Here is a 57671-nt window from a genome sequence, read left to right on the forward strand (position 1 = left end):
TATTGAAATCATTCTTGTAGAAGTCGGCCGGGCGCTTTCCCGGGTCGGCAGACCATTGGAATCGCCACTTGCCGTTCAGGGATATGATTTCTTTGCAATCGACTTTTTGCGAAGGCAATGTCAGTGTGGCATGATACGGCTCTTTGTTGATGCCGACTACAATAGGATTCTCCCAGTCCGGAGCTTCTTGGGCGCCGGCATATAGGGCACTTAGCAATAGAAAGGCAAATATCTTTTTTCTCATTTTTTCTCATGTTTTCTGATGGTCAATAAACTTCCATGATGAGAACTCCCCAGGGGGGCAATGTTACATGGTCTCCTTCTTTTACAGTCTTGCCGGAAATCAGCTCTTTGGATGTCGGATAGTTATGAGTGATTTCTTTACTCTCGCTGCTGTAATTGAAGAAGTAACGGATGGCTTTTCCGGCTTTGTTTATTCCCGAACGCTGTATGATGGGGAACACGTCGCTCTCTGAAGAGATGATACCGGCATGGATGGCTGCCTTTCGCACGATGGCATTCAGCAATTCCTGCGAAGGGTAGGCTCCTATGTAGGTCAGTTTGCCTTTGCCATACTTGTTTTCGGTGACAACGGGCCATTTGCCGAAGAACGGATGCTCTGCATAAGCCAACGGGGTGGCTGTCTCGGGAATCAGGAATTCATACCAGTCGCTTATCTGGTTCTTTCCCTCTAATTGAAAGGGGTTATCCTTTAATGATAAGTCACCGATAGTGGAGAATTCCTGGTAATGGAAGCCGCAGGCTTTGCGTAGCGGCCCGGGAGCCAAGGTGGCCCGAACTGCGGAGTGCTCATTGCAGTAACCGCTTTTGTGCATCATTACCACGTGTCCGCCGGACTGTACGAATTCATCAATGGCTAATAGCAATTGGTCGGTAGCCACATACAAAGGGGGAATGACAAGCATGTCATATCCGCTGAAATCGGTTGTCTTGTCACAAGGGATGATGTCCGTTTCTATGTTTTGGAAATAGAGGGCTTTATGCACCATATCAATGGGATAATTGCTCTTGTAAGTGTAGGGCATGAAGCCGAGAGCATGATAAGAATCATGACTGTAGAGGATAGCTACCCGGTTTTTCTTTTTCAAGTTCACGATGTGGCTGCCTATTCTTTCCAACTCTTTGGCGGTGGTGGTGAATTCCTTGTATATGCGGTTGGGCTGGAGGTCATGGCCCAGCACGCCTCGCCAGTATGTCTCCTGCCCGTAGTGCAGGGTAGACCAGTGCCAGTATTCCACCATATTGGCTCCGGAAGCATAATGTGCGTACACATTCTGCCGCAACTGGTTGTCGTAGGGAGGAAACTGGGTGCGGGCATCCCAGCCGATGCCTTGTGCGTTGGTTTCCATGACGATGTAATTGTTGTCGGCCACGGTGCGCACGAAGTCACCGGCATAAGCGATGCGCTGGCCGTCTTGTTTATCCTGTACATCGTGATAGACATTGATGGCAGGATATTGCATCTGCCTGAAACTTTCCACTTGGTCTATATTATGGAAGTCGGGCATAAAGCAGTGGGTGACAAATTGGTCTTTACGCTTGTATTCATTTACAAGGTCGCACTGCCAATTCAGAAAATCGGCCACTTCCTTCCGGTTATAGCGTTCCCATTCATTCTTGTACGAGGGGCTTGTCACTCCATCGCGCGGATAGAACTCTTCCCAGGTGTTGATGTTCATTCCCCAGTAGTTCATTCCCCATTCCTTGGCAAGCAGATTCAGGTCATTGTTGAATTTCTGTTTGATGTAGTTCCTGAATCCGAAGAAATAGTCTCTGTTGTTTACTCCGCGCGCTTCTGTTTCGTTGTCCACTTGATACCCGATGACTGCCGGATGCTGTGCATATCTTTCCAGCATCTTGCGGATAATCCGTTCGCAATAGAATTGGTAGGTCGGGTTTGTAAAATCCATGTTCTGTCTGATTCCATAATAGGCTTTGTTTCCTTTGGCGTGTTCTGCCAGCACTTCCGGGTGTTTGTATGCCAGCCATGCAGGAATGGAATAGGTGGGAGTTCCCAAGATGACTTTGATTCCTGCTGCATGCATCTTGTCCAGAATGCGGTCCATCCATTCAAATTCAAAATTTCCTTCTTGCGGCTCAAATACTCCCCAGGCAGATTCTCCAACGCGCACTACTGTCAGGCCGGCTCTTTTCATCAGCCGGATATCTTCATCCAGTCGCTCATAGGGCATATATTCATGATAGTAGGCTGCACCATAAAGCACGTTGTCGAATGAATACTGCGCTTTTATTTGTAAAGCGCTTAAAAACAACACTAATAGAATAAAGTAATTTTTGTTTTTCATAATCTTACCAGTCCGATACAATATTTTTATTTCATCATAGGTCTTATGCTGATGGTTCTCCGATATTCCTGCGGCATCGCCTTGTAAGCACCGAATACACCGCGGGCCGTACAGCCGACCCCGGTAGTGGCATAATCGAGATTCAGGGTCATGCCTTTCTGCTTCTGCAATTGGTAGGTATACATCGCTTTCGTCAGATTGTCTGTGCTGTACGGATAAATGTTGAAGTTGAACCATTCGTTCATCTTGAATTGAAGGCCGATGCCTTTGTCCGTGGTCAGTTGCAGCCAGCGTACATCTGTCCGCAATCCGTAATCTTGTGGCATTAGATAGGGCTCGTACATAGCTTGTACGGTAGAGGCATATATCCCCATCGGATAGCCGGTTTTCCGGTCCGGATAGTTCTCTTGCGGTCCTCGGCCGTACCATTTCACTTGGTCGAGCGCATCGCTTACGGTCAGCGTAAGTCCTATGCGAGGAAACCAAAGCGGCATTTTCCCTTCAGGCTTCAATACATGGCGTATCTCTATCGTCCCTTCACTATTGATAATATACTCATAGTGGTTGATGATGCCGTTGTTCTGTACTCCTTCGATGTAGAGGTCTTTTTTCTCTTTTTCTCCTTTGCCCATCAATTCCGCATCAATGATGTGTATATGTACGCCTTCGGTGGTTTCGGACACCGAAAAAGAGAGGGGCTGATGTGTCAGGCGGTCAATCCCTGCAGAATACATTTCTGTGGCTACCGTGTATCCGTAACCTTCTTTCCAGTTGGAGGAGCGGGCGCTGGAGGCATTCCAGTTGTCCAGCTCATTGGCCAGCGGGGCACGCCAAAGATTCAGCCGGAGCGGTGATTCCAGCAGTTCCATATCTTGAACAACCATCGACGTCAGTTGTCCGTCGGTACGGTTGAATACATATTTGAAGCCATCTCCGGAGACAACCAATTCTTTCTCCGAAAGTGAATAGGAAGGTACGCCTTGAGCCTTTTCTTCCGAAGAGCATGGCAGGCTCCAAGGCAGTTCAAGTTCTTCCCATGCCACCTCATGTCCGGCTTTTGCCCACAATTCATCTTTTTTCAGGACGGCATGAAGCATCAGGCGGTATTCTTTGCCGGGAATCAGGGCTGGCTTCTTATAAGGTATGTGCACCAGCTCTTGGCTAAGCGGCGCTGTTGAGAGTGCCAAGTCGCCCGATTGAATAACCTTGTCATCTTCTTTCAATTCCCATCGTATGGCATATCGGGAAGCATTTGTATAATGATTGCGATTCCATAACTCAACGACTCCCTCTGTCACATCCGACATGGAAAAAGAAAGAGGTTGTCCGGTTTTCTTCATTTGCCACATTTCGGGCTGTACGCTACGGTCGGGCCAGATGCTGCCGTACGTACGTGCACCGATGCCGTAACTGTAGAATGTACCATTTTCCGTCTCTTGCTCAAAATCTAGCCACAGAGCGGCTTCTTCCGGGTGAAAAGAGGAAGTCAGTGCCTTGGCGAAAATGCCGACTTCGTCCATTTGAGCATCGCAGATGTAGACCGAAGTCTCTTGGCCGTGTGTTTCTGCATTCCGACCGATGTTGACGGGGTAGGGGAAGTTCCGGATATTGCCCGATGCTTGTGTGGAGGCCTTTTCTGCTCCGTCTATATAGATGGACATTTTCTGTCCGTCGTAGACGCACGTCACTTGATGCCAGTTGTATTCCCAGTCAGTAGGCAAGGAGGCGCATACGGAATGCTTTTTATCAGTATAGATATAAAATTCCAGTTTGTCTTTACCGCGTTGTTGCAGCCCGAACTGATAATTGCCTTTTGTGATGAATGAGCCGCAACTGCTTACCAGTTTCCGGGGGTAGATTCTGCAAGTGAGTGTCAGTTCATTACTGTTCAACTCCACATTGTCTGCACGATAGACCTCTACCCATTGGTCGTGACCGTTCAAGTCCAGCACCGTGTTCTTTCCTTCCTTCACCAAGCGGGCATTTCCCATCAGATGGGCGGGAGTATGGAAGGGCGAAAGGTCGTCCACTTGCCTTATCCGTTCGGTCAGTCCCGGACTTACAAAATCCCAGATGGCCCCTCCTATCAGGCGGGGATGTCGGTAGATGGCTTCCCAATAATCGTCCAGGGCACCGCCGGCATTGCCTGCAACCGATAAGTATTCATCCATAAACGATGGTCGGGAATCCTCTCCTATGCCTACCTGCATTTCCAGTTCCATAGGAGTAGGGTAACGGGGTCCGATAATATCTTCTGCCGGATGGGAGAATGCATTTCCGCCATACATCCAGAAGCGGGTGGGGTCCAGCGATTTCCCTTCTTCAATGGTGTGGGTAATGTTGATACCTTCACCGCTTTCGTTTCCTGCGCTCCAGAACAAGACGCAGGGATGGTTTCTGTCCCGTAACACCATTCTGCGGCATCGCTCGCGATACATCTCTTCGTATTCCGGGAGACTTGAAATCCATTCCGAGGCATGGGCTTCATCGCCCACCTCGTCTATGATATAAAGCCCGTATTCATTGGCCAGTTCCAAATACTTATTCACCGGAGGATAGTGAGAGGTACGTACGGCATTGAAATTAAACTGTTTCAACAATTCAAAATCCTTGCGTATGGTGGCTTCGTCCATGACATGTCCCTCTTCGGGATGCTGCATGTGCGAATTTTGTGCATTGACTTTCAGTGGGATACCGTTAAGATAAAAAACACCGTCTTTGATTTCCGTCTTTTTGAATCCGATGACCGTTTCTATCTTGTCTTTCTGCAGACCGGCCGGATTGGATAATTCCAGACCGAGCGTATAAAGCTCGGGTGTCTCGGCTGTCCATTTCCGGGGTTCTTGTACCAAGGTATGCAACTGTATTGTCTTTTCCGCAGCGTCCATTTCAAATGGAGCTGCGGAAAAGTTACAGATAATCTTGCCGTTTTTATCCTTTAAGTAAGCTTTCAATCCATAATTCTCATTTGGCTTCTTTTGGTAGTCCTTGATTTTTACCTGAATACTTAACTGCGAATCGGTATACGTATTATCAAACTCTGTGATTACTTGCCAGTCGAATATCCTGACAGCAGGTGTGGCGTACAACCATACGTCGTCAAAGATTCCGGCCAGTCGCCAATAATCTTGTCCTTCCAGGTAATAGCCGTCCGAATACTTTAGTACACAGACAGCCAGCGTGTTTTCGCCCGGCTTCAAATAAGGAGTGATGTTGTATTCGGCAGGTTCTTGTGCTCCTTCATTGTAGCCCACTTCATGACCGTTGACCCATACAAAAGAAGCGGATGCCACTTTCTCGAACCTTAAAAATATCTGGTCTTTTGCTGCCCAACTTGCAGGTACCTTGAATGTTCGCCGGTATAGTCCGGTAGGGTTATACTCTTTGGGAGCATGTGGTGGATTCACCCCGAAGGGAGCAGATACATTTCTGAACAGCTTGTCACCATAACCTTGCATTTCCCAGTTTGAGGGAACTTTGATGTCGCCCCATTGCTTATCCGGGAATTCGGGGTTAAAAAAGTGTGCAGGTATCCCTTCCGGTGTATCGCACCAGAAAAACTTCCATGTCCCATTCAGTAGCATGCTCTTTTCGGGCATATGCCAAGCGTGTCCTTCCTCTTGTCCTTTTTCAAATACAGAAGGGTTGTCTATATACCAGAGCATATCCTTAAGGAAGGATTTGTCTTGTGCATAGGATTGCAGGCACAAGGCTACTGAACACAATGGCAGAAACAGTTTTCTCAGATTCATTTTTTTGTAATTCGTGCTGTCCATCCACCGCCGGGTGCCAGTTGTACATTGAGTTTGTCTTTGGCAGTGACGATGCGTACTTCTTTTTTATAGTCGGTAGCTTCACGGTCGGCATTGATGCCGTCGGCAAAGATTTCGGCTTCGTAGTTGCCTTCGCTGAGGAAGGAGAGGTCGATGGTGCAGCTACGCGGAGTCCAGTTGGTCATGCTGCCTACAAACCAAGTGTTTCCTTTGCGGCGTGCTATCGTGATGTATTCGGCTATTTTACCATCAAGAGCAATGGTTTCGTCAAAGGTAGTGGGAACCTTGGCGATGAAGTCGGTGCATTCCTGTTCCTTCATGTATTTGCTGGGACTGTCGGCAAGCATCTGCAAGGGTGCTTCGAAGACGGTGTACATAGCCATCTGGTGTACACGTGTACCTTGACTCATGGGGTGGTCGTTGACGGAGCGGAACAGGGAACGGGTGGCATTTACCATAGCTCCCGGCGTATAGTCCATCGGACCGGCGAGTTGGCGCAGATAGGGGGCGGTAACGTCGTAGCGCGGGAAGTCATGCAAGGGTGCACCGTTCACGATGGGCTCCCACTTGCTGTTTTCCAGTCCTTTCACACCTTCAAAGTTGAGGATGTTGGGATAGGCGCGCTGGATGCCGAAGGGTTTCAGTCCGTGTAGGTCAAGCAACATGTGATGCTTGGCGGCACATGCTGCGAGTTGTTCGGTAGAAGAGATGGCGAGTTGGTCGTCGCGGTCGAAGAAGTCAATTTTGAAACCTTTGATTCCCATTTGTGCGTAGTGGCTGATAACTTGTTCCACGGCAGGGGAGATGTCGCCTCCTCCCGTAAGATTGCGCCAGCTTGCCCAGAGGATGATGCCTATGCCCTTTTGGTTGCCGTATGCCACCAGTTCTTCGAGATTGATTTCGGGACTGATGTCTTCCATTAATGATTCCTTTCCGCTCCAACCTTCGTCGATGATGATATACTCCAGCTGGTTTTCGGCGGCAAAGTCGATGTATTTTTTATAGGTGGGCGTATTCATGCCTGCCTTGAAGTCCACGCCGGTCAGGTTACAAGTATTCCACCAGTCCCATGCCACTTTTCCGGGTTTAATCCAGGATGTGTCAGCGATGCGGCATTCGGGTGCGAGGCGTTGCATCATGTCGTTGTTGGCGAGTTGTGTGTCGTGGGTAACAACAAGCACGGCACGCCAAGGATAGGTCTGTTTCCCTGTGGGACGCCCGTTGGGGCAGAAGTAGGGGGCATTGTTGGGCTTGCTGATAACGTCGGCACGTTTGGTAGGGACGAGGTTCAAGCGGTCATAGCCTCCGATGACTGTTTCCAGTGGATAGGGGGCGAATTCTGCCTTCACTCCGTGGGGCATCTGTGGGTTGGCAGTGAGGAACATGCCGGGATAGTTGGACAATCCGGCTTCCATAATGACGGCTTTCTTTCCGTTCTCCAGTTCTACCATCAGCGGAGTAATGGCAAGCGAGTCTTTGTACATGCGAGAGAGGGGGGCCTCATCGTAGTAGGACTCGAAGGAGTAGCAGTAACGCTCGCCGGCGCGATTGTCGTTAATATAGGGCACGAAAGCGTGGTAATCGCGGTCGAAGTTGAACTCGGCAATCTCGTCCTTCACGCAGAAAGGTTTGCGCAGTTCGGAAACAAAACGATAGGCGGCTCCGTCGTCGTAGGCGCGGAACTGTATGCTATAGCCGTTACGGCATTTCAGCGTGAGTTGGTTATAAGTGTCCTTCACACTCGCCTTTTTGTAGAAAGGAGTGGGGAAGGAAGTGTCGACGGAAGTGCGGGTAGCTTTGGTCACCTTCACATCTTTGCCGAAGGTGAAAGCAATGGGCTTTCCCTCAGATTCAGTGCATTGCATGGCAATGTCTGAAGGCAAAAGAACGGTGGTACCGTCGTGGGCAATCGCCCAGTTGAGGGCTTGTCCGGCTTCGATGTTGACAATTAGTTTTCCGTCCGGTGAATTCAGTTGATATTGCTGTGCTTGTGCCGTCAATGCACAAGAAAGCAATAGGCTGGCGAAACAAGTGCTGATTCTGTTCATTTTTATTTGATTATTGATTATGAATATTTGTTTAATTCCGTGGATATTTAACCGGAATAGCCATCATTTCTTCTAAGAAGAGAGGGTCGTCGAACTGGCAAGTCTGTCGGTTGTATTGTCCCCCCGGAGTGTCCCATAGCATTGGGCACATGCCGCGCGAGTAGATGGCTTCGGTTACGGAAACACAGAAGAGTCTTATCACTTCCTTTGTTCTGTTTCTGGAGTCGGCGCAATATTCGCCTATGATGACGGGGATTCCTTTGTCTACGCAATTCTTCTTCAGTAGGTCCATATTGTCGTTCAGTTCCTTGAAGTCAGCTTCCGTTCCCCAGCTTTCCCGGCCTACACCCCAATCGACAACCTCGCCTCCACCCAGTATGGCAAAGTTTGCGGGAGTATAGTAATGCACTGTAAGAGCAAGTCGGTTTGCGGGATCATTCGGCATCTTGAACAAGGGGTCGTAAGCATACTCCAAGTTGGTGTTGTAGATTTCCACCAACAGATGACGTTTGGCGTTGTTGCCGCCACTGTTTCTTACTATGTCGACAAAGAGCTGGTTGAGGTCGTTCACGTATCCCAGTGCCTTTGCCTTGTCGGCTTCACTACCGCCCCACGGAGTCCAAATCTCATCGTATCCGATTTCATTCATTGGCTCGAACAGTAAGTGGTCACCGTACTTTTCGAAGCGTTCACATATCTGTTTCCAGATGGAAGTGAATTTTTCTTTTGCTTTGCTGTCGGTGGGTACTTGTTTAATCCATTCGTTTTCGTGGTGGATATTGATGATAGCCACCATGCCACAGTCGAGGGTCCAGTTTAGGATTTTCTCTACGCGGTCCATCAGGTCAGGATGCACTTTGAAGTCGTCGGACAGCAGATTGCCCCAGCTGACCGGTATGCGCAGAGATGAGTAGCCCGCTTTGGCATATCCTTCAATGATTTCTTGTGTGATAATAGGGCTTCCCCATGCTTGTTCGTAATTGAGAATGTTGCTTGGGTCTATCCAGTCGCCCACGGCATCCAGCGTGTTGCCTAGGTTGATGCCCAGTCCCATTTCGTTAATCAGTTGGTGGGTTGTGAGATTCTCGCGTACAGTGTATTTTTCCGGTTCATCGCTTTGGATATAGGCCGCCTGCTCCACGTTGATTTCTTGTATATGCTCCTTTACGCTGACGGTGATGATGGCGTTGCGCACGTCGGGCGTAGTGTTGGGTTCTACGGTTATGTTATAGATTGCCTGTACGGGAGTGCTGCTTTCCGAGGTTACTTTGCACCATGCTTCCGAACTTTGGAAAGTGGCTGGTTCATTGGGGGTGATACCGAATTTCTTGCTACCACCCGTTTGTTCAAAATGGAAAGAAGTAGGCTCTACGATGATTTTCAGCTCCTTTTTATCGTCAGAGCAAGCTGTCATCAGAAATAGAACCAGGCTGGTTAATAAGGTTTTCTTGAAGATTTGTGTCATGGTATCGGTAAAATTTCGTTTTAATAATTTCGGTGTATTTATTTTTAGACGCTGATTCAATTGAATCAGCGTCTAAGAGTTTAAAAGAAGGTGTCACTTTGTGTAATCCTGTGCCAGAATTTAATTCAAATTATTGTATCTTGACAACTCGGAAATTATCAAAATACATTTCGATGTTGTATGGACCGTTTTCGCTGGGGTTTGTCATCTGGAGTGCCAACTCGTCACCGTCACGTTTTTGGAACTCGCCCCAAGTGGTTTCGTCTACCAGTTCGGAGAGCGGAATGCTGCACTGCATCCATTGGCCTACTTCGGTTTTTCCGGTGAAGTCGCTCACCGGACGATAGTTCGTGTAGTTGTGAGCCTCATTCCCTTTGAGGTAGATGCGGAATACAGGACCTTCGCCATATTCCACTGCCACGAAGCATTCGAACTGCAAAGCCAGTTCGGAAGTCGGTGTATCGGTAGGCAGGAAGGCTGTGTCAATGCCCCATACGGCACCGTTCTGCAATTGGCCCCACCAGTAATTCCATGCTGAAAGTTCCCCTGATATGCTGTAGCATTTACCATCCGAGAAGAAAGGAGCTGCTGTACCGTCGGCAGTGACGGGTACAGCTTGCCCGCCCCAGGAGAACCAACCGATGTTGTCATAGTTCAATACTATATTCTCCAAAGGATAGAAGCCCGGAACTTCGGCAGTACCGCCCATTGTGGTAATGGCGAGTGAGCAAGTGCCTTGCGGTGCACGCGGCATGGTAAAGGTAAGCATATCGTTAGCTTCGCTTACGGTAACAGTAGAGAGATCTACCGAGCGATTGCCCATTGTGATGGAGGCGATATCCATAAAATTCTGTCCCAGTACGGTAACTGTGGTACCCGTGATAGGCATCATGGAGCTTACCTTGCTGATACTTGGTGGGAGGGCTGTGCGACGGAAGGGAGTAAATGCGGATGCGGTATAGCACTCCACTACCAGACTGCCTTCATCAATCAGGCCTGCGGGAGCATTGAATGATATTTCGTCAAAGTTCTTGTTTACCGTGTAGTCCGTTACTTCTACCGAAACAGGTGCATTGGTGATGTCGTCCACGGCAGTGGTGAAATAAACGCGCTGAATTTCGTAGAAGTTACCGCCCACGATGCGCAGAGGCGTGCCCGTCTCCACGGGGAAGGTTGTGGCTACACGGGTGATGTAGGGTGCGGGCGAGAGTACATGCATGGAGTACGTGGCAATGCCGTGCGAGGTCTCGATACGCAGTTCGCCTTTCAGTTCGGGGTTGGCACCCGTCAGTTGCAATTCGCCGGGGATAGTGAGGATGAGACTGGTGGAAGTGCCGTAGTTGCTATTGAACGAAACTTCTTGTTCGTTGATGAACACTTTCCGCACATCATTCAGATTTTCGCCGATGACTACAATCATGGTGCCCGGATTTACATCGGTGAACGTACTGTCGGCCTTCTCTGGGTCGACAAGACGGATGTGGTGGATTACGGGAACACCGCCGCCCTCGTCATCGTTGCAGGCGGTGAAAAGGTTGCATGCCAACAGGATGGTGAGCAACACAAAAGGAAAATGTATATATTTCATATTAAAGTCGTTATTTGAGATAATGAATGTATAACTTGGTTTATTCACTGAATTCGTATGCTACCGGTTCTTCGTTCAGTAGCGGATTCTGGATGACATCGCTTTCCGGATAAGGCATCAGGATGTTGCCGTGGTGGATTTCGATGTTCTCGCCCGGTTCCTGCCAATTTTCTATGCCTTCGAGGAAAGTGTCGCCTTCTTTCTTGCCGAAGTGGAGGTAACCGTCTTCGTCTTTCACGATGAGGTCTACTGTGTAGCCGCGGTGTTGGTTCTGGAAGTAATTCAGCATGTAGTCGGGTTTCCAGTGATACCACGATACCATGTCATACCAGTTACAATACTCCATCGAGAACTCTACGCGGCGTTCGCGAATGATGTCTTCGAAGGTTACGCGTTCCTTGCGGGGGATACGTGCACGGTCGCGCACCTGGTTCAATGCTTCCAGGCCGGGACCACCGGTCAGTTCTTCGCTGTTGCCCAGACAAGCTTCGGCATAGGTCAGGTAAACATCGGCAAGGCGTAGGATGTAGGTGTTGAGCGGAGAGTTCATGGACTGGATATAACCGTCGTTGTCGTCGTCCGGACCGCCCGGTACACCTTTTTTAATGCAAGAGGTGGCGCCGTCGTAAGTATAACCACCGTCGGCAATGCAGATGTATGAATAGTATGTACCCGGTGTGCAGAAGGTGGCGTTGCGGCGGATAGTGTCGCCCAACTCATATTGCTGGAGCATATCTATACTTGCCTGATAGCTGCTCCATACGTTTACACCGCCGGTCATCTTGCTGTTGCCGGCGAGGTCGGCAAGCAGAGTGTTGCATACGCCCCAATCACCCAGTGGCACCCACTGCATGGCAATGAGCGATTCGGGATTGTTGTTGTGCTTATACTTGAAGAGGTCTTCATAGTTTTCGTAAAGGCTGATGCCGCTGTTGTTTATCACGTCGGCGGCCAGTTCCTTGGCTTTCTCCAGGTCGGCGTTGTCGCGTGTGCCTCCTTTCCAGCCTGAGCGGGCGAGGTAGACTTTGGCAAGCATGCCTTTTGCACCCCATGCGTTGACACGTCCTTTGGCGGTTGCCACTTCAGGAAGATTCTCGACTGCATAAGTGAGGTCACGAATAACGAGTTCCAGCACATCTTCTTCGCGGTGGAGCGGTTGCATGGGATTGGCAACCACTTTGTCGTTGTCTTCGATGATGATAACCGGTCCCCAGAGGCGAACCATGTAGAAGTAGGCACAAGCACGCATCAGGCGGGCTTCGGCAATGGCTGTGCGCTTGGCACGTTCGCTTACGCTGTTGCTACATTTGGTCTGCACATCACTGATAACTGCATTGGCCATTGTAATGACCGAGTAGAAACCTGTCCATGCATTGGCAAGGTTTTCGCTCAGGGCTGTCACCTTGAAGTTGGTGAACTCGGGAGCTCCCCAGCGACTGAAGTTATCGTTGGCACGGTTACTGCCCAGCGGCACGATGGCGCGGGAGTTGAGGTCGAACCATGCACGGTTGTAAAGCGGTGCAGTGGCTTGTTCGAGTGCATCGTCGGAAGTGTAGTATGTCACATCTACGTAGTTTCCTTCGGGAGCACGTTCCAAAAATGAGTCGCTGCATGCCGTAAGCAGAAGGAGCGATGATATAAGGGTTAGAAATCTGTGTTTCATAACTATATTGAGATTTTAAATGATAAATGATTTGTCTGGCTCATTAGAAATTGAAGTTAAGGCCAAATGTATAGATACGTTGCGAAGGATAGCGCGCATCGTCCACACCACGTAGCAATACATTGTAGTTCAAAGCGCCTATTTCGGGATCGTAGCCTTTGTAGCCTGTGATGGTACAGAGGTTCTGGATGTTGACGTAGAGGCGCAGATGGTCTATCTGCAAACGGCGCAACCATTTCTGTGGGAAGGTGTACCCCAGCGAGATGTTTTTTATGCGGAGGTAGGAAGCGTCTTCAACAAAGCGGTCGGAGATACGGTTGTTGTCGTTGGCGCTACTGGTAGTGATGCGTTGTACTTTGGCTGCATCGGCGTTGGCCACGTAAACATTGGAAAGTACCTCGTCGCCCACTTCGGGGTCGTGCATGGCGATTTGGGCAATGCCGGTAGCTTCTTTCAGCAGGTTGCTGTTACGCATGGGATCGGTGAAGGTGCGGCGAATCAGGTTGATAGCCTTATTGCCCACCGAGCCGTTCAGGAAGATGTTGAGGTCAAATCCTTTATAAGAAAGGTAGTTGTTGAAGCCGAACGTGAATTTGGGTGCCGGATTGCCGAGGAACGTGCGGTCTTTCTCATCAATTACACCGTTGTTGTCGCGGTCTTCATAGATGTAGTCACCTACCCAGATGCCCGATTTGCCGATGGTCTGGTCTTTCGGGATGGCTACTTGGATGCGGTTGCCCGTTTCGTCGAGCAGGAAGTTGCCGTCGGCACCTTTCTTGTAGAAATCTCCTTCTTCCTTGAACATACCGATTACTTTATAGCCGTAGAACTGCCCGACCGGTTCGCCCACCATGGTGTAGGTCAGTGTTTCCGAACCGTTGATTCCCGAAATAGCGGATGATTCGGAGTAGAGCTTCGTCACTTCGTTGTGGTTGATGGAGAAGGTGAGTCCTGAGGTCCAGGTGAAATCACGTGTCTGGATGTTGTGCGTGTTCAGGGTAAATTCTACACCTTTGTTGGTCATGGCACCGGCATTGACCCACGGTGCACGAATCAGACCGCTTACGTAGGTAGGAAGAGAAGCTTGCATCAGCAGATTGTCCGTTTTCTTGTAATAAGCATCGGCGATGAACTCTATGCGGTTGTTGAAGAGGGCGAGGTCGAGTCCTACATTGAAGGAGTTTGTTTCTTCCCACTTCAGTTCACGATTAGGATAGTTGCCTGCATAGAAACCAGTACCCCAGATGGAGGCTGCCGAAGCCATGGTGACGCCGTAGGCATAGGAACCCGCCCATTGGTTACCTACTACACCCCAACCCAGGCGGAGTTTCAGTGAGTTGATGGCTTCCACATCTTTGAGGAAAGCTTCGTTGTTGACTTTCCAAGCCAATGCTACCGAAGGGAACCAACCCCAACGACTTTCTTTGGCAAACGAAGACGAACCGTCGGCACGGAGCGTAGCGGTCAGCAAGTAGCGGTCGTCGTAGTTGTAGTTCAGACGGCCGAAGTATGATTCGATGGCGGATGAACCACGGGAACTGTTGGCTTTTGCTGTTGTGGCATCACCCGCATCCAGTTCGTGTACGGAGTTGAAGAGGAAGTTGGTACGGCTGCCGCTCAGCGACTCGTACTTGTTTTCTTGCGCTTCGTGTCCCAGCATGGCAGAGAGGCCGTGTTTGCCGAAGGTATTATTATAAGTAAAGTAAGTTTTCAATGTCCAGTTGCTTCCGTTGCCGGCTCCACGGCTTGCTGACGACTGCTGCTTGAAGTGCTCGTAGTCGTAGGAGGGGGTAAACTTATAGTCGTTGCTGTAATTGAAGTTGGCGGCATATTCCGTGCGGAATACGAGTCCTTTCCACAGCTTGATGTCGGCAAAGGCGTTGACATAGACTTGTGTGTTGCGACTATAGTTTTCATTTTGGATAAGGTCGGAGAGGGGGTTGGAGAAGTAAGTTCCATACATGTTCTCCGTCTGCATGCCGAAACTGCCGTCCGGGTTGCGGGCAGGCACTTCGGGGAGCTGGTTCAGGGCATTGTAGATGGCACCCGAACCGTCTACGTTGTTGGTCTGCTGTGTACGGGCTACGGAGGCGCGCAAGCCGGTGGTGAGCCACTTGTTGATGTCGTTGTCCATGTTGACGCGGAAAGAGAAACGCTCAAAGTCCGAACCGAATACAATACCGTCTTGCTGCATGTAGCCGCCGGAGAGCGAGTATTTCATGCTCTTCGAACCTCCGGAGATGTTTATCTGATGGTTGTGCATCGGGGCAGTGCGGAAGATTTCATTCTGCCAGTCGGTACCGCGGCTGAGGAGTGAGGGGTCTTTGAACTCTTCGCGTGCACCGAAGCCGATGGTGGCGGCGCGGAGGTTCTGGTAAACTGCATATTCGGGGAGTGTCAGTGTTTCCAGTTTCTTGGGAAGCTGTTGCAAGGCATAGTAACCTTCGTAGGAGACCTTCGTTTTGCCCTCTTCGCCCTGACGGGTGGTGATGAGTACTACACCGTTGGAGGCGCGGCTACCATAGATGGCTGTGGCCGATGCATCTTTCAATACTTCCATGGAAACGATGTCTGCAGGGTTGATGGAACTGAGCACGCTGCTGTTGCTGGTGTTGTTGCCTGAGATGGCTACACCGTCGATAACGTAGAGCGGTTCGTTGCCGTTCAAGGAGTTGATACCACGGATGCTGACCGAGATACCGCCACCCGGAGTTCCGGAATTCTGGGTCACCTGCACACCGGCGGCACGTCCTTGCAAAGCTTGGTCGAGCGAGGTGACTACGGACTTTTTCAGTTCGTCACCCGTCACGCTGACTACGGAACCGGTCAGGTCACTGCGTTTCATCGTACCGTATCCCACTACTACTACTTCGTCCAGCATCTCATTGTCTTCTTGCAGCAGTATGTCGATGCGGGTGGTGCGCTCTACTTTCACCTCTTTGGTGCGGTAGCCGATGTAAGAGACTATCAATGTTTGTCCCAGATTTGCCTGGATGGTGTAACGGCCGTCGATGTCGGTAATGCCGCCCGTATTGGTTTCTTTCACTTTGACGGTGGCTCCTACAAGTGGCTCACCGCCCGATTCTGATTTAACGATACCGGATACTGTTTTGGTTTGTCCATACGTGGAAACAATACCCAAACCTAGTAACACGATAACAAGCAATTGTCTCAATTTTGTCCATTCCCATTGAGAGCATACATTTGCGTGTAACTTCATAATACTTTAATTTAAGATTTAAAAATAACTGTTATTAAAAGCTACTGCAAATATGGAAAGTTATCATAATAGCATAGGTCTATCATGTCTCAAATAACATACCTTTATGTTTCAAGTTATCATTTTAGACTGCGGATGTAATCAGATGGTGATATTCCAAATTCATTCTTGAAGTTTACAGTGAACCTTTTTGGAGAACTGAATCCCACCTCATAGGCAATTTCTGCAATTTGTTTCTGGCTTTCCTTTAGAAGTTGCTTACTGCGCTTCAAACGGATAATCCGGATGAATTCTGCCGGACCTTTACCGGTGATACACATCAGCTTTTTGTAGAGATGGCTACGACTCAACCCCAATTCTGCTCCTAACATTTCCACAGAGAAGTCGGAATCACTCATGCGCTCTTCTACTATTTTGATAGCTTTTTCAATAAATTGTTCGTCTAGTGGAGTGATTGTTATTTCATTAGGTGTCACTTCTATTTTCTGACTGAATTTACGATGGCTTTTTTCTGTCCATTCAATAAATTTCCTGATGCGCAGCTTTAGTAATTTGAAGTCAAAAGGCTTTACGATATAGTCATCGGCTCCTTGCTCAAATCCTTCACTTTTGTATTCTTCTGCCATACGGGCTGTAAGCAATATAACGGGAATGTGGGACCATTGCATGTTTGTTTTGATTTGCCGACATAGCTCTGTTCCATTCATCACTGGCATCATGATGTCGCTTATTACAATATTGACACTGTTTTTTTCTAATATCTTCAATGCCTCTGCTCCATTGTAGGCAACCTGTATGGCGTATTCATCGGACAGGTATTCAGACATGAAACTACAGAAATCCTTGTTGTCGTCCACCAACAAGATGGTATACCGCAATTCTTCCGCATTTGGAACGGGAAGTTCATTCGGAGCTTTGTCATTGTTTAGCAGTTCCGGAAGTAATTCCTCCTTTTCACTGGCATATGTGACGATAGGCAATTTAACGGTAAATACGGAACCTTTAGGAAAATTGTCTGTAACGGAGATTGTTCCTTTGTGTAGATGTACATATTCGTTTGCAATATGCAGGCCGATTCCACTGCCGGTTTTTTCCGAAGTTTGTTGCACCTGATAAAAACGTTCGAAGATATGTTTCTTGTCTTTGTCTATGATACCTTGTCCGTTGTCTGCCACACAGATGCATACATTGTCATCTTCGCGATAAAGATGTACATTGATTTCTCCTTTATCAGGAGTGTATTTGAAGGCATTGGACAACAAGTTGTTCATTACTTTTTTTATTTTAACCGGATCGAAGGACATGTTCAGGTTTTCTACTTCGCACATGAAACAGAAGCTGATGGTATGGTCAAGAGCATACTCTTGAAAAGTACTGCAAATCTCGCGGATAAAGTTGACAATATCTCCCGATTTGTAATGAGCTGTCTCGGCTCCTACATCCAGTTTCCGGAAATCAAGCAGAGAGTTTATCGATGTAAGTAATTGTTGTGCATTTTTATTGATTGTATTTAGTTTTTTGCGTATTCCGTCATCCAGGGTTTCTGACAATAACATTTGTAACGGGCTAATGATAAGCGTCAGTGGTGTACGTAAATCATGGCTTATATTTGTAAAGAACTTTAGCTTCATCTCATTCAGGAGCAACTTTTGTTCTTGCTCCAGTTTTGCTCGTTGTTGCTCCAGTCTTATGTTGTGATGCTTTTTGAATCGGTATATTACATAGGATATTATACCAATGGCAAACAATATGTATAAGATGATAGCAACATTACATAAATATATTGGAGATGAAACGGTTATATTCAACTCACTAGCTTCGTCATTCCATATACCGTCACTGTTACAAGCTTTAATCAATAGTTTGTAATTGCCAGGAGGAAGGGTGGTGAAAGCTACTTTGTTCTCGTTTGTATAGTACCATTGGGTATTTAATCCTTCCAGTTTATAGGCATATCTTATTTTATCAGCATTCAGCAAATCGCCTGCGGCAAATTCGATGGAGATTAAATAATCGTCATATCTGACAGACAATGATGGGGTTCTGCCAAGTACAGTTGTTAATAGTTTACGCCCTTCATATATTGAGTCTACTTCTATATGTTGATTGCCAATGGTCAGATTTGTAAAATACACCTTTGCCAGCGGTCGGCTCTTTTCGGTCAGCTTGTTCGGATTTATAGATGTATAGCCACTGGTGCCTCCCAGCAGTAAATCTCCGCTGGACAATTTACAAGCGGAATGGGAGTTGAAATGATTTTCTGGCAATCCGTCTCTGGTAGAAAGATTCTTGAAAGAAAAGTCTACTCCTTCCTGGGTGTCTGGGGTTACTTCCAATATAGACAATCCGTTACTTGTTGCAAGCCACATGTTACCATGATTGTCTTGGGTTATACTGTTAATGAGATTGTCACACAATCCGTTGTTTACGTCGAACCAGTGTAGTGAATCATTTTTTAAGTCCCAGGCAGTCAATCCTTGTTTATGGGCTAACCACAATATATCTCTGTCGTCCTTGAATACAGTGGAAATGAAGAGCTGCTTGAATGGCTGTGTCTCTTTTCGATTGGCATAAATCATTTCGGGTTTTCTCGTCACGATGTCCATTACACAGAGTCCGTATGTAGTCCCGATATACATTTTGTCTCCATAGTCATAACAGATATTGAGTACATTGATATTATTCCCATCAGGTAGTAGATAACTTGTCGCAGTATTTGTGTCCGGATTAAAACAAACCAAAGTTTCCAGTACATAACCTATCCATAAGTTTCCATATCGGTCTTCCTTCATACTCCATACGCCACTGTATGGCAGTTGGCTGTTCTCTGGAGTAAAATGGCGAATACTGTTGTTCTCATAGCAGAACAATCCGTCTTGATAACTTCCTGCCCAAATCCGTCCTTTATGGTCTTCGAGAAGACTGATGATGGCTATGTCGGGGATGGATAGTTTGCGAATGGCAAATCCTTTTTGCTTTTCTTTTACATAAAGTCCGTTCCCATCTGTTCCCAGCCAAATGTTTCCGGCCTTATCCTCTAAAATGGAGGCTATATCACCGCATTCTTTATGCTGGGTATCAATAAATTCATGGAAGCTTTCGTGATAATAAGAAACTCCTTTTTTGAAATTTCCTAACCAAATGACGCCTGAATCATCACGGTAGATTGTATTTATTCTGTTGGAAGCAAGGGATGTGGAAGACATAGGGGTATTCAGGAGGTTGACAAGGTTATCATTTACGTAGTCATAAATGAATACTCCTTTATGGTCCGTTCCTATCCAGACATGTCCGTTCGAGTCATCCAGTATGCTCCTTACCGCATTACTTTTTGTCTCTATTTTGGAATGGAGATTGATTTGGTTCCATTCCGATTTTATGTTTTTCTTATAGAATATTTGTTCATCGGTATATGAATATAGCCAGATGCCTCCATGATAATCAATGTATATGTGCTTTTCGATAATAGAGTTGGAGGGTAAGCTGATGTTATCTACCCGTTTACATTTCTTTGCGTTGTTCTCTAGTTTCAATAAGGTCGAATTCCAAAGAAGATATAGGTTTTCACCATCATCGCTGATACTCAGTTCCGGAGTTTCTTCTGGAAAGTTTTCTATTTTGAATATTTTAAGGGTTTTATGAGAAAAATTGAAGTAAAAAGCATTTTGGCCTTGCAGTACCCATAAATTGTGTCTTTTGTCAACATGTACTTTGTAGGTACCATTTATCTGGATGCCTATTTTAAGGAGGTATGAGGGAATATCGGTAATGAAGTTGTCTTTGTCTCGGTCGTATATACAATATCTTGCCTCGCTTCCAATCCACAAATTGCCCAAACCGTCTTCCTGTAAGTTCCAGATGTCGTTAGACAATAAAGAATGGATGTCTTTTTCTTTGGGTTGATACACTTTAAAGTTATATCCGTCGTATCGGTTCAATCCATTGGCGGTCCCTATCCATAAAAAGCCTTCACAGTCTTTCAATATGGTTTTTACGTTATTGTTTGAAAGCCCGTTTTCTACTTTCAGATGGCGAAATACATACGGAGTTTGTCCTGCTAACGGCAGATAAGCCAGTAACAGAATAATGAGGGGGAACACTAATTTGTGTAAATAGTTTGTAAAAGACATACTATATAATCTGAAATTGAATTCTCAAAGATAGCAATATCTTATTTAAATAAACGTAAATATGTTGCATTAATAGGTCTGTAATGTTGCATCGCGGTCGTATAAGTCTTAAACATGTCATCCGTTTGTTGTCTTGCGTGTCTTGAAGTGTTTTTCTCATTTATTATTCAACATTTATTTCATACCTTTGCAGGGAAGGACTGGTTCCTGCCAATATGATTAACCTTCTAATACTTTATCGAAAATGAACAGATTCATCATTTTATTTTTATTCTCTTTGGGAATATTGTCAACATGTGTATTTGCCGTAGAGGTGATTCCACTGAATGAAGGATGGAATTTCCACCGGGGTTTTCAGGCACCTGCTTCGGAAATAGTGAAGGTTACTTTGCCTCACACTTGGAATGCGGGCGATGGCATGTTTGGCAATGCCGATTATTATAGGGGATTATGCAATTACAGTCGTAAGTTGTCTGTTCCTGCCCATTATCGGGGCAAACGTTTTTTCTTGAAAGTGATGGCTGCACAGACGGTTGCCGACATTTTTATCGACCATTATTTTGTGATGCAACATAAAGGTGGTTATACGGCATTTGTAGCAGAACTGACTGATTTCTTGGTTCCGGGAAAAGAAAGTGTATTGGAAATTCGTGTCAGCAATGCTCAGACTATGGATATCGCTCCCATTTGCGGTGACTTCAATATGTTTGGCGGGTTGTATCGGGGAGTGGAGCTGCTGGTAACGGAGGATGTCTGCATAGAACCTGCTTATTATGCCTCTTCAGGTGTATTCTTCACTCAGTCCGATGTATCGGAGAAAAAGGCCCATTTGAAAATTGAAGCACTGCTTTCGGCAAGGGAAACTACTGTGACCGGTTGCGAGGTGGAGTTTCGACTATATGACAAGGAAAAGTTGCTTTGCCGTGTTGCCAGTGCAGAGGTGGGTGAGGATAAAAAGGTGATGATGGACATAGTGCTTGAAAGGCCTCATTTGTGGGATGGAGTGAAGAATCCCTATTTATATAAAGGAGTGGTGATATTGCGTAAGGATGGAAAAGAGATAGACCGCCGCGAAGAAGAGATAGGTTTCCGCTACTTTCATGCCGATGCGGAGAAAGGTTTCTTCCTGAATGGAAAGCCTTATCGCTTGAATGGCGTGAACCGGCATCAGGATAGGGCAGAACGCGCTTCGGCATTTTATCCGCAAGACCATGATGAAGATTTGGACTTGATGCAGGAAATGGGATGCAATGCCGTGCGTCTTTGTCACTATCCGCAAGCCAAATACATGCATCAACAGATGGACAAGCGGGGACTGGTGGCATGGGTTGAGATTCCTTTTGTCAATGTTTATGTGAATAATCCTGCTTATGATGAAAACTTGCGCCTGCAATTGAAGGAACTGATTTTACAGAACTACAATCACCCCTGCATTTTGTTCTGGGGGCTGTTCAATGAGATAAATTCCGGTTGGCTGGACCGTCCTTCGCGTATGGCGGCAGAGCTTCATGCTTTGGCCCGTCAGTTGGACTCGAGCCGTCCCACTATGGGAGCCAGTAATCAGGATGACGACTTCAACGGATTCACCGACCTGATTGCTTTCAACAAGTATTTCGGCTGGTATGGCGACAACATGGATGACATGGGGCGCTGGATAGACCGCGAGCATGCAGCACATCCGGAGCGGAAGATGGGCATCAGCGAGTATGGTGCCGGGGCATGCGTATTCCAGCAGGCAGACTCGCTGAGGCATCCGGAACCGTGGGGGCAATGGCATCCCGAAAACTGGCAGACTTATTATCATGTGGAGAATTGGAAACAGCTTCAGGAACGTGAATTCTTGTGGTGCAACTTCATCTGGTGCATGTTCGACTTTTCGGCGGCAGGCCGTAGGGAGGGATCCATTATGGGACGCAACGATAAGGGGCTGGTGACTTACGACCGGAAAATAAAGAAAGATGCCTTTTACTTTTATAAGGCAAACTGGAATCAAGAAGATAAGTTTGTATATATCGCAGGAAAACGATTGGTAAACAGAACCCGCAAAACCGTTGATGTGCAAGTATTCAGCAATAGCGGAGCTGCCAAATTGTATATCAATGGCAAAGCATATGGGACTGCAAAACCTGATTCCGTAAATGTACTGGAATGGAAAGGCATTGTATTGGATACCGGTGAAAATAGAATTGAAGTCAGGAACAAATATGGAGCGGATTGTTGTGTATGGATATGTCCTTTTTAATTTTCATCAGGCGCGGAATGTATAGGAGAGCCACGGGGAATAATGAACCGTGAAATGCTGTACAGTCTGCGCCTGATAGCTTTAATATGTGATTTTCTGTAAATCCGTATTCGGTCCGTGGACTACCAGTTTCCCGTCTGGTTGGATGTCTATGAGGTCGATGAATACCATTCGTTCGTCACCGGTGGTTTCGGTGCGTCCATGGTAGACACAGTAGAGCCGATTGTGAATGTCGATGAGCATACAATGCCCGGTTCCGGTCACGATGCCGCCTTGCTCTGTGTTCTTTTGCAGCACCGGATTGTTGGCAGCCTTTGTGAATGGGCCTAAAGGACTTTGGGAGGTTGCATAGCCCACCGCATAATTCTTTCCTCCGAAGAAGTTTGCAGAGTAAAGCATGTAATAGAGATTCCCGTGTTTCACCATATACGAACCTTCTGTCCAGCGTCTGTTGACCTCATGTGTAGTCACCGAACGGTTCTCCCATTTCGCTTGAGGGTCGTCCATCGTTTTGGGCGGGCAAAGCAATGCTACCGGCTCTCCGATGACACCGGAGAAATCCGGTTTCAGCTCCACGCCGTAAATCCAGCTCTCCTCAATCTCGTCAAACCAGCCCTTTGTTTTGGCCCATGCTGAGACTTCGCTCTCGACGGCATGTTTGTAGCAGCAGCGGGAGTAGTAGAGGTAGGTCTTTCCGGATGCATCGTCAAAGAGTATGTTTGCGTCGATGATAGGATAGCCGGGGTCGAATACCGGTTGGTTGAACAGCTCTTTGAAAGGGCCGGTAGGCTTATCGGCTACGGCTACACCGATACGGAAGTTCTCTTGCTCCTTAGTGGGATTTTCCTTCCAGTTGGCGCTGAACCATAGGTAGTATTTGCCGTCCCGTTCATACACTTCGGGTGCCCAGAAACAGTCGGTGGCCCATGAGTCGGAGGTGCCGCCTTGATAGATGGGACCCTCGTCTGTCCATGTCACCAGGTCATCGGAGGAGTATACTTTAAAACCGTTCGATACTCCGCCCGTTCCGTACATATAGTATTTGCCGTCGGAAGCTTTCAGTAGGAACGGGTCTCCGAAGGCCATGGGCAGGGGATTCTGATATGCTACTTTCTTGTTTCCGCATGATGTTGACAGTAAGGCCAGTAAAAACAGTGTCAATGTGAAAAAAGTGTGTTTCATCTTGTTATAATTTTAATGGTGAAGTAATGAAAAGTGTTTGTATCCGCAAAGTAAACATAATATAGGGAAAGCAGCAAGGAAATTAGATAGAATGCAATCTTTTCATTATTTTTGTGCATCATTCCAAATAATTCTTTGATGGAACAGTCATTTTCGGATATATCGCTATACCACGAGTACCGGTCGGCGAGGGAGACAGAACATTTGGTGTCGCAGAAAACCTGGGATGACCTCAATCTGGATGATTTTTTCGAATGGGCTGACCGTACCTCTTCTTGTGTGGGCCGACAGTACCTCTACGACGTGTTGCATTACAACCGTCTTTCGGAGATTTCGGAACAAGAGGAAGTGATTCGTAAGCTTTCTGCTGACAAGGAGTTGCGTGCAGAAATCCGGTCGGAGTTGCGGAAACTGGATACGCCGGATGCTTATACCATTGCATCGCTATTCTCCATTTCCCATCCCGTGTATTCCCGCCGCTTTTACCGTTTGCTGACTATCTTGCAATTCGCGCCTTTTGTTTTGTTGGGAATAGTTTACATTACGTCTTCGCTTTATGTTTTGGGGATTTTGTGCACATCGGTATTGGTGAACATGGTACTGCACTATCGCAGCAAGGCGCGGATTCAGGGCTATTTCTTTTCCATTCCTCAGTTATGGCAGTTGCTCAGGCAAGCGGAGAAGTTGGCACAGATTCCGTTGTGTGCATCCGTGCATCGGGATATCCAAAAGACTTTGCAGGCATTGCATCCGTTGCGAAAGAAACTTTCCACTTTCCGTTTCAGTATCAGACTGGAGAGCGACATCGCCATTTTCGCTTATTTCTTCACCGAGATAGTGAATGTGTTTTTTCTGCGGGAAGTTATTCCGGTTTCCAAGGCTTTCTTTCTATTGCAGGGTAGACAGGAACAGATTGAAGAGGTTTTCCGCTATTTCGGATTGGTGGATGTGCTTTGCTCTGTTTCCGAACTCCGGAATGGGCTGCCTTATTATGTTTTACCGGAAGCTTGCAGCGAGGGTGAAACGTTTCATGCAGAAGGGCTTTATCATCCGCTTATAGAACGTTGTATCCCTAATGACATTACACTCTGTGGCAAATCTGTCCTTGTTACCGGCTCCAATATGTCCGGTAAGACAACTTTTATCCGTGCCATCGGACTTAACCTGCTTTCCGCACAAGTGCTCCATACTTGTTTTGCTCGCAGTTTCCGTTTTCCTATGGATACTGCGTTATATTCTGCTATCCATCTGGAGGATAGTCTGATGGAGGGAAAAAGTTTCTTTCTGCAGGAGGTGCAAATTGTTCGAGAGATGCTGGAAGCCGGAAAGGAGTGTTGGCGGTTTTTCCTGCTGGACGAGTTGTTCAAGGGGACGAATACGGTGGAACGGATAGCTATAGCCAAAGCTGTGCTGTCTGCTTTGGCGCACAAGAACAGTATTGTGTTTGCTTCCACTCACGATGTCGAACTGGCTTCCTTACTTGAGGACGAATATGAATTGTTTCATTTTTGTGAGTGTGTTGCCGACAATACATTGTCTTTTGATTATAAGTTGAAGCCGGGACCGGTGACGGAACGTAATGCCATCCGGATTATCGAGATGTGCGGCTATCCGCAGGAAGTGGTCAGGGAAGCATATCGGCTTTCAGAGGAGGATGTCCTATAATTTTATTGCTTGTTTTTACGGGGTGGGTGGTTTGCTATACCTCCTTCCTGATACCTTCTGAGAGGGGGTGCAATGACTCAAGGACTGAATGGCATTCAGTCCCTGAGTGAAAGGCTTTCAGTCCCTGACTGAATCCGGTTCGTTCAGTGAGTGAGATGAAAAGGCATGGGAATGCAGGCAGATTGTACTTATATTTGTAATATAATATAAATGGGTACGAGGGCCGGGTCTCTTTTTTCCTTTCAATTATCCAATCAGGAGATTTATGTTTTTCCCCTTCATTTTCTCAATATTCTCTTTCGAGATATGATTGTCTGTGATGAAGGAGTTCACCATAGTTATCGACCCTAAACTTGCGAATGCGCTTATCCCGATTTTGGAAGAATCGGCTACCAGGATGACTTCTTCGGCAGCCTTTATCATGGCCGATTTTACCATCAGGTCGCTGAGGCTTGGATAAGTCAGGCTCATGTCCGGAGATATTCCTGCTGTGGCGAGGAATAATTTGTTGGCATGGAAACCTTTGAGTGAGTCGGCTGCCATCTTTCCGGTCAGTGAAAGGGTAGGCGCTTTGAACTCTCCTCCCGTCACGATGAGGGTGATACCGGGATTTTCGCCCAATATCAACGCTATGTTCAGTGCATTGGTGATGACAGTGAGCTCTTTGTATTGCGTAAGTAGTTTGGCTATTTCTGTAGTGGTGGAACCTGAATCGAGAATGATGCATTCGCCTTCGCGGATAAACGATACCGCTTTTCGGGCTATTTCTCTTTTTTCTTCAATATGGTTTTGGTTGAAGACCTTTCCGGTTTTTGCAAATGAGCCTACGTCTTTTAGGAAAGCTCCACCATGTTCTCTTTGGATATACCCTAATTTTTCAAGGGCTTCCAAGTCTTGTCTGATTGTAACATCCGTAACATTGAAAATCCTGCTTAATTCTTGAACTTTTGCATGTCCGTCTTCGCGGATTAGGTCCAAAATCTTGACTCTTCTTTGGTTTAGTGCCATATCTACTTTATATATTGTTATATCTTGTTGTTCCTGCGATACTCTTGGATATCTTTGATAGCTATAATTTTCAGCTGGAACTTTTCTGCTATTTCAAGTAATTGAGGCAAACGAGCCATTGTTCCATCCTGGTTCAGTATCTCAATGAGGGCGCCACCGGGTGTCAATCCTGCCATTCTTGTCAGGTCTAGCAAGGCTTCTGTATGTCCGTCGCGTCCTAATACTCCATTCTCATGTCCGTAGAGAGGAAAAATATGTCCGGGACGTGCCAATTCCGATGGTTTTATATTGCCAGTAACCAAAGCGCGTATGGTAGCAGAACGGTCATAGGCAGAAACCCCCGTTGTACAGCCGTAGCCCTTCAGGTCGACAGACATGGTGAACGGAGTGCCCAAAAGAGAAGTGTTGTCTTCCGACATCGGGTATAGTTGAAGCTCTTCACAACGGGAACGAGGTAATGGTACACAAAGAAGCCCTCTTCCATGTGTAATCATGAAATTGACAATATCAGGGGTGATTTTTTCGCCGGATACGATAAAATCCCCTTCATTTTCTCTATTTTCATCGTCGACAACTATCACTATTTTTCCTTGCCGAACCGCTTTGATTCCTTCGTCTATAGTATTGAGCATTGTGCAATCATTTAATTTTTTCGCAAAGGTAGTCAAAAAAAGTCAAATGAAAGTTCGTTTTTACTGTTTTTCTTCTTTTTTATTCTAATAATTATCTTTTATTTTATCGATTGCTTTTGTTTTATATTTTATTTATTTGCTTTTCCCTTCTTGTTAATCGTAAAATATGTTAATATAAGGTGAAAATCTTTCGTTTTCTTTCGATTTATACTTTTCTTTTGTTTTATTTGCAAAGGAAACGAAAGTGTATAAGCTATGAAAACAAAAGAATTAATTCTTCAATCAGAAAGAAATCGAAAAAGATTAATTGAAATTATCTATAAAGCAAAAGCCGGACATATCGGTGGAGACTTGTCTTGCCTCAATGTTCTTACTGCTCTTTACTTTGATGTGATGAATGTAGATGCAGGTAACCCTAAGGATAATTTGCGGGATCGTTTCATTTTGAGTAAGGGACATTGTGTGGAGGCTTTGTATGTGACGCTGGAATCCAGAGGGTTCATGGCTAAAGGCATTTTGGACACATTGGGGCAATATGGTTCCATTCTTTCGGGGCACCCCACTATCGGAGTTCCGGGTATTGAAGTGAATACTGGAGCCTTGGGGCATGGCTTGTCTGTCGGGGTGGGTATAGCCATGGCTGCTAAAATGGATAAGAGGAATTATAAAACCTATGTGCTGATGGGAGACGGTGAGCAGGGTGAAGGTTCCATATACGAGGCTGCAATGGCTGCCCGGCAGTACAAGCTGGATAATCTGGTAGCTGTAATAGATCGTAATCATTTGCAGATTAGTGGAGATACGGAAGATGTGATGGGGATTGATGACATCCGTGACCGTTGGACGGCATTTGGTTGGGAGGTAAAGGATATGAATGGTGACGATATGGAAGACATTATCCGGACTTTCCGTTCCATTGATTATGCAAATCACCATCCTCATTTGCTGGTGGCTCATACAACAAAAGGCAAGGGAGTGTCTTTTATGGAGGGAGTGGCCAAATGGCATCATGGGGTTCCGAACAACGAGCAGTATGAACTGGCTATTCGGGAAATTTCAGAAAGGATAAAAAATTTAGAATATAATTGATATGATAGCTTGCAGAAAAAGTTTCACCGACACTTTGTTGTCATTGGCCCGGATGGACAAAGATATCATTGCTGTGACAACGGATGCACGTGGTTCGGTGACGTTAAATGATTTTGCCAAAGAATTGCCACAGCAATTCGTGGAGTGTGGTATTGCGGAGCAGGATGCTGTGGGTATTTCAGCCGGGTTGGCTCATAGCGGAAAGAAAGTGTTTGTGTGTGGCCCGGCATGTTTTTATGTGGCTCGCAGTCTGGAACAGGTAAAGGTTGACTTGGCTTATAGTCAGAACAACGTAAAGATATTGGGAGTAAGTGGAGGAGTAGCTTACGGAGCTTTGGGGGCTACCCATCATAGCTTGCATGATATTGCCGTGTTACGTACTTTCCCCGGTATGAATATTGTGTTGCCTTGTGATGCCCGACAGACAAAAAAACTGGTTGAGTTTTTGATTGACTATCCTGAACCGGTTTATGTTCGTGTAGGACGTGCAGCAGTTCCTGATGTCTATGAGAACGATGATTTTGATTTTGCCATAGGTAAGGCAAATAGGTTATTGGACGGGACCGACTTGACAATCATTGGAACCGGTGAAACCGTATACCATGCACATCAAGCGGCTTTGGAGTTGCGTAAATATGGTATTTCAGTCCGGGTACTGGATATGTCCTTTATTAAACCTTGTGATGAGGAGGCTGTTTTGAAAGCTGCTTCTGAAACCGGTCGTATTATCACGGTTGAGGAGCATAGTCAGTATGGAGGCCTCGGAGCAATGGTGACTGAAATCATTTCCGAAAATCCCGTACCCGTGAAAATTTTGGGGATTCCTGACGAGAATGTGGTGCATGGGAGTTCTTCCGAAATTTTTGCCCATTATGGGTTGGATGCACCTGGTATCGTGAAAACTGCCCTTGACTTCCTTAAGTAAGAAATAATCAGCCTTTAATAATACCTAAAATGAAAAACTTGATAATTGCAATAGACCAAAGCACCTCGGCCACCAAGGCTATGCTGTTCAATGAGAGGTGTGAAATGCTGAAGCGTGTCAATGTCACTCACGAACAATATTATCCCCGAACTGGATGGGTGGAACATGATGTTGAAGAAATTTATCGGAATGTGCTGAAAAGCATTGCTGAGTTGATTGAAGAGGAAACGGCAGACAATATGTATTCGTTGGCTATCACTAATCAACGCGAGACAGTGGTTGTATGGAATAAACATACGGGTAAACCGCTATACAATGCTGTGGTATGGCAATGTATGCGTGGTGCTGATATCTGTAATGACTTGAAAAATAGAGGATACAGTGAGTTTGTACAAGCAAGAAGTGGCTTGTTGTTAGACCCCTATTTCTCGGCTAGTGGTGTGAAGTGGATACTTGACAATGTGGAGGGAGCCCGTCAGGCTGCTGATAATGGAGACTTATTGATGGGAACCATTGACACGTGGCTGATTTGGAAGTTAACCGATGGTAAACGCCATGTGACAGATTATACGAATGCTTCCAGGACCCTTTTATTGAATATTCATACAATGCAATGGGATAATGACTTGTTGGAATTGTTCACTATACCCAAAATCATGATGCCGGAATTGTTGCCTTGTGATGCTGTTTTTGGAAAAACTACGGTAGGTGGGCTGTTCAAGAGCCCTATTGCCATTGCCGGTGTATTGGGCGATTCGCATGGGGCACTGACTGGGCAGATGTGTTTTGAAGAGGGATTAGGTAAGGTCACTTATGGTACCGGTTCATCAGTAATGGTGAATATTGGCGAAAAGGTTGCTACAGCTCCTCGGGGATTGGTCACTTCCATAGGTTTTGCCGCACTTGGAAAAGTGTTCTATGCTTTTGAGGGGAATATTCATTGTACTGGCGGTACTATCAAGTGGTTGGAACAGAGATTGCAGATGATCGGTTCGCCCGATGAAGCAGAAGAACTGGCTGTTACTGTGGAAGACAATGGAGGGGTGTATGTTGTACCGGCTTTTGCCGGACTGGGTGCTCCTTGGTGGCAAGGGGATATAAAGGCGGCCATTTTAGGGATGACTTTAGGTACCGGGAAGCCACATGTTCTTAGGGCGGCGCTTGAATCCATAGCTTATCAAGTTAATGATTTAGTCAAAGCGATGACCACTCAGGCAGGTATAAAACTGAAAGAAATCAGGGTTGACGGAGGACCTACAAAAAATAAATTTTTAATGCAGTTCCAGGCTGACTGTTTACGTGTACCGATCAATTGTTCGGATGTTGAGGAGGCCTCGGCTTTGGGAGCTGTTGTGATGAATGGAATGGCCCGCAAGATATGGACGAGCTTTGAACAAGTGGCCGTATTACGCCGGAGCCGCTACCGAATAGAACCGCAGGGCAACTTACCACTGATGGAGAAATGGTGTGAAGGCTGGCTGAAAGCAGTAAATCAATTAATCGGATAAATATTTTCTAAGTATAATTTTAACACCAACTATTTACGATGAAAAACAAGGAAAGAATGTGCTTCGGTATAATTATCGGCACTCGTGCTTATTTTAATTCTGAATTGGCCAAAGATGTTCGCAAACAGCTGTTGAGAACACTTGCAGACGAAGGCTATGACTATGTAATTTTACCTGAAGATGCTACTCCTACTGGCAGTAGCAGTATTGAAACCCGTGAAGACGGATTGAAATGTGCCGAACTGTTCCGTCAAAATCGTGACCGTATTGACGGCATTATAGTATCTCTACCCAACTTTGGCTTTGAGATTGGAATAATCAATGCTATCAGTGTGGCTGATTTGAATGTTCCCATTTTGGTACAAGCCTGTGACGACGAGAATGACAAGGTGGACTTGGACAGCCGCCGTGATGCTTTCTGTGGTAAAATTTCTGTTTGCAATAATTTGTATCAATATGGTATTCCTTTTACAGATACCACGCTGCATACCTATTCTATATACTCTGAACTATTGGCTAAGGATATTAATAAGTTCGCCGGTATCTGTCGTGTGGTCAATGGTTTGCGCCATGCACGTGTCGGTGCTATCGGTGCCCGTCCAGCCGGTTTTCAGACGGTACGTGCCAGTGAAAAACTGTTGCAGAAGAGTGGTATTACAGTCGTTCCTGTCGATCTTTCTGAAATACTCGGTGCTGCCCGTAAGATTGAGGATACAGATGTGGAACTGCTGAAGAAACTTGAAGAGATTAAGTGTTATGCAGTAGTTCCTAAAGAATACAGTGACAAGCTGGTGCTTCAGGCAAAGTTTGGCGTGGCTGTGGAACGGTGGATTGAAGCCAATCAGATTGATGCTGTGGCTGTTCAGTGTTGGGACTCTTTGGAACAGAACTATGGTTGTGCAGCTTGTGTGACAATGAGTATGCTGGGTGAAAAACTACTACCTGCCGCTTGTGAGGTTGATATTGCCGGTGCTGTATCCATGTATGCTTTGACATTGGCAGCGCAAGGTCAATCGGCATTACTTGACTGGAACAATAATTTTGCGGAAGACCGGAATAAATGTGTGTGTACTCATTGCGGTAATTTCCCGAAATCGTTTGTCAGAAATGACTTAAAGCTTGGTACACTTGGCGTTCTGGGACGTACGCTAGGTAAGGTCAATACATTCGGTGCTGTATATGGCAAAGTGACTAAAGGTGATTTCACATTCTTCCGTATTTCCACTGATGATACTAAAGGCGTTATCAAGGCTTATTTGGGTACTGGTGAAATCACGGATGATCCGTATGGAATGGATGGATGTATAGCTGTTACCAAAGTGGATAACTTACAGATTTTGATGAAACATATTTGCAAGAATGGTTTTGAACATCATGTGGCTATGGTTCGTAATGATGTAAAGGATATTCTGAATGAGGCCATCGAGGGTTATTTGGGGTGGAATCTGTATGTGCATGAATAAATAGGTAAACACACGGTAAACAACAGAAAATAAATTATGATACTTGTTGACAACTATATTGGGGCCATTCTGTGTTGTGTCTATTGTTGCCTCTGTTGGGGCTCTTGGGCGAATACGCAGAAGATGGTGACATCGAAAAGCTGGAGTTTTGAGCTTTTCTACTGGGATTTGACTTTCGGTTTATTTTTCACAGCTCTGTTAGGTGCCCTGACATTGGGTAGCTTGGGAAGTGAAGGTCGTACTTTCTTTGAGGATTTGGCAGTAATGGACTGGAATAGTATGAAGTATGCGCTCCTGGGCGGTATTGTATGGAATTTCGGTAATATCTTTCTGACAGCAGCCATTGCTGTAGCTGGGATGTCGGTAGGTTTTCCCATTGGTGGGGGCTTAGCTTGGATAGGCGGTATAATTTTTAATTATCTACTGATATCTTTAGCTGGCGAAGTATACCCTGGAAACCAGACATTGCTTTGGATAGGAGTAGCTGTTATTGTGATAGCCATCTGCATTTGTGGCAAGGCTTATGGAAAGATGTCGGCAAGTCAGGCGTCTACTCCTAAAAAAGGTATCTTATTGGCTATTGTAGCGGGGTTGGCCATTATGTTCTTCTATGGCTTGGTTGTAAAATCACTAAATCCTCAGTATGTAACGGGTGGTACGGGAACACTGACTCCCTATACCGGTGTATTTTGTTTTGCTGCCGGTGTCCTTATCACGACTCCTGTCTTTAATACGTTTGCTATGAGTCATCCGGCTCAGGGAAACAAGGTGACAATGAAGGATTATCTGAAAGGTGACACCCGTACACATCTGATTGGTATGTTGGGAGGTTTTATTTGGATGAGTGGTATGGTAGTCAGCTTTATGGGAGCTGGTTCTGCCAATCCGGCTATAGCCTATGCATTGAGCAATGCCGCACCGGTGGTAGCCATGATTTGGGGATTCTTTGTATGGAAGGAGTTCAAAGGCGCTCCAAAGGGGACTGTACCTATGATTGCAACCATGTTTGTGCTCTTTGTTGTGGGGCTGGTACTGATTACTCTTTCAAACTGATATTTTAAATTCATTGTTAACCCAAAATAATATTAAATGAAAACGATTGTAACACAAATTAGACAGAAAAGGTTAATGGCCTTAGTGCTGTTCCTTTTGGTAGGTATGACATCTGTTTTTGCACAGAAACAAGTAAATGTATCTGGCAGAATTACTGATGAGCTTAATGAACCGATGATTGGTGTAAGTGTATTGGAAAAAGGAACGACAAATGGTGTTATAACTGATTTGGATGGCAATTATACCTTATCAGCGAGCGAGGGTTCCACTATTGTCTTTTCGTATATCGGGTATGTGACCCAGGAAAAGAAAGCCGTTGCAGGTACTATGAATATTATACTGAAGGAAGATAGCAAGACTTTGGATGAAGTGGTTGTTGTAGGATATGGTGTACAGAAGAAAAGTTCCGTAACAGGGGCGATTTCTTCCGTAAAAGCAGAAGATTTTGAAAATCGTACCATAACCAATGCTGAGCAGGCCCTGCAGGGTAAAACAGCCGGTGTGCAAATTATTTCTGCATCTGCGGCTCCTGGTTCGAATCCCGCCATTCGTATCCGTGGATATAGCAGTAATGCCAGTTCAGATCCTTTGTATGTGGTCGATGGTTTGCGTACGAAAGACATCAGTAACCTCGATCCGAATGATATTGAGAGTATGGAGGTGTTGAAGGATGCTGCTTCTGCTGCTATCTATGGTGCCCAGGCCGGTAATGGTGTTGTCTTGATTACCACCCGGAAGGCAAAAAAAGGAGTTCGTCGTATTTCTTATGATTTCCAGTTGTCCTCCCAGTCTTTAGGTCGTACTCCTGATATTCTGAATGCTCAGGAATATGTCAATTATATGACTGAAGGTAATCTTATTCCCAGAGAAACAATAGATAGGTATTGGGATGGAAAGACAAATACCGATTGGATAGAAGAGACATTTGAATCATCCATGATGCAGCGTCACAATGTCAATTTCCAAGGTGCCAATGATAATGGCTCATTATTCGCCTCACTCTCTTATTTAAGTAATAATGGTCCCATTGTTGGCAATAAGGATGTTTTTGACCGCATTACCGGCACTGTCAATGCAGATTATAAAATAAAGGATTGGTTGAAGTTCACGACAAACAATTCATTTTCCCGTTATCATGTACAGTCTGTAAGCGAAGGTTCGGCAACCGGTTCTCTGATGCTGTCTGCCATTCAGCTTGACCCTCTGACGCCGGTCACCTATGCACCGGACAAACTGCCCGACACTATGATTAACTATATGAATCAGGGACATACTCTGCTTCAGAATGCCAATGGTGATTATTATTCCATTTCCCCTTATGGCGACTCCAATAATATCAATCCGTATATCATGCGTGACCGTGGCACAACGAAAAGGGATGGTTTTGTATTCAGCGGTTCCACTTATCTGGATTTTACTCCGATCAAAGAGTTGGTCATCACTTCACGTTTGGGATACCGTTATACTTACAGCAATTCCTACGGCTATGTTATGCCTAACATTACTTGCTCTGACCTTTATCAGGACTATGTATCGGTAAGTGCGACAAGCTCCAACACCACGTACTGGCAATGGGAAAACTTTGCCAACTATACCAAGACATTTGCAGATAAGCACAATGTAAACGTGATGCTTGGTATGTCCTATTCTTCCAATACTTCCTTTGGAGTGACGGGAGGAATCAATGGTAGCCGTTCCGGCGACAAGGTTGATTTGGGTATTACCAAGTTGGATCCCAATTATGCCTATTTTGCTTTTCGGACCGGTACTGCCACTCGTACGGTAAGTGGTGGAGAGAAGCGGAGGTATGCCAATCTTTCTTACTTTGGCCGGGCATCTTATGACTATGCAGGCAAGTATTTTGCCCAATTCACCCTTCGTGCGGATGCAGCCGACTTGTCTATCCTTCCTTTGCAGAAACGTTGGGGCTATTTCCCGGCTGTGTCTGTCGGCTGGGTACTTTCCAACGAGAAATTTATGGAAAACCTCAAGTCAATCTCTCATTTGAAGTTGCGTGCAAGTTGGGGACAGAATGGTAGTATCGCCGGTTTGGCAGACTATATGTATGATGCTACGATTTTGTCTGGAATCAATTATCCGATGTCAGGTGATGTGTCTTATGAAACAGGTTCGTTGCCATCTGCAACCGGTAACTATGATTTGAAGTGGGAAACTTCCGAACAGATAGACTTGGGTATCGACCTCCGGATGCTGAATGACCGTTTGAGCTTCGGATTTGACTATTATGAGAAGAAAACCAAAGACTTGATTGTAACCGGTATTACTCCTTCTTTGATTGTGGGTAACACTACTTCACCTATGAATGCGGGAAATGTCAAGAACAGCGGATTTGAGTTTGAACTCTCATGGCGTGATCATATCAAAGATTTCAGTTATAGTGTAAAAGCTAACATCGCTACTTTGAAGAATAAAGTAACTTATCTTCATGAAACATTGGAGCGTATTGCCAGTACAACAAGTGCAGGTATCGGCACTATGAATTATTTTGAAGAAGGACATCCCATTTGGTACATGCGCGGTTATGAGTGCACGGGTATTGATCCGCAAACGGGTGACCCAATGTTCAAAGACAAGAATGATGATGACATTATTGGAGATGCCGACCAGACAGAGATCGGTTCTGCCATTCCCGACTTTACTTATGGTATTACTTTGACAGCTGCCTGGAAAGGCCTTGACCTGACAATCTTTGGTTCCGGTTCTCATGGCAATGATGTGTTTGCCGGCTATAACCGTACTTCCCGTATGAAAGCGAATACCTTGAAGGAATTCTATGACGGACGGTGGATTGCTGTGGGAGACAATGCAAAATATGCCCGTTCCAATCCCAGCAATTATGATAAGTATTTAAAGAGCTCCAAATTTGTATTCGACGGCTCATATTTTAAAATCAAGCAGATACAGTTGGGCTATAACCTGCCTAAGAATTTGTTGAAGCAGGTGGGTTTGAGTAACCTTCGTTTGTATTGTTCTTTAGACGACTTCTTCACATTTACCAAATATCCCGGATTTGATCCTGAATTTACGAGTACAGGCAATGCGATGGGTTTGGATATGGGCTCTTATCCGTCCAGCAAGAAAGTCGTGCTCGGTCTTAACGTAGTATTTTAATCTTTAATTCAATACGAAATATGAAAGCAAAATATATTTTATCAAGTCTGTTACTTGCCGGCTGCACTTTCTTTTCCTCTTGTGAGGACAATCTGGATATTTCGCAGCATGGGGTAAGCACTTTCGAAAATTTCTATAAAACGGATGCCGATGCGGAAGAAGCCATTATAGCCTGCTATAGCAATTGGAAGGACACCTATGAGCCTGCGTTCTGGCTGAAGAATCTTCTTTCTGACGATTGCTATTCGGCAGGGGAAAGCTGGACGGCTGCCAGTGCGCAGTTGCTGTCGACCTATACGTTCGACTCTGATTTTTCCCATATTAAAACGTTGTATACGAATCTTTATAAAGTGATTTATGCCGCCAACATTGTTTTGCAGTATGTAGGCGATGATTCTGAGGTTAAGCTTCGTGCACGTGCAGAGGCAAAGGTTTTCCGTGCGATGTCCTACATCGAATTGATCAGTCTTTGGGGAACTCCGCCGTTGGTGGACCATCCGTTGAAAGCAAACGAATATTCCCAGGCAAATGGCAATACAGAGGCGCTGTGGGCATTGGTGAACCAAGATTTGACCGAAGCTGTCAACAGTGGCAATTTGGAGGAAAAGACAAGCTTGGACAACTTTACCTATCGTATCACCAAACAATTTGCACAAGCCTTGTTGGGCAAGGCATACGTATTCCAGAAGAATTATGGTGCTGCTGTTACGGTTTTGGATGAGGTAATCAATAGCGGGAAGTACGACCTTTACAGTGATTATGAGAATATCCAGACTACCAAAGGCGAGGCGAATTGTGAAAGTCTGTTTGAAAGTAATTATGTTTACGACGCCAACAATGTTACCGGCATTATGAGTAACATGATTTGGGTATATGTGCATTGGCGTGGAGACATGCTTGCATTCAATGAGCCTACTCAAATCTATTCTCATGGAGGCTGGGGATTTTTTAATCCGACGAAGGAAAGCTACGATGCGTTTGTCGAAATGGGAGATACTTATCGGTTGAATGCCTCTATCAAGACATACCGGCAAATGGAGGATATGGGTATCTCATTGAGCAATGCCATAGCTTATATGCCGGACAATGCCGGTTACTTCAGCTGGAAATACCGTGTTTATGAAGCAGATGTCATTAACTATTGGTGGTTGCGTTGTCCTAACAATACCCGTGCCATGCGTTATGCCGAGGTTCTGCTGCTTGCTGCTGAAGCGAGTCTTCAGTCCGGAAATGCAAGTAAGGCTGCCGGATATGTGAATAAAGTGCGTGACCGTGCCCAGTTGCCTGCATTGGGCAACGTTTCTATGGATGATATCAAGAAGGAGAAGCGTCTGGAGCTTTGGATGGAAGGCTGCCGTTACCAGGATTTGATTCGGTGGGGTGATGCTGCTACGGTACTTGCCAAGAGAGGGCAGGAAAGACCGGCTCTTTACAAAGACGGCCGTGTAAGCTGGGATGAGCAGAAAAATGCTTCTGCCGGCTTCAAGAGTGGTAAGCATGAACTGCTTCCGTTCCCTGCCACTGAAATGAATGTCAATAAGAATATGACCCAGAACCCGGGTTGGTAATTAATCAATAAAACTTAGTTTATGAATAAATTAAAATGCTTATTCCTATCAGGCCTTATGGCTGTGATGCCGGTTTGCATGAGCGGACAGCAGACGCCCGGTGAAAAATCGTCAAAACCGCGTGTCATCATTACTTGTGACCCGGAACTTGATGACCTGAACTCTTTGATACGTTTCCTGCTTTTCAGTACGGATTTCCGTGTGGAAGGCTTGATTTATGCCAGCAGCCAGTTCCATTGGAAAGGTGACGGGCACGGCACGAAGTGGTATGTGCCGGGACGTGAATATTCCCGTAATGGCATAGACTACGGACCGATGGAAAGTTGGCGTTGGGATCCGGATGAACGTTTCATTGACGATGCTGTGGAAGCTTATGAGAAAGTATATCCCAATCTGAAAGTGCACGACTCGTCTTATCCGACTCCCGAATACCTGAAGTCTAAAGTGCGTATCGGTAATATCGAGTTCGACGGTGATATTTCCAAGGACACTCCGGGGTCGGAGCTGATTAAAGCTGTATTGCTCGATGATTGTACGGATCCGGTATTCATCAATGCTTGGGGAGGTGGCAGCACCATCGCCCGTGCCTTGAAGTCCATTCAGGATATTTATGAGCATACCGATGCCTGGAAAGGCATCCGTGAGAAGATAATAGGAAAAGTGGTCCTTTCCCTTTCGGGTGATCAGGATGATACGTATGCACGGTATATCCGACCTTTCTGGCCGGAACTCAGACAAATGGAGATGGGGGGCATGACAGTCGGCCTGGCTTATAATGCACAGTTAAGAGCCTCCAAGGAAAATCAGATTTTCTACTCTCCGGAATGGATGCAGGAGAACATCCGCAGTAAAGGTCCTTTCGGCGAGATGTATCGGGTCTGGGGAGACGGTAAGCAGATGGTGAAAGGTGATAAGTTCGATTTCTTCGGTTTGTCGGGTTATACGATTGATGAATTGAAAAAGCAAGGCTATGTGGTTTGGACCGGAATCCAGCCGAAAGGGTCCTATCTGGCTGAAGGCGACACTTACTGTTTCCTGAATTTGATAGGTAACGGCCTGCGTGGTCACGAAGACCCCACTTATGGGGGATGGTGCGGTGGAAGAACCGTCCTTCCCGATTCGGTGAAGAATCTTCCGCGCATGGAACAGATAAAGTATAGAGCCGAGCACTATCCTTTGCCCGACTTCACTGCTCCGGTAATGAATGGATTGGCTGCCCGTTTTAAATGGTCGGTCACTCCAAACTATGCCGACGCAAATCATGAACCGGTGATAAAAGGGGCGCTTGCCATGAGTGCCAAGCCGGGTGAGAAGCTGAAACTTAAATACACTGTAACCGATCCGGATAAGGATGCCCTTACCATTAAATGGTGGCAATATGTGTCAGCCGGTACATATCGGGGCAAAGTAGCGGTAGATGACCCTGCTTCTGCAAATACAACTTTTACTGTTCCGGCTGATGCCAACCCCGGTGATACCATCCACTTGATTTTGGAAGCTACGGATAACGGTACGCCACAGATGAACCGCTATCATCGTCTGATTATTACAGTGGCAGAATGAACTTGAATCAATGAACTTTAATTTGAAGAACTGAAATGAAAAAGATTATATTGGCCGCATTTATGGCAGCCTGTGGACTGCAAATGTCTGCCCAGCAGAATTTGTTTGTAGCGCAAGACCTCGAGTCTGCAATTGTGAACAAAGATAACACAGTGACTTTTAACTTTAAGGCTCCTGATGCCCAAAAGGTGCAGATTGCCGGTGACTTTGCCGAAAAGGCGGAGGGACAACACATTGGAGGTATGGTGGGAGCAGGTTTGATAGACATGACAAAGAATTCAGAAGGAATTTGGACCTATACTACCAAGCCGTTGGATTCAGAACTTTATAGCTATGAATTCATGGTAGATGGTGTGCCGACTATAGACCCTAACAATGTTTATGTCTATCGTGACTTTGCTACCACAAGCAATGTGTTTATTGTAGGGAATGGTAAGGCAGATTTATATAAGGTAAATAAAGTTCCTCATGGAACATTGGCCCATCGTTGGTATCACTCTGATGGTATGAAAATGGATCGCCGTATCAATATCTACACGCCGGCAGGTTATGAACAATCCGGTGATAGGAAGTATCCGGTACTCTATTTATTGCATGGTATGGGAGGGGATGAAGATGAGTGGACAACTTTTGGACGTGCTGCACAGATTCTCGATAATTTGATTGCACAAGGCAAGGCTGAACCGATGATTGTCGTGATGCCCAATGGGCATGCTGCCATGGAGGCTGCACCTGGTGAGAGTAGTCTGGGATACTATAAACCTTACCATATGAAGAATGGAACCATGGACGGTGCTTTTGAAGCCTATTTCCCTGAGATTATCACGTTTGTAGAAAGTAATTATCGTGTACAAGCGGACAAAGCTCATCGTGCTATTGCGGGGCTTTCAATGGGTGGTTTTCATTCTGCCAATATTTCTTTGAACTATCCTGATATGTTCGACTATGTAGGTTTATTCTCTGCGGCCCTTAATGTCCAGAGTGCAGGTCAGAAAAATAGTCCGGTTTATCAGGATATGGATAAAAAGTTAGCTGTTCAGTTTGATAAGGCTCCCAAACTTTACTGGTTGGGTATCGGTAAAGACGATTTTCTTTATAGAAACAATGCAGCTTATCGCGCTGATTTGGATAAAAAAGGATATAAATATGAGTTTATGGAAACTCCTGGTGGACATGTATGGACCTGCTGGCGTATTTATCTCTCTGTATTTGCTCCCAAGTTGTTTAAATAAATCTGACTAGGCTATGAAAAAACAACTGTTTTATTTGCTGTTGGCTGCAGGCGTGTTGAGCGCTTGTGGCCCTGCGGCTCCTCAATTGGGTAAAGATTCTGTTGAGGATGTTATTGGTGCCATGACTTTGGAAGAAAAGGCACATTTGGTTATCGGTACCGGAATGGTGGGTACTTCGGGTGACAGTACGGTGATTGGCACTACAAAGAAGTTGGTTCCCGGTGCAGCAGGTACTACTTATCCGATACCCCGTTTGGGAATTCCTGCCATTGTGTTGGCTGATGGACCTGCAGGTTTACGTATAGATCCTATCCGCGAAGGGGATTCTGCTACTTATTATTGTACACATTTTCCTATCGGTACGTTACTTGCTTCTACTTGGAATCAGGATTTGGTAGAGGAAGTTGGAAAATCAATTGGTAATGAAGTGTTGGAATATGGTGCGGATGTTTTACTGGCTCCTGCTTTGAATATCCATCGGAATCCTTTGTGCGGGCGTAATTTTGAATATTATTCCGAAGACCCGTTGGTGTCTGGCAAGATAGCTGCTGCATATGTTAGAGGGATACAGAGCAACGGAGTGGGAACTTCCATCAAACATTTTGCTGTTAACAACCAGGAAACCAATCGGAATGCTAATGATGCTCGTATCACTCCTCGTGCCTTACGGGAAATCTATTTGAAGGGGTTCGAAATTGCAGTGAAGGAATCGGCACCATGGACAGTAATGTCCTCTTACAATCATATTAATGGCACCTATGCTTCTGAGAATACAGACTTGCTGTCCACTTTATTGCGTGATGAGTGGAATTTCGAGGGTATGGTGGTAACTGACTGGTTTGGAGGGAAGGATGCCGTGGCTCAGATGATAGCAGGTAATGATATGCTCCAACCGGGAAGGGCTAACCAGTATGATATGATTATCGAAGGGGTGAAATCCGGAAAATTGGATGAATCCATACTGAATCGTAATGTGAAGCGTGTTCTTGAACTTATTCTCCAAACTCCTCATTTTAAAGAATACAAATATTCCAATAAACCTGATTTGAAGGCGCACGCAGCAGTTACCCGCCAGTCAGCGACTGAAGGAATGGTTTTGTTGAAGAATAATAACGAAACCTTGCCATTTGAAAGGAAGGTCAGAAATATAGCTCTTTTCGGGTGTACTTCCTATGATTTCATAGCAGGAGGTACCGGCTCAGGTAATGTGAATCGTGCCTATACAGTCTCATTATTGGATGGTTTGAAGAATGCTGGATACCAGATAGATGAAGCATTGAAGGCCGATTATGAACAGTATATTGAGGCCGAGAATAAGAAAAATACTCCTGACTCGTCTCAGCCTTTCTCCAGATTTATGCCGGTACCTCGCCCGACAGAACTTATCCCTACTACAAAGGTGTTGTCAGAACAAGTTGCTAAAGCGGATGTTGCATTGGTTACGCTGGGACGTACTTCCGGTGAATTTGTAGACCGTAATGTCAGTGATTTTGAACTGAGTGAGGAAGAATTGCAACTGCTGAAGTCCGTCAGCCAAGCTTTCCATGCTGCTGGGAAGAAAGTGGTGGTGGTATTGAATATCGGAGGTGTAATCGAAACAGCTTCTTGGAAAAAACTACCGGATGCTATTTTGCTGGCTTGGCAGGCAGGACAGGAGGGTGGAAATAGTGTGACGGATGTGTTGAGCGGTAAGGTATCTCCATCGGGTAAGTTGACAATGACTTTCCCGAACAAGTTGATGGACGTTGCTTCTTCGACCAATTTTCCTATGGATGCTAGGGCTAATACAGATGTGAGGAATAAGGAGGACAAAAGCTCTTCAGTGAAGAATGTAGACTATACGGATTATGAAGAAGATATTTTTGTCGGTTATCGCTATTTCGATAGTTTCGGAAAGCAAGTGTCTTATCCTTTCGGCTATGGTCTTTCGTATACAACATTCGAGTATGTCAATCCGTCTGTCAAAGTTGATAATGGTATATATTCTGTTTCTATTGATGTGAAGAATGTTGGTAAGTTTGCAGGGAAAGAGGTTGTTCAGCTTTATGTCTCCGCTCCCAATAGGTTTCAGATGAACAAACCGGAAAAAGAACTTAAAGCTTTTACCAAAACTAAGGAATTGAGGCCAGGTGAGACTGTTACTGCCACTTTGAAACTGAACACTACGGATTTGGCTTCTTATGATGAAGCTTCTTCTTCATGGGTAGTGGATGCTGGAAATTATAAGTTTTTGATTGGAACCTCTTCCAAGGATATTAAGGCTGTACTTGATGTTGATGTGGTATCAGTTGTGGAAAAAACAAATGACATATTGAAACCACAAGAGACTGTTAATACGATAAAACGCTGAAGGTGAGTATAATATTATTCTTGGTTGTGATTAGGTTGATTTGTAGTGCTTAGGTAAATTAATTGTAATTGGGTAAAATTGGGAAAGAAGCTGCCTCGGAGTTATGAGGTAGCTTCTTCTTTTATTTGGTAATAAGATAAATTAATACCCTCCGTGTCCTACTTACGATATAAATCCCTATCTTTGTGGCGCTTTTTAGCTGAAAATAAGATTCAAATTAATTTAGATACAACAGAAAATGGCACAAGAAGACGTTTTTAAGAAACTCGTATCACACTGTAAGGAATATGGTTTTGTGTTCCCTTCCAGCGAGATTTATGATGGACTGGGAGCTGTGTATGACTATGGTCAGATGGGTGTGGAACTGAAAAATAACATCAAGCAATACTGGTGGCAGAGTATGGTGCTGCTGCACGAAAATATTGTCGGTATCGACTCAGCAATCTTTATGCACCCCACCATCTGGAAAGCCAGCGGACACGTAGATGCTTTCAATGACCCTTTGATTGACAACCGCGATTCCAAGAAACGTTATCGTGCCGATGTGTTGATAGAGGACCAGCTTGCTAAGTACGATGACAAGATAAACAAAGAAGTGGCCAAAGCTGCCAAGCGTTTTGGTGAGGCTTTCGATGAGGCTCAGTTCCGCAGTACCAACGGTCGTGTGCTGGAACACCAGGCCAAACGTGATGCCTTGCATGAACGTTTTTCCAAGGCTTTGAACGATAATAATCTGGACGAACTCCGTCAGATTATCCTTGACGAAGAAATCGTTTGCCCTATCAGTGGCACAAAGAACTGGACAGAGGTACGCCAGTTCAATCTGATGTTCTCAACTGAAATGGGCTCTACCGCCGATGGTGCCATGAAGATATACCTTCGCCCGGAAACGGCACAAGGTATCTTCGTAAATTACCTTAATGTACAGAAAACCGGTCGCATGAAGATTCCTTTCGGTATCGCCCAGATTGGTAAGGCTTTCCGTAACGAAATTGTAGCCCGCCAGTTCATCTTCCGTATGCGCGAGTTCGAGCAGATGGAAATGCAGTTCTTTGTGAAGCCGGGTACAGAGCTTGACTGGTTCAAGAGTTGGAAGGCTACTCGCCTGAAATGGCACAAGGCGCTGGGCTTCGGTGATGACCATTACCGTTATCACGACCACGACAAACTGGCCCACTACGCTAATGCTGCTACAGACATTGAGTTCTTGATGCCTTTCGGTTTCAAGGAAGTAGAGGGTATTCACAGCCGTACAAATTTCGACTTGTCCCAGCATGAGAAGTTCTCCGGCAAGAACATCAAGTATTTCGATCCGGAAACCAACGAAAGCTATACCCCGTATGTCATCGAGACTAGTATCGGTGTAGACCGCATGTTCCTTAGCATCATGTCGGCTTCCTACTGTGAAGAGACGTTGGATAGCGGTGAATCCCGTGTTGTCTTGAAGTTGCCTGCTGCACTGGCACCGGTGAAACTGGCCGTAATGCCGTTGGTAAAGAAAGATGGTCTGCCCGAAAAAGCGCGCGAAATCATTGACAATCTGAAGTTCCACTTCCATTGTCAGTATGATGAGAAAGATTCTATTGGTAAGCGTTACCGCCGCCAGGATGCCATTGGTACTCCGTACTGTGTCACCGTGGATCATCAGACTTTGGAAGATAACTGTGTGACACTGCGTAATCGTGACACCATGCAGCAAGAGCGCGTGGCTATCTCTGAACTGAATAATATTATTGCAGACCGTGTAAGCATCACATCGTTGCTGAAAACCTTGCAATAAAGCGGTTATGGAATAGACCGGTGCGTGAACAAACTGAAATAGTAAATAGTAAAATAGTAAAATAGTAAATGAAAAAGTCCCTTTTGTTTTTGCCTTTCTTGCTGTTGCTGGTGGGTGCTTTTATCTCTTGTGAAGAAGTGGAAGAGGCTGGAAAGTATGATAATTGGAGAGAACGCGGCGAGGCTTTTGTTGACTCGATAAAAAGGCTGACTGGCGAGAATTATGTCGCCACAGCAGAGCAGGCCGATGCTATGGAACTCGGGAAACTGTATGCCATACAGACGACTGCAAGCACTTCTGAAGGTGCTCAGTATGTCTATTGCAAGAAGCTTGTGAAGAATGAGACGGGTGAACGCCCGTTGTATACGGGTTATCATTCAAAGGTGAATGCTTATTATTATGGGACTTATGTGAATGGCGAAGAATTCGACGGTTGCTTTGACGGTTATAGTGCTATTGACCGCGATATACCTATTCCTCCGGTAAAAGAACCTACGGTTTTTGATTCATTCGTGGATTTTGAAGTTTCGGGTGTCGTTGCCGGTTGGGCAGCTGCCTTGCAGCTTATGCGGATGGGTGAGCGGTGGATGTTGTATATCCCTTATCAAAGCGGATATGGTATAAATGATTATACTGCTCCTTATTCTACAAATACAATCCCCGGAGGCTCTCTGTTGACGTTTGACTTGCAACTGGTTAGCTTTGCCGAATGAGATAAAAGAGGGTGTGTGCCGAAACGCCCCGAATATAAGAATTCCCCCTGCTATAGATGTCTATGGCAGGGGGAATCTAGTTAATGGAGAGATGTCTTCTTTAGCCTGTTGGTAGTGTGGCAGACGTTCGGAGACTGGTTCGTTTTATATTTTCTTCTTAATGGCCTTTACCCAGATTTTGTATCCATCCTCATTCAAATGCAGTCCGTCGCCGGTCAACTCACTGCGTAGTACATTTGTTCCCTTCTCTGTAAATAGTGGAAAAAGATTGATATAGGCAATGCCTTCCTCTTTGGCAAACGCCTCCAGACGGGAGTTGATTTCAGGAACCATATCTGTCTTTCCAGTCAGTTTTTTGTATCGGCCGAAACTTTCATTGAAAGGGAGTAGGCTTTGTAGGTAGAGTTTTGTGTCGGGAGATTCTTTCCGGATGCGTTCCACCGTCATGCGAATCATGTCTACAATACTGTCTGGTGCCAAGTCATGGGAAATGTCATTGACTCCGATAAGCAGGAACAGCTTGGCGGGATGTCCGGGAAGTATCTGATGCAGGCGGTCATAGATACCCATCACTTCATCACCGATGATGCCGCGATTACGTACATTCTTCTTACCAAGACGGGCAGACCAGTCACCGCCACCTTCAGTCAGGCTATTGCCAAGCATGACGATGTCCTTGCTTGTAATGGCAGGCTCATCCATAAACTGTAGGAAACGTTTGTAGTAATGGTCTGTATAAATACGCGGAATGGGGTAGATGGAAGCCGCCACAGCGTTGGCAACCAATGAACGCAGGCGAACTACGCTGTGTCCGTCTTCCGGATGTACGGCGTTGATAAGGAGTATGACGGAAGTGTCATTGTCCGGATCGATAATGATGGAGGTACCCGTGTAGCCGGTATGCCCATAGGTATTAGGACCAAACAAATCTCCATTGTTGGAGGCATAGGCTGTAAAATTATCCCAACCGAGAGTGCGTCCCAGACTGGCGGTAGTGCGTGGCACAGTACGCATGGCTTTTACACCCAGCGGACTCAGGATGCGGCGTCCGTTCCATTCACCTCCGTTTTGCAGGGCTGCGCAGAGTATGGCAATATCATCAGCACAAGAGAATACTCCTGCATTACCGCTGATACCTCCGTTCATGACACGTGCCAGCGGGTCATGAACTTGTCCGCAGAGAACTTGTCCATTAGGTTGCTTTTCAGTGGGGGCAATGTTATTCAATTGAGAATTGCGAATTGAAAATTGAGAATTGGCTACGTTGTTTTCCTTGTGTCCTTGTTTTCTCGTTCCTTTGTCAACTATCGTAATCCAGTTACCATCCTTATCACGTTGGCAAGGCAGATAGTCGGTATGCTCCATGCCGAGTACATCAAATAGGTTTTCACGTGCAAAGTCACGCAGGCTCTGTCCGCTTATAGTCTCGATAATGTGCTGCAAAGTGATGAAGTTGAGGCAACTGTATTGAAAATCAGTCTGCGGCTTGAAGTCGCGTTTACAAGTAGCAATATATTCCATAAGCCCATCAGGATTGGGAGAACCGTACTGCTTTTCTAGCTCGGCTACCGGTGCATAGGGAGGAAGACCGGAAGTGTGTGTCATCAAATCGGCAATGCGGATTACCTTTTTCTCTTTGCCGTCTTCGCTTTCCCAATTCTTGAAATGGGGTATGTAGAGGCTGACGGGGTCCAGCATACGGAGCTTGCCGCGTTCTGCCAGTATCATCGTACATACGGCGGTCGACATGGATTTGCTGCAAGATGCCATATCAAAGATAGTATTGGCAGTCATAGGCTCCACATTGGGATAAATACGCTTGTTGCCGTAAGCTTTCAGATAGGCCATCTTGCCGTTACGTACTACAGCAAGTACGGCACCGGGAATATCCTTGTTGGAGATGGCTGTTTCAATCGCTTCGTCAGCATACATCAACTTGCGTGAGTCCATTCCCACTTGTTCAGGGGCTACGCGTTGCAAGGGTTGCGCGGTGGCAGCTTGCAGACAAAGAGAAAAGAGAAAAAAATATATTGCTTTCATAATAAAGGAATTTAAGAGTGAGTAATAGCTAAATCCGGTACGCATCCACTGCCTTTTTCACCGAACCGTGCATCAACAGCAGCGCCTTGGCTTTGCCATAGTCCAGTCCGAGTTCCTCTACAATCATACGGGTACCACGGTCCACAAGCTTTTTGTTACTGAGCTGCATATTCACCATTTTGTTGCCTTTCACGCGTCCCAACTGTATCATGACGGAAGTAGTAATCATATTCAGTATCATTTTCTGTCCTGTTCCCGATTTCATGCGTGAGCTTCCCGTCACATATTCAGGCCCTACAATCATTTCGATGGCTACATCTGCCTCTGCTGCCATTGGAGAGTCCGGGTTGCTGGTGATACAGCCGGTCAGTATGCCGTGTTCGCGTGCCTCGTGCATGGCACCAATCACGTAGGGGGTGGTACCGGATGCAGCAATACCGATGACCGTATCCTTATCTGTAATATTGCGTTCCGTCAACTCTTCCCAACCGCGGTGAATGTCATCTTCGGCATTCTCTACCGGATTTCTCAATGCAGTGTCACCACCGGCAATCAAGCCGATAACCAGCGTGGGGGGCATACCGAAAGTCGGTGGAATTTCCGAAGCGTCGAGTACGCCCAGACGTCCACTGGTACCCGCACCCATGTAGAAGATGCGTCCGCCTTGTTTCATGCGGGGCACAATCTGGGTTACCAACTTTTCTATTTGAGGGATTGCCCTCTGTACGGCAAGCGCCACTTTCTGGTCTTCGGTATTGATGTCTTCCAGAATTTCACGGACTGATTTCTTTTCCAAGTCATTGTAGAGCGATGGTTGCTCTGAGATTTTTACGAACATAAGGCTATTTACTATTTGACGATTTACTATTTACGATTTGTCACTTTCAGTTGTGATATTTGATGAGTCCTTCCATGGGGCTCTTGATGATTGCACCCAGTTGGATACCCATTTCTTTGGCAGCTTCTGCCAGAACTTCCTTGTAATAGAAGGCTACGGAACCGATGAAATGTACTTTTTGATGCTGATAGTCTTCATATTGCATGACATTGCGTTTAAGGAATGCCTTAAAGCTGTTCAGTACCAGAGCGCGTACACAAGGTTCACCCAGATTCTGTGCAAGAAATGGTGACAAGCTTGCCAGGAAACGGTTGGGGAAAGGTTTACGGTAGACACGGTCGATGATATCAGCAGGTGTCAGGTCGAACTGTTTGAGGAATTTCTCTTTCAGCTCGGGTGTCATCTGATTTTTCAAGATATCGCCTACCAACAGTTTGCCCAAGCAGGCTCCGCTGCCTTCGTCTCCCAAGATGAATCCCAGAGGAGATACATTGGTGACAATGCTTTTTCCGTCATAATAACATGAGTTGGAGCCGGTCCCCATGATGCAGGCAATGCCTGAGTCATGTCCGCAGAGGCCACGTGCGGCAGCCAGCATATCGGTATTGACTTCCACTTCATTTTTCACACTGAGGTGTTTGGTTATGGCACGGTGCACCATACTTATCTTGTCGGGAAATCCGCATCCTGCACCATAAAAGTATACGGCATCCAGCTCACTTGTCTTCAGCTGAGGTAATAGCGCTGTTGCTATTTCATTACTGATTTCCTCTTCCGACTGAAAGAAAGGGTTCGTCCCTTTCGTGAATATCTGTTGGAGAAGTACTCCATTCTCTACAACACACCAATCGGTCTTTGTAGAGCCACTGTCTGCTATTAGAATCATATAAATAATGTTTAATGATTAGGGATTAGGGGTTAGTGATTAAGGATTAGTGATTAATGGTAGGTGATACTGTTTCTTAATTATAGGCAACGTATTAATCACTAATCCTTAATCACTAACCCCTAATCCTTATATTTTGATATATATTTTTCGTTTGTACAACTGGTAGCCGATACACCAGTTAATGGCGATAAACAGCAGGGCAAAGGCAAGGGAACCGGCGGTTTCACCGAAAACGGGCATGAGGACTATATTGTATAAGAATCCGTGTATGCTGATGCTGCTGTCTCCCCACGGGAAACTGATACTACCGAAAAGTATGCTAAGTACGCCGCCCAATACATACATGAACAGCGGATTCACACCGAATGCCTCGAAAAACATGCTCCACTTCTTATAGCCTTTCACATCAATAATCCAGATAAGCAATGCCAGAAAACTGGATGCCAGTCCGCAAGTGACGAGTACGTAGGTAGGAGACCATATTTTCTTGTTGATGGGGCAACCGTAGCTTAGCAGGAAACCGGAGAAAGTAAGGATAACACCTACCAGAAACAGTGTGATAAGCTGCGAATTGAGAAATGAGGCACGGTCTTCCGACTTGTTGCCATCCAGCATCAGCCGCCCTACACAGAAGCCCAGCAACACATGTGCAATGGCAGGAATGGTGCTTAACAAACCTTCGGGATCTATGCCGTTATCCTTGTACATGTGTGCAGGGGTCAGGATGGCACGGTCTACCACGGAAAGAATGTTTGTTTCATTATAGGCGAAACCGTTGCCGCACATCAACAGTATGAAGTAGCCTGTCAATAGGCCGGCTATCAGATAAGGTATATGTTTATGCTTCATGGTTAGTGCAATGATGGAGGCTGCTCCGTAGCAAAGGGCCAGCCGTTGCATGACACCCAGAATACGGATACGGTCGAATGTCCAGACGGAAGCCCATAGCTTCTCTCCGAAACTGAGGTCGTCCGGAGCGGAGGCCCAGTAATAGCAGAAACGCGAGAACCAGCCGATAGCCATGCCTATAAGGAAAATGACGATGGTGCGTTTCAGTATCTTCATGCCGGCGGCGTGGCTGAACTCGAAGTTGTATTTCTTCAGGGAAATGTATGTGGAAATTCCCATGATAAACATGAAGAAGGGAAAGACGAGGTCGGTGGGGGTCAGACCGTTCCACTCTGCATGCCGCAAGGGGGCATAGATATGTCCCCACGAACCGGGGTTGTTTACCATAATCATACCTGCGATGGTGACACCACGGAGAATGTCGAGTGCAAGGATGCGTTTACTTACTTTTGTACTGTTCATTGTAATATTTGTGTGTTAAGTTAATTATCAATCCTAATTATCAGCTGCCTTTGTACATTCGTCTACCAGATAGGCAATGGATACATAGGGGATACCTGAGTTTGTTGTCAATCCGATTTCACAAGTACGGCTGTTAGAGTAGCCTATATTCACTCCGGACGCTTCTATTTGCGGGCGGAGTTTGCGTAGGGCGTACGAGTTCAGCTCAGGATAGGTGAATCCCCGGTCTCCGGCAAAACCGCAGCAACCTACTTCTTCCGGCACGATGACTTTACTGGAGCAAAGGCGTGCAAGGGCTATAATGGTATCTGCCAGTCCCATTTTCCGCATGGAGCAGGTGATGTGGATTGCTACGGGGCGGTTAATAGGTGTGAAAATCAGCTTCTCACGTAAGAATGTATAGATGAATTCTGCAGGTTCATACAGTTTCATCTTCTTGATACATTCGAGCATGCGGTGCAGACAAGGGCTTTGGTCACAGAGGACGGGGTATTTGCCTTGTTCGCTGGCTTCCCAAAGTGCGGCCTCCAGTTCGGCTGTCTTGCGATCGGCAATGTCCAGCATCCCTTTACTTTCCCAAATGGTGCCACAGCAAAGCTTGTCCATATCTTTCGGGAAGATGATTTCGTAACCGGCTTTTTGCAACAAGGACACCATTTTATTTACCAATGGCTGCTCTACGGGAGACTTCTTTGCCAGACCCATAGTCTGGTTGATGCAGCTGGGGAAGTAGACGACTTTGTAGTTACGAGTTACAGAGCTACGAGCTACAAGTGCTGCGCTATTATGCTGCATAGTGCTTGTAGCTTGTAACTCCGTAGCTTGTAACTGATAACTTTTCGGCATAGCCGGCGTCCATAGAGGTATGCCTAATGCATTGTGCAGCCCCTTGGTAATGCCGCTCATCGCCTTTGTCCCTAATAGTGAATGTCCGAAGTTGGCTAAGGACAATACGGGACGCAGTGCACTCTTGACACCAGCGAAATGATTGGCGACAAAGTCTCCGGCTTTGTATCCCAGACTGCCTTTGGGTAATGCTTCCTGGCGGATTATATGGGTAAGGTCGCCCGTATTGATACCCATCGGGCACGACATGGAGCAGAGGCCGTCTCCGGCACAAGTCTGGTTGCCGGGATAGCGGTATTGTTTTTCGAGCAGTGCAAGGCGTGTCGGGTCCTCGCCGCTTTGTTTCAGCCGGGATATTTCGCGCTGCAACACGATACGCTGGCGCGAGGAAAGGGTAAAGCCGCAGGAGAGACAGTTGACTTCGCAGAAACCGCACTCGATGCATTTGTCAGCTACGAGTGACGTAGCTTGTCTCTTGTCACTCATCACTAATAAAGGCAGCGGCTTGAAGTTCTTGATATGGCATTGCGGGTCATCATTGAAAATGACACCGGGGTTTAGCAATCCTTGTGGGTCAAACAGCTCTTTGACGGCTTTCATGGCTTTGTAGGCGTCATCTCCCCATTCATGGCGGACAAAGGGAGCCATATTCCGGCCCGTGCCATGCTCGGCTTTTAGGGAACCGTCATATTTATCTACTACCAAGGTCTTGATGTCATTCATCAAGTCTTCGTAGCGTTTCACTTCCGCTTGGGTACTGAAGGACTGGTTGATGATGAAGTGGTAGTTGCCTTCGAGAGCATGGCCGTAGATGCAGGCGTCATTATATCCGTGGCGGGCTATGAGCTGTTGCAGTTCTGCCGTTGCCTCCGGAAGGTCTTCAATGTGGAAGGCGATGTCTTCGATGAGGCAAGTGGTTCCCGGCTGGCGCGTACCTCCCACAGAGGGGAAGATGCCGGAACGGATGGCCCAGTATTTGGAATATTCCTCCGGACGGTCGGTGAAGCGTACCGGAATATAGGTGGTGAAGGCTTGCAGGCAAGCTTCAATGGCAGATATGTTCTGTTGCAGTTCTTCCGGGGTACGGGCTTTGGTTTCGGTCAGCACTGCTGTCAACCCGGTTTCGTCGCCGGGCTCCACGCCGGGGAGGGCAGAGGAGGCAACTTCGCCTTTGTATTTTAGGAATACGGGGTCGTTGACGGAAGAAAGGCTCTTATAGTCTAGCATTTCAGCCCCTTTTACTGTCCATTCGCCGGTTTCGTCGACCAGCTTCTTCATGGCTACCACAGCGCGGCTCGCTTCTTTGATGGTCTTGAAGTAGAGCATAGCGCTGGCCTTGTAGGGATAATCATATTCAGTCTTCATCGTCACTTCCGAAAGGAACGCCAGTGTACCTTCGGAACCTACCATGAGGTGGGCAATGATTTCGAATGGGTCGTCGAAACGGACGAAGGGCAACAGATTGAGCCCGGTTACATTTTTGATGGAATATTTGTAACGGATGCGTTCGGCCAGTTTTTCGTTGGTACGTATTTCATCGCGCAGTTCGCAGATGCGGCGAATGAAGTCACGGTGACTCACTTCGAAGGAGGCGCGGCTGACGGGATTTCCGGTATCCAGCAGGGTACCATCCATCAGGATAATACGGGCGGAAATAAGCACCTTGTCGCTATTGGCGTGCGTACCGCAGTTCATGCCGGAAGCATTGTTCATGACAATACCGCCTACCATGGCGCTTTTCACCGAGGCGGGATCCGGTGCAAACTTACGGCCGTAGGGAGCCAACAGTTCGTTCACACGTTGTCCGATGATGCCCGGTTGGAGGGTTATCTGTTCGTAGTCGGCGGATATGCTGTATTTTTCCCAATTCTTGCCGGCTACGATGAGGATGGAGTCGCTAATGGCTTGACCCGACAAACTGGTCCCTGCCGCTCGGAAGGTGACGGGCAGCCCGTGGCGGCTCGCCAGTTTCAACAGTTGTGAAACTTCATCTTCGTCTTTCGAACGGATTACAATCTGGGGAATCAGTCGGTAAAAACCGGCATCCGTACCCCAAGCCAGCCGGCGAAGTTCGTCGGTGTAAATCCTTTCCTGCGGAATGAATTGTTTTGCTTCCTGCAGGAAAGCCATGTAACTATGCTCTTTCATGTTCACTTTTTTTTATTGCATCACTTCGCTTCAAAGTGCTCTGTAAACGTGTCTTACGAGGGGGTACATTCAGTCGTATACTGAATATATTTAAGTATACGACTGAATGTGGTTCTGTATACGACTGAAATAGTCTCCGTATCAGGCTCTTTTCCCTTCCTTATTTATCTGTAAATTTATTTATATAAATAATACTTTTTCGACAGCTTACGGAAGTCTTCGGCATCTTTATACCAGTAGTCGCGTATGTCCTCCCAACGGTTCCGTTTCGAGAAGCGCTCGCGTATCTGCCGCGAACCGCTTACTTTGTCGAACATGTTGAAACGTCCCTTGTCGGCATGGTCAAACACGGCACGGTCAGGATAGAGGGCGGCGACTTCCTGCATGACCAGGAATTGCAGGTCGCTCAACGGTGCTTTGCCGAAATCCATGATGTGCACTTGCACACCTTGCAGCAACTCGCCTTTGCCTACGCTATAGAACGGCTTCAGGTACATCGGTCTGAAGATGACCCCCGGTACGTTCAGACGGTTCAGGTTTCCGGCCAGCTTTTCCGCTTCCATCCATGGTGCGGCAAACATCTGGAACGGAATGGTATACCCCACGCCGATAGACATATATCCTAGTTCACCCAGAATGCCGCTGACGGGGTAGAAGAATGCAGAATGAGGATGTGGAATGTGTGGAGAGGAGGGAACCCATTGCAGTCCGGTTTGGGTATAATCCATCTTGCGTTTCCAGCCTTTCATCTTCACTATGTGGAGATTACATTGTTCCCCATCCTTCAACATCTTCTCGCCATTGAGCATCAGTGCCAGCTCACCGCAAGTGAGGGCGTAAAGGTACGGAATTTTAAACTGGCTTACAAAAGAAATGCAATCATCTTCAACCAAGTTGCCTTCAATCTTCAATCCGCCTACGGGATTGGGCCGGTCCAGCACAATGAATTCCTTGCCGTTTTCGGCAGCGGCTTCCATGGCCAGTCCCATGGTGCTGATGTAGGTAAAGGAACGGCAACCGATGTCTTGGATATCATACACTAATACATCCACATCTTTCAGCATGTCCGGCGTGGCCTTGCGGGTCTTTCCGTAAAGCGAATAGACGGGCAGTCCGGTAGTCGCGTCTTTGATGTCCGTCACATGGTCGCCTGCGTGCACATCGCCGCGCACACCGTGTTCGGGGCCGTAGAGTGCCACAAGGTTCACGTTGGGCGCCTCGTGCAGGATGTCAATGGTGGACCTCATCCGGTTGTCCACCCCCGTCGGGTTGGTAATCAATCCTACACGCTTACCTTCCAGGCATCGGAAATTCTGTTCTTTCAGTACCTCGATACCGGTCTTTATTCTGATCTTCTGTGCTTGCATCGCACCTCCGCAAAGGAGGCAGAGCAAGGATATAATAATAGTCCTCTTCATAACCAATCACTAAATATTACTCACAAAACATTAATCATTAACCATTAATCATTTTTTTCCATATTCCGGGTCTATCCTTCTGTCTGCAAAAATGGTGACAACAACCGTGGCGAAACAGCATATCATTACCAACCAGAAGAAGTCCGTATATCCGATAGCCTCCTGGATATATCCCGCAAACATACCTGGTATCATCATGCTTAGTGCCATGAATGCGGTACAGATGGCATAGTGGGATGTTTTGAATTCACCTTCGGAGAAGTACATCATGTAGAGCATGTAGGCCGTGAAACCGAAGCCGTAGCCGAATTGCTCGATGGCGATGGCGGTGGAGATGGCAAACAGATTGTCGGGCTGGGCAATGGCAAGATAGACAAACGTCAGGCATGGCAGAGTCATGCATCCTGCCATCCACCAGATGGATTTTTTCAAGCCAATGCGTGATGCGAACAATCCTCCGAGGATACCGCCCAGGGTGAGGAATATGACTCCGATGGTGCCGTATACGATACCTACTTCTGCTGTCGATAGTTCCAGACCTCCCGATTCTTTGGAGGCAACCAGGAAAGGCATACACATTTTGATGAGGAATGCTTCAGGCAGGCGGTACAGCAACATGAACACGATGGCCAGCAATGCGCCCGGTTTGGTGAAATAGGTGGCGAATGTTCGTCCGAATTCTCTGAATATGGCTCCTGCAGTGGCGGCATCGGCAGCCAGTGTTGACTTATCTGAGGTGGGTTTGGGGACTGCAAAGAGGTGATAGAACGTCACCAGGCTGAACAGAACGGCTGTAACCAGCATCGTGATGGTCCATGACAGCGGAATGTTTTCGGTTCTCAGTTCGATGGCGCCGGCAATGGCTACGAGCACGCCTTGTCCGAAGATAGAGGCGAGCCGGTAAAACGTGCTTCGGATGCCAACGAAGGCTGCCTGGTCACTCTGTTTCAGTGCCAGCATGTAGAAGCCGTCGGCGGCAATGTCGTGTGTGGCAGAGGCAAAAGCCGTGATGATGAACAGCATTAGCGTGATGCTGAACATGCTGATGGGGGTTGTTCCGGCCGCCATAGTCGCCTCGTCCGGCCGTGGAATGGACAGCGTCAGCAGGATGAATGCCACAGACATCAGAATCTGCATGGAAAGGGTCCACCATCTTTTGGTCTTGATGATGTCGACAAACGGGCTCCAGAAGGGTTTGATAGTCCATGGCAGATAGAGCAGGCTTGTGAACAAGGCCATTTCTCCGTTCGGTACGCCCATTTTAGTAAACATCATCACGGAGATGTTGTTTACGATAAAATATGGAATGCCTTGTGCAAAGTACAAGGTGGGTACCCATGCCCATGGCGATATGTTTTTTGTATGGTTCATGATATTGATTTATTGTGTTCTATTCGATTATTCATACAGCTTGTCAATGCTGGCACCTATATAGTAGTGCAGCAGTATTGCATCATACTTATACCCTTGCTCGCCCATCACGGCTGCACCTATTTGGCAAAGTCCCACACCATGCCCCCAACCGGCGCCGGTGAGGATGAAGCGTCCGGGAATGCCTTCGGAGGACAACTCCTCCTTGTCCACCACGAAGGCAGAGCTGTAGAGGTGTGAAGTAGAGAGCGTACGGCGAATTTCCAGCTCCTTGCCGATGGTGAGCGTGCGCTTGGTTCCCACAATCTTCAGTTTCCAGAGGCGTCCGCTGGTTCCGCGGGCTATGGGGATAAGGTCGATGATTTGTCCGTAGTCAATGCCTGAACGTTTCAGAATGAGGGCTGAAAGCTCTTCTTGGGTATATTCCACTTTCCAGCGATAGAAGTCCGTAGTCTCCTGGTCATAGTTATTGAGTACCTGCGAGAGGATTTTCTTGTCGGTGGTGTTGCAGAATGCTTCGGGGGAGGTACGAATCCAGCGGTCCGCTTCGACTTCCTGCGTCAAATCGGGCAGTGTGGCGTGCGTTTTGCTGTCTCGTTGTTGGGCAAGATAGGGATATTTGATGTCTTCCCAGCAGTATTGGAACTCCTCGAAAGCACCGCCGCAGCATTTGGAGAAACGGGCGTCGCAAATCTTACCATCAGATGTCAGTACCTGGCCGCGGGTAGCGGAGATGGCTTGTTTCACAATATCGGTAGAGGCACGTGTAATGCCCTGGTAGCGTTGACAATGGTCGTCGGCACATACATCGAAACGTGTGTGGTCTTCTCGGTCGTACCAGCGAATCAGCTCTTCGTCGGTCTGCGTAAAGGCCGAGTAGTTAGCTTGGGCTTCGGTGATTTCCTTATTCTTTTGTATTTGTGCCAGTAGCCAGCTTCGGGAGATGACAGCGTGTGCCTTGAGCAGCTCCAGAGAAGCGGTGGCACTCATCTCGGAGGAGATGACGCTGGTCAGATAATCTTCTACATGGATGACGTTGATGCCGGTGAGCTTTCCATTCTCAACGATGATTTTGAGAGCACCCAGAAAACGCTGGTCTTCCTTGCGCTCCCAATGGAAATTGATGCCGATGGTAACGTCCAATAGTTCGAAGGCATCGGTCTGCTCGTGTTGCGGTTCAAACAGCAGTTCGTCATACCGGCGTCCATTCCAGAGAATCTTGCCTTCGTCGTAGGTCACTACCTGCTTTCCGCTGACTTCCGTTCCGTCCATGCGATACGGATTCAGCAAAACGAATTCTATCTGCGGTTCAAACAGAATGCCTACTTGTACTTTGGGCTCTTTCATAATGGTATTTCTTTAAAATTAGAGTTCTTGGATTTCAGAAGTCATATTTTTTCCCTGATACGCTGCCGTACCTTGTGGAAATCTGTGGCAGAGAGGCATACTTCACTTAATATCTGCGCCACGTCTTCCGCAGTGATTTTCAAG

35 protein-coding genes (2 of these 35 running past the window's edge) are annotated in these 57671 nt (G+C 46.4%); 14 read left to right on the forward strand and 21 right to left on the reverse strand.

Going from position 1 to position 57671, the window contains the following annotated elements; all coding sequences use genetic code 11:
• The 9 genes from DW896_RS08420 to DW896_RS08460 form a co-directional block, all read right to left on the reverse strand.
• Positions 1-244, reverse strand: the beginning of a protein-coding gene (locus DW896_RS08420; protein ID WP_057256299.1) for a glycoside hydrolase family 2 TIM barrel-domain containing protein. Its footprint begins 2864 nt before the window's first position; the window shows 244 of its 3108 coding nt (coding positions 1-244); its start codon is at positions 242-244; its stop codon lies beyond the left edge, outside the window.
• A gap of 22 nt (positions 245-266) precedes the next feature.
• Entirely contained in the window at positions 267-2327 is a 2061-nt protein-coding gene (locus DW896_RS08425; RefSeq protein ID WP_005830295.1) for a beta-galactosidase, read from the reverse strand.
• 26 nt (positions 2328-2353) lie between these two features.
• Positions 2354-6079, reverse strand: a complete 3726-nt coding sequence (locus DW896_RS08430) for a glycoside hydrolase family 2 TIM barrel-domain containing protein (RefSeq protein WP_227741076.1) — start codon at positions 6077-6079, stop codon at positions 2354-2356.
• Positions 6076-8148, reverse strand: coding sequence for a glycoside hydrolase family 97 protein (locus tag DW896_RS08435; RefSeq protein WP_005834638.1), 2073 nt, complete (start codon positions 8146-8148; stop codon positions 6076-6078). The genes DW896_RS08430 and DW896_RS08435 overlap by 4 nt, the downstream gene beginning before the upstream one ends.
• 31 nt (positions 8149-8179) lie before the next feature.
• Positions 8180-9613 carry a cellulase family glycosylhydrolase gene (locus tag DW896_RS08440; protein WP_005830286.1) on the reverse strand — a complete coding sequence of 478 codons (1434 nt, stop codon included), beginning with the start codon at positions 9611-9613 and terminating at the stop codon, positions 8180-8182.
• Between the two features lie 130 nt (positions 9614-9743).
• The gene (locus DW896_RS08445) at positions 9744-11201 is read right to left on the reverse strand and encodes a glycan-binding surface protein (RefSeq protein ID WP_005834641.1); all 1458 of its coding nucleotides are present in this window, start codon (positions 11199-11201) and stop codon (positions 9744-9746) included.
• A gap of 40 nt (positions 11202-11241) precedes the next feature.
• Positions 11242-12864 carry a RagB/SusD family nutrient uptake outer membrane protein gene (locus tag DW896_RS08450; RefSeq protein ID WP_009037735.1) on the reverse strand — a complete coding sequence of 541 codons (1623 nt, stop codon included), beginning with the start codon at positions 12862-12864 and terminating at the stop codon, positions 11242-11244.
• Positions 12865-12907: 43 nt separating this feature from the next.
• The gene (locus DW896_RS08455; RefSeq protein WP_005834643.1) at positions 12908-16084 is read right to left on the reverse strand and encodes a TonB-dependent receptor; all 3177 of its coding nucleotides are present in this window, start codon (positions 16082-16084) and stop codon (positions 12908-12910) included.
• A 119-nt stretch (positions 16085-16203) separates the two neighbouring features.
• A complete protein-coding gene (locus DW896_RS08460) occupies positions 16204-20214 on the reverse strand; it encodes a hybrid sensor histidine kinase/response regulator transcription factor (protein WP_009037736.1) in 4011 nt (1336 codons plus the stop codon).
• A gap of 244 nt (positions 20215-20458) precedes the next feature.
• Between DW896_RS08460 and DW896_RS08465 the strand changes: the two genes are divergently transcribed.
• Positions 20459-22456 carry a glycoside hydrolase family 2 protein gene (locus DW896_RS08465; protein WP_009037737.1) on the forward strand — a complete coding sequence of 666 codons (1998 nt, stop codon included), beginning with the start codon at positions 20459-20461 and terminating at the stop codon, positions 22454-22456.
• Between the two features lie 81 nt (positions 22457-22537).
• Here DW896_RS08465 and DW896_RS08470 read toward each other — a convergent pair whose 3' ends face one another.
• Positions 22538-23638 carry a glycoside hydrolase family 43 protein gene (locus DW896_RS08470; RefSeq protein WP_009037738.1) on the reverse strand — a complete coding sequence of 367 codons (1101 nt, stop codon included), beginning with the start codon at positions 23636-23638 and terminating at the stop codon, positions 22538-22540.
• A gap of 138 nt (positions 23639-23776) precedes the next feature.
• Here DW896_RS08470 and DW896_RS08475 point away from each other — a divergent pair, with 138 nt between their 5' ends.
• The gene (locus DW896_RS08475) at positions 23777-25303 is read left to right on the forward strand and encodes a hypothetical protein (protein ID WP_009037739.1); all 1527 of its coding nucleotides are present in this window, start codon (positions 23777-23779) and stop codon (positions 25301-25303) included.
• Positions 25304-25549: 246 nt separating this feature from the next.
• On the opposite strand, the gene DW896_RS08480 is transcribed toward DW896_RS08475, so the two are convergent.
• Together DW896_RS08480 and ribB are read right to left on the reverse strand one after the other, a co-directional pair.
• Complete coding sequence (locus tag DW896_RS08480; RefSeq protein ID WP_009037740.1) at positions 25550-26311, reverse strand: DeoR/GlpR family DNA-binding transcription regulator; 762 nt, start codon at positions 26309-26311, stop codon at positions 25550-25552.
• Positions 26312-26328: 17 nt separating this feature from the next.
• Entirely contained in the window at positions 26329-26943 is a 615-nt protein-coding gene (gene ribB, locus DW896_RS08485; protein WP_009037741.1) for a 3,4-dihydroxy-2-butanone-4-phosphate synthase, read from the reverse strand.
• A 255-nt stretch (positions 26944-27198) separates the two neighbouring features.
• Here ribB and DW896_RS08490 point away from each other — a divergent pair, with 255 nt between their 5' ends.
• From DW896_RS08490 to DW896_RS08545, 12 genes are all read left to right on the forward strand, one after another.
• Entirely contained in the window at positions 27199-28032 is an 834-nt protein-coding gene (locus DW896_RS08490) for a transketolase (protein WP_009037742.1), read from the forward strand.
• Position 28033: 1 nt separating this feature from the next.
• Positions 28034-28957 carry a transketolase family protein gene (locus DW896_RS08495; protein ID WP_009037743.1) on the forward strand — a complete coding sequence of 308 codons (924 nt, stop codon included), beginning with the start codon at positions 28034-28036 and terminating at the stop codon, positions 28955-28957.
• 29 nt (positions 28958-28986) lie between these two features.
• Positions 28987-30465, forward strand: coding sequence for a glycerol kinase (locus tag DW896_RS08500; RefSeq protein ID WP_009037744.1), 1479 nt, complete (start codon positions 28987-28989; stop codon positions 30463-30465).
• A gap of 38 nt (positions 30466-30503) precedes the next feature.
• The gene (locus DW896_RS08505; RefSeq protein ID WP_009037745.1) at positions 30504-31928 is read left to right on the forward strand and encodes an L-fucose/L-arabinose isomerase family protein; all 1425 of its coding nucleotides are present in this window, start codon (positions 30504-30506) and stop codon (positions 31926-31928) included.
• A 36-nt stretch (positions 31929-31964) separates the two neighbouring features.
• Positions 31965-32981, forward strand: a complete 1017-nt coding sequence (locus tag DW896_RS08510; protein ID WP_034529281.1) for a GRP family sugar transporter — start codon at positions 31965-31967, stop codon at positions 32979-32981.
• Between the two features lie 75 nt (positions 32982-33056).
• Positions 33057-36113 carry a TonB-dependent receptor gene (locus tag DW896_RS08515; protein WP_009037747.1) on the forward strand — a complete coding sequence of 1019 codons (3057 nt, stop codon included), beginning with the start codon at positions 33057-33059 and terminating at the stop codon, positions 36111-36113.
• Between the two features lie 20 nt (positions 36114-36133).
• Positions 36134-37681 (forward strand): RagB/SusD family nutrient uptake outer membrane protein, encoded by a 1548-nt coding sequence (locus tag DW896_RS08520; protein WP_009037748.1) that lies wholly within the window; start codon positions 36134-36136, stop codon positions 37679-37681.
• Positions 37682-37702: 21 nt separating this feature from the next.
• On the forward strand, positions 37703-39244 hold the full coding sequence (locus tag DW896_RS08525) for a DUF1593 domain-containing protein (RefSeq protein ID WP_034529284.1): 1542 nt from the start codon (positions 37703-37705) through the stop codon (positions 39242-39244).
• Between the two features lie 35 nt (positions 39245-39279).
• Complete coding sequence (locus DW896_RS08530; RefSeq protein ID WP_005824987.1) at positions 39280-40476, forward strand: esterase; 1197 nt, start codon at positions 39280-39282, stop codon at positions 40474-40476.
• Positions 40477-40489: 13 nt separating this feature from the next.
• Positions 40490-42826 carry a glycoside hydrolase family 3 protein gene (locus DW896_RS08535; protein ID WP_005824986.1) on the forward strand — a complete coding sequence of 779 codons (2337 nt, stop codon included), beginning with the start codon at positions 40490-40492 and terminating at the stop codon, positions 42824-42826.
• Positions 42827-43064: 238 nt separating this feature from the next.
• Positions 43065-44606 carry a glycine--tRNA ligase gene (locus DW896_RS08540; RefSeq protein ID WP_005824984.1) on the forward strand — a complete coding sequence of 514 codons (1542 nt, stop codon included), beginning with the start codon at positions 43065-43067 and terminating at the stop codon, positions 44604-44606.
• A 68-nt stretch (positions 44607-44674) separates the two neighbouring features.
• Entirely contained in the window at positions 44675-45319 is a 645-nt protein-coding gene (locus tag DW896_RS08545) for an FKBP-type peptidyl-prolyl cis-trans isomerase (RefSeq protein ID WP_005824983.1), read from the forward strand.
• A gap of 144 nt (positions 45320-45463) precedes the next feature.
• Here the strand turns inward: DW896_RS08545 and DW896_RS08550 are convergent, their stop codons facing one another.
• The 9 genes from DW896_RS08550 to DW896_RS08590 all read right to left on the reverse strand — a co-directional run.
• Positions 45464-47359: a serine hydrolase gene (locus DW896_RS08550; RefSeq protein WP_005824982.1), complete on the reverse strand. Its 1896-nt coding sequence runs from the start codon at positions 47357-47359 to the stop codon at positions 45464-45466.
• A 28-nt stretch (positions 47360-47387) separates the two neighbouring features.
• Positions 47388-48197, reverse strand: a complete 810-nt coding sequence (gene murQ, locus DW896_RS08555; RefSeq protein WP_005824981.1) for an N-acetylmuramic acid 6-phosphate etherase — start codon at positions 48195-48197, stop codon at positions 47388-47390.
• Between the two features lie 46 nt (positions 48198-48243).
• Complete coding sequence (locus DW896_RS08560; protein ID WP_005824980.1) at positions 48244-49083, reverse strand: BadF/BadG/BcrA/BcrD ATPase family protein; 840 nt, start codon at positions 49081-49083, stop codon at positions 48244-48246.
• A gap of 129 nt (positions 49084-49212) precedes the next feature.
• Complete coding sequence (locus DW896_RS08565; protein ID WP_009037750.1) at positions 49213-50397, reverse strand: acyltransferase family protein; 1185 nt, start codon at positions 50395-50397, stop codon at positions 49213-49215.
• Between the two features lie 33 nt (positions 50398-50430).
• Entirely contained in the window at positions 50431-53391 is a 2961-nt protein-coding gene (locus tag DW896_RS08570; protein ID WP_119993129.1) for an FAD-binding and (Fe-S)-binding domain-containing protein, read from the reverse strand.
• Between the two features lie 176 nt (positions 53392-53567).
• Positions 53568-54809, reverse strand: coding sequence for an exo-beta-N-acetylmuramidase NamZ domain-containing protein (locus DW896_RS08575; protein WP_005834674.1), 1242 nt, complete (start codon positions 54807-54809; stop codon positions 53568-53570).
• A 48-nt stretch (positions 54810-54857) separates the two neighbouring features.
• The gene (locus tag DW896_RS08580; RefSeq protein WP_005824972.1) at positions 54858-56180 is read right to left on the reverse strand and encodes an MFS transporter; all 1323 of its coding nucleotides are present in this window, start codon (positions 56178-56180) and stop codon (positions 54858-54860) included.
• A 27-nt stretch (positions 56181-56207) separates the two neighbouring features.
• Positions 56208-57527, reverse strand: coding sequence for a SpoIID/LytB domain-containing protein (locus tag DW896_RS08585; RefSeq protein WP_009037753.1), 1320 nt, complete (start codon positions 57525-57527; stop codon positions 56208-56210).
• Positions 57528-57568: 41 nt separating this feature from the next.
• A protein-coding gene (locus DW896_RS08590) for a DUF4922 domain-containing protein (RefSeq protein ID WP_009037754.1) crosses the window boundary here: on the reverse strand, positions 57569-57671 show its 3' end. 830 nt of this gene lie beyond the right edge of the window; the window shows 103 of its 933 coding nt (coding positions 831-933); the start codon falls outside the window, past its right edge; the stop codon is at positions 57569-57571.

The sequence above is a fragment of the Bacteroides sp. AM41-16 genome, from assembly GCF_003603495.1.
Classification (GTDB): domain Bacteria; phylum Bacteroidota; class Bacteroidia; order Bacteroidales; family Bacteroidaceae; genus Bacteroides; species Bacteroides uniformis.

Bases quoted from the DNA above. Each gene is read 5' to 3' on its own strand.
- DW896_RS08570 (WP_119993129.1), bottom strand. From the start codon at position 53,391: ATGAAAGAGCATAGTTACATGGCTTTCCTGCAGGAAGCAAAACAATTC.
- DW896_RS08480 (WP_009037740.1), bottom strand. From the start codon at position 26,311: ATGGCACTAAACCAAAGAAGAGTCAAGATTTTGGACCTAATCCGCGAA.
- DW896_RS08470 (WP_009037738.1), bottom strand. From the start codon at position 23,638: ATGAAACACACTTTTTTCACATTGACACTGTTTTTACTGGCCTTACTG.
- DW896_RS08510 (WP_034529281.1), top strand. From the start codon at position 31,965: ATGATACTTGTTGACAACTATATTGGGGCCATTCTGTGTTGTGTCTAT.
- DW896_RS08545 (WP_005824983.1), top strand. From the start codon at position 44,675: ATGAAAAAGTCCCTTTTGTTTTTGCCTTTCTTGCTGTTGCTGGTGGGT.
- DW896_RS08540 (WP_005824984.1), top strand. From the start codon at position 43,065: ATGGCACAAGAAGACGTTTTTAAGAAACTCGTATCACACTGTAAGGAA.
- DW896_RS08520 (WP_009037748.1), top strand. From the start codon at position 36,134: ATGAAAGCAAAATATATTTTATCAAGTCTGTTACTTGCCGGCTGCACT.
- DW896_RS08490 (WP_009037742.1), top strand. From the start codon at position 27,199: ATGAAAACAAAAGAATTAATTCTTCAATCAGAAAGAAATCGAAAAAGA.
- ribB (WP_009037741.1), bottom strand. From the start codon at position 26,943: ATGCTCAATACTATAGACGAAGGAATCAAAGCGGTTCGGCAAGGAAAA.
- DW896_RS08445 (WP_005834641.1), bottom strand. From the start codon at position 11,201: ATGAAATATATACATTTTCCTTTTGTGTTGCTCACCATCCTGTTGGCA.
- DW896_RS08530 (WP_005824987.1), top strand. From the start codon at position 39,280: ATGAAAAAGATTATATTGGCCGCATTTATGGCAGCCTGTGGACTGCAA.
- murQ (WP_005824981.1), bottom strand. From the start codon at position 48,197: ATGTTCGTAAAAATCTCAGAGCAACCATCGCTCTACAATGACTTGGAA.
- DW896_RS08575 (WP_005834674.1), bottom strand. From the start codon at position 54,809: ATGAAGAGGACTATTATTATATCCTTGCTCTGCCTCCTTTGCGGAGGT.
- DW896_RS08580 (WP_005824972.1), bottom strand. From the start codon at position 56,180: ATGAACCATACAAAAAACATATCGCCATGGGCATGGGTACCCACCTTG.
- DW896_RS08455 (WP_005834643.1), bottom strand. From the start codon at position 16,084: ATGAAGTTACACGCAAATGTATGCTCTCAATGGGAATGGACAAAATTG.
- DW896_RS08450 (WP_009037735.1), bottom strand. From the start codon at position 12,864: ATGAAACACAGATTTCTAACCCTTATATCATCGCTCCTTCTGCTTACG.
- DW896_RS08565 (WP_009037750.1), bottom strand. From the start codon at position 50,397: ATGAACAGTACAAAAGTAAGTAAACGCATCCTTGCACTCGACATTCTC.
- DW896_RS08525 (WP_034529284.1), top strand. From the start codon at position 37,703: ATGAATAAATTAAAATGCTTATTCCTATCAGGCCTTATGGCTGTGATG.
- DW896_RS08515 (WP_009037747.1), top strand. From the start codon at position 33,057: ATGGCCTTAGTGCTGTTCCTTTTGGTAGGTATGACATCTGTTTTTGCA.
- DW896_RS08440 (WP_005830286.1), bottom strand. From the start codon at position 9,613: ATGACACAAATCTTCAAGAAAACCTTATTAACCAGCCTGGTTCTATTT.
- DW896_RS08585 (WP_009037753.1), bottom strand. From the start codon at position 57,527: ATGAAAGAGCCCAAAGTACAAGTAGGCATTCTGTTTGAACCGCAGATA.
- DW896_RS08495 (WP_009037743.1), top strand. From the start codon at position 28,034: ATGATAGCTTGCAGAAAAAGTTTCACCGACACTTTGTTGTCATTGGCC.
- DW896_RS08500 (WP_009037744.1), top strand. From the start codon at position 28,987: ATGAAAAACTTGATAATTGCAATAGACCAAAGCACCTCGGCCACCAAG.
- DW896_RS08535 (WP_005824986.1), top strand. From the start codon at position 40,490: ATGAAAAAACAACTGTTTTATTTGCTGTTGGCTGCAGGCGTGTTGAGC.
- DW896_RS08465 (WP_009037737.1), top strand. From the start codon at position 20,459: ATGAACAGATTCATCATTTTATTTTTATTCTCTTTGGGAATATTGTCA.
- DW896_RS08550 (WP_005824982.1), bottom strand. From the start codon at position 47,359: ATGAAAGCAATATATTTTTTTCTCTTTTCTCTTTGTCTGCAAGCTGCC.
- DW896_RS08505 (WP_009037745.1), top strand. From the start codon at position 30,504: ATGAAAAACAAGGAAAGAATGTGCTTCGGTATAATTATCGGCACTCGT.
- DW896_RS08430 (WP_227741076.1), bottom strand. From the start codon at position 6,079: ATGAATCTGAGAAAACTGTTTCTGCCATTGTGTTCAGTAGCCTTGTGC.
- DW896_RS08425 (WP_005830295.1), bottom strand. From the start codon at position 2,327: ATGAAAAACAAAAATTACTTTATTCTATTAGTGTTGTTTTTAAGCGCT.
- DW896_RS08435 (WP_005834638.1), bottom strand. From the start codon at position 8,148: ATGAACAGAATCAGCACTTGTTTCGCCAGCCTATTGCTTTCTTGTGCA.
- DW896_RS08475 (WP_009037739.1), top strand. From the start codon at position 23,777: ATGGAACAGTCATTTTCGGATATATCGCTATACCACGAGTACCGGTCG.
- DW896_RS08460 (WP_009037736.1), bottom strand. From the start codon at position 20,214: ATGTCTTTTACAAACTATTTACACAAATTAGTGTTCCCCCTCATTATT.
- DW896_RS08560 (WP_005824980.1), bottom strand. From the start codon at position 49,083: ATGATTCTAATAGCAGACAGTGGCTCTACAAAGACCGATTGGTGTGTT.